The sequence below is a fragment of the Sediminibacterium sp. KACHI17 genome, from assembly GCF_040362915.1.
GTDB lineage: Bacteria > Bacteroidota > Bacteroidia > Chitinophagales > Chitinophagaceae > Sediminibacterium.
In genome coordinates this window covers 1,614,799-1,672,469 of sequence record NZ_AP029612.1, presented here as the reverse complement: position 1 = coordinate 1,672,469, position 57,671 = coordinate 1,614,799, and the positions used below count along the sequence as shown (strand labels likewise).

The 57,671-nt window shown below is 40.1% G+C and carries 55 protein-coding genes (2 of these 55 only partly in view); 28 read left to right on the top strand and 27 right to left on the bottom strand.

Annotated features, from left to right (window positions below; all coding sequences use genetic code 11):
- Positions 1 to 196: the end of a ribonuclease III gene (gene rnc, locus ABXG83_RS07355; RefSeq protein ID WP_353548206.1), read on the top strand. The gene continues 518 nt to the left of window position 1, outside the view; the window shows 196 of its 714 coding nt (coding positions 519–714); its start codon lies beyond the left edge, outside the window; its stop codon occupies positions 194 to 196.
- A 70-nt stretch (positions 197 to 266) separates the two neighbouring features.
- Here the strand turns inward: rnc and mce are convergent, their stop codons facing one another.
- Entirely contained in the window at positions 267 to 677 is a 411-nt protein-coding gene (mce, locus tag ABXG83_RS07350; RefSeq protein WP_353548205.1) for a methylmalonyl-CoA epimerase, read from the bottom strand.
- Positions 678 to 806: 129 nt separating this feature from the next.
- On the opposite strand from mce, the gene ABXG83_RS07345 reads away from it, so the two are divergent.
- The 3 genes from ABXG83_RS07345 to ABXG83_RS07335 are packed head-to-tail and all read left to right on the top strand — an operon-like array spanning position 807 to position 2,872.
- Positions 807 to 2,021, top strand: a complete 1,215-nt coding sequence (locus ABXG83_RS07345; protein ID WP_353550759.1) for an IscS subfamily cysteine desulfurase — start codon at positions 807 to 809, stop codon at positions 2,019 to 2,021.
- A 24-nt stretch (positions 2,022 to 2,045) separates the two neighbouring features.
- Entirely contained in the window at positions 2,046 to 2,465 is a 420-nt protein-coding gene (gene iscU / locus ABXG83_RS07340; protein ID WP_353548204.1) for a Fe-S cluster assembly scaffold IscU, read from the top strand.
- Positions 2,466 to 2,521: 56 nt separating this feature from the next.
- On the top strand, positions 2,522 to 2,872 hold the full coding sequence (locus tag ABXG83_RS07335) for an iron-sulfur cluster assembly accessory protein (RefSeq protein WP_353548203.1): 351 nt from the start codon (positions 2,522 to 2,524) through the stop codon (positions 2,870 to 2,872).
- A gap of 56 nt (positions 2,873 to 2,928) precedes the next feature.
- On the opposite strand, the gene ABXG83_RS07330 is transcribed toward ABXG83_RS07335, so the two are convergent.
- Positions 2,929 to 3,219, bottom strand: coding sequence for a hypothetical protein (locus ABXG83_RS07330; protein WP_353548202.1), 291 nt, complete (start codon positions 3,217 to 3,219; stop codon positions 2,929 to 2,931).
- Positions 3,220 to 3,324: 105 nt separating this feature from the next.
- Between ABXG83_RS07330 and ABXG83_RS07325 the strand changes: the two genes are divergently transcribed.
- From ABXG83_RS07325 to ABXG83_RS07305, 5 genes are all read left to right on the top strand, one after another.
- A complete protein-coding gene (locus tag ABXG83_RS07325; RefSeq protein ID WP_353548201.1) occupies positions 3,325 to 4,047 on the top strand; it encodes an ABC transporter permease subunit in 723 nt (240 codons plus the stop codon).
- Between the two features lie 9 nt (positions 4,048 to 4,056).
- Complete coding sequence (gene gldG, locus ABXG83_RS07320; protein WP_353548200.1) at positions 4,057 to 5,802, top strand: gliding motility-associated ABC transporter substrate-binding protein GldG; 1,746 nt, start codon at positions 4,057 to 4,059, stop codon at positions 5,800 to 5,802.
- A 49-nt stretch (positions 5,803 to 5,851) separates the two neighbouring features.
- Positions 5,852 to 6,817, top strand: a complete 966-nt coding sequence (locus ABXG83_RS07315) for a TerC/Alx family metal homeostasis membrane protein (RefSeq protein WP_353548199.1) — start codon at positions 5,852 to 5,854, stop codon at positions 6,815 to 6,817.
- Positions 6,818 to 6,833: 16 nt separating this feature from the next.
- Positions 6,834 to 9,344 carry a bifunctional UDP-N-acetylmuramoyl-tripeptide:D-alanyl-D-alanine ligase/alanine racemase gene (locus ABXG83_RS07310; RefSeq protein WP_353548198.1) on the top strand — a complete coding sequence of 837 codons (2,511 nt, stop codon included), beginning with the start codon at positions 6,834 to 6,836 and terminating at the stop codon, positions 9,342 to 9,344.
- A 62-nt stretch (positions 9,345 to 9,406) separates the two neighbouring features.
- The gene (locus ABXG83_RS07305; RefSeq protein ID WP_353548197.1) at positions 9,407 to 10,084 is read left to right on the top strand and encodes a lipoprotein signal peptidase; all 678 of its coding nucleotides are present in this window, start codon (positions 9,407 to 9,409) and stop codon (positions 10,082 to 10,084) included.
- 79 nt (positions 10,085 to 10,163) lie between these two features.
- On the opposite strand, the gene ABXG83_RS07300 is transcribed toward ABXG83_RS07305, so the two are convergent.
- From ABXG83_RS07300 to ABXG83_RS07285, 4 genes are all read right to left on the bottom strand, one after another.
- Positions 10,164 to 11,201 (bottom strand): hypothetical protein, encoded by a 1,038-nt coding sequence (locus ABXG83_RS07300; protein ID WP_353548196.1) that lies wholly within the window; start codon positions 11,199 to 11,201, stop codon positions 10,164 to 10,166.
- 37 nt (positions 11,202 to 11,238) lie between these two features.
- The gene (locus tag ABXG83_RS07295) at positions 11,239 to 12,234 is read right to left on the bottom strand and encodes a 2-hydroxyacid dehydrogenase (RefSeq protein WP_353548195.1); all 996 of its coding nucleotides are present in this window, start codon (positions 12,232 to 12,234) and stop codon (positions 11,239 to 11,241) included.
- Positions 12,235 to 12,330: 96 nt separating this feature from the next.
- A complete protein-coding gene (locus ABXG83_RS07290; protein WP_353548194.1) occupies positions 12,331 to 13,029 on the bottom strand; it encodes a response regulator transcription factor in 699 nt (232 codons plus the stop codon).
- Positions 13,030 to 13,142: 113 nt separating this feature from the next.
- Positions 13,143 to 14,090 carry a cytochrome c peroxidase gene (locus ABXG83_RS07285; RefSeq protein ID WP_353548193.1) on the bottom strand — a complete coding sequence of 316 codons (948 nt, stop codon included), beginning with the start codon at positions 14,088 to 14,090 and terminating at the stop codon, positions 13,143 to 13,145.
- Between the two features lie 79 nt (positions 14,091 to 14,169).
- Between ABXG83_RS07285 and ABXG83_RS07280 the strand changes: the two genes are divergently transcribed.
- Complete coding sequence (locus tag ABXG83_RS07280) at positions 14,170 to 14,541, top strand: co-chaperone GroES family protein (RefSeq protein WP_178888157.1); 372 nt, start codon at positions 14,170 to 14,172, stop codon at positions 14,539 to 14,541.
- Positions 14,542 to 14,590: 49 nt separating this feature from the next.
- Here the strand turns inward: ABXG83_RS07280 and ABXG83_RS07275 are convergent, their stop codons facing one another.
- The 4 genes from ABXG83_RS07275 to ABXG83_RS07260 are packed head-to-tail and all read right to left on the bottom strand — an operon-like array spanning position 14,591 to position 17,017.
- Positions 14,591 to 14,797 carry a helix-turn-helix transcriptional regulator gene (locus ABXG83_RS07275; RefSeq protein WP_353548192.1) on the bottom strand — a complete coding sequence of 69 codons (207 nt, stop codon included), beginning with the start codon at positions 14,795 to 14,797 and terminating at the stop codon, positions 14,591 to 14,593.
- 26 nt (positions 14,798 to 14,823) lie between these two features.
- The gene (locus ABXG83_RS07270) at positions 14,824 to 15,393 is read right to left on the bottom strand and encodes a hypothetical protein (protein ID WP_353548191.1); all 570 of its coding nucleotides are present in this window, start codon (positions 15,391 to 15,393) and stop codon (positions 14,824 to 14,826) included.
- Positions 15,394 to 15,411: 18 nt separating this feature from the next.
- Complete coding sequence (locus tag ABXG83_RS07265) at positions 15,412 to 16,026, bottom strand: DUF2975 domain-containing protein (protein ID WP_353548190.1); 615 nt, start codon at positions 16,024 to 16,026, stop codon at positions 15,412 to 15,414.
- A gap of 1 nt (position 16,027) precedes the next feature.
- Positions 16,028 to 17,017, bottom strand: a complete 990-nt coding sequence (locus tag ABXG83_RS07260; RefSeq protein ID WP_353548189.1) for a hypothetical protein — start codon at positions 17,015 to 17,017, stop codon at positions 16,028 to 16,030.
- Between the two features lie 115 nt (positions 17,018 to 17,132).
- Between ABXG83_RS07260 and ABXG83_RS07255 the strand changes: the two genes are divergently transcribed.
- A complete protein-coding gene (locus ABXG83_RS07255) occupies positions 17,133 to 18,677 on the top strand; it encodes a helicase HerA-like domain-containing protein (RefSeq protein ID WP_353548188.1) in 1,545 nt (514 codons plus the stop codon).
- 6 nt (positions 18,678 to 18,683) lie between these two features.
- On the opposite strand, the gene ABXG83_RS07250 is transcribed toward ABXG83_RS07255, so the two are convergent.
- From ABXG83_RS07250 to ABXG83_RS07235, 4 genes are all read right to left on the bottom strand, one after another.
- A complete protein-coding gene (locus ABXG83_RS07250) occupies positions 18,684 to 20,588 on the bottom strand; it encodes an ATP-dependent DNA helicase RecQ (protein WP_353548187.1) in 1,905 nt (634 codons plus the stop codon).
- A 21-nt stretch (positions 20,589 to 20,609) separates the two neighbouring features.
- Positions 20,610 to 20,810 (bottom strand): four helix bundle protein, encoded by a 201-nt coding sequence (locus tag ABXG83_RS07245; protein ID WP_353548186.1) that lies wholly within the window; start codon positions 20,808 to 20,810, stop codon positions 20,610 to 20,612.
- Positions 20,807 to 20,959, bottom strand: coding sequence for a four helix bundle protein (locus ABXG83_RS07240; RefSeq protein WP_353548185.1), 153 nt, complete (start codon positions 20,957 to 20,959; stop codon positions 20,807 to 20,809). Before ABXG83_RS07240 ends, ABXG83_RS07245 begins: the two co-directional genes overlap by 4 nt.
- A gap of 111 nt (positions 20,960 to 21,070) precedes the next feature.
- On the bottom strand, positions 21,071 to 23,197 hold the full coding sequence (locus ABXG83_RS07235; protein ID WP_353548184.1) for a cation-translocating P-type ATPase: 2,127 nt from the start codon (positions 23,195 to 23,197) through the stop codon (positions 21,071 to 21,073).
- Between the two features lie 197 nt (positions 23,198 to 23,394).
- On the opposite strand from ABXG83_RS07235, the gene tsaE reads away from it, so the two are divergent.
- Both tsaE and ABXG83_RS07225 read left to right on the top strand, forming a co-directional pair.
- Positions 23,395 to 23,817, top strand: a complete 423-nt coding sequence (gene tsaE / locus ABXG83_RS07230; protein ID WP_353548183.1) for a tRNA (adenosine(37)-N6)-threonylcarbamoyltransferase complex ATPase subunit type 1 TsaE — start codon at positions 23,395 to 23,397, stop codon at positions 23,815 to 23,817.
- Between the two features lie 91 nt (positions 23,818 to 23,908).
- Complete coding sequence (locus ABXG83_RS07225; RefSeq protein WP_353548182.1) at positions 23,909 to 25,123, top strand: alanine dehydrogenase; 1,215 nt, start codon at positions 23,909 to 23,911, stop codon at positions 25,121 to 25,123.
- 2 nt (positions 25,124 to 25,125) lie between these two features.
- Here the strand turns inward: ABXG83_RS07225 and ABXG83_RS07220 are convergent, their stop codons facing one another.
- Positions 25,126 to 25,563: a RidA family protein gene (locus ABXG83_RS07220; RefSeq protein ID WP_353548181.1), complete on the bottom strand. Its 438-nt coding sequence runs from the start codon at positions 25,561 to 25,563 to the stop codon at positions 25,126 to 25,128.
- A gap of 140 nt (positions 25,564 to 25,703) precedes the next feature.
- Positions 25,704 to 26,906: an anhydro-N-acetylmuramic acid kinase gene (locus ABXG83_RS07215; protein ID WP_353548180.1), complete on the bottom strand. Its 1,203-nt coding sequence runs from the start codon at positions 26,904 to 26,906 to the stop codon at positions 25,704 to 25,706.
- Positions 26,907 to 27,013: 107 nt separating this feature from the next.
- Here ABXG83_RS07215 and ABXG83_RS07210 point away from each other — a divergent pair, with 107 nt between their 5' ends.
- From ABXG83_RS07210 to ABXG83_RS07180, 7 genes are all read left to right on the top strand, one after another.
- Positions 27,014 to 27,757, top strand: a complete 744-nt coding sequence (locus ABXG83_RS07210) for a DeoR/GlpR family DNA-binding transcription regulator (RefSeq protein WP_353548179.1) — start codon at positions 27,014 to 27,016, stop codon at positions 27,755 to 27,757.
- A 20-nt stretch (positions 27,758 to 27,777) separates the two neighbouring features.
- A complete protein-coding gene (locus tag ABXG83_RS07205; RefSeq protein ID WP_353548178.1) occupies positions 27,778 to 30,894 on the top strand; it encodes a SusC/RagA family TonB-linked outer membrane protein in 3,117 nt (1,038 codons plus the stop codon).
- An 18-nt stretch (positions 30,895 to 30,912) separates the two neighbouring features.
- Positions 30,913 to 32,208: a RagB/SusD family protein gene (locus ABXG83_RS07200; protein ID WP_353548177.1), complete on the top strand. Its 1,296-nt coding sequence runs from the start codon at positions 30,913 to 30,915 to the stop codon at positions 32,206 to 32,208.
- Between the two features lie 127 nt (positions 32,209 to 32,335).
- The gene (locus ABXG83_RS07195) at positions 32,336 to 35,761 is read left to right on the top strand and encodes a response regulator (RefSeq protein ID WP_353548176.1); all 3,426 of its coding nucleotides are present in this window, start codon (positions 32,336 to 32,338) and stop codon (positions 35,759 to 35,761) included.
- Positions 35,762 to 35,776: 15 nt separating this feature from the next.
- Positions 35,777 to 36,622 carry a protein-glutamate O-methyltransferase CheR gene (locus ABXG83_RS07190; RefSeq protein ID WP_353548175.1) on the top strand — a complete coding sequence of 282 codons (846 nt, stop codon included), beginning with the start codon at positions 35,777 to 35,779 and terminating at the stop codon, positions 36,620 to 36,622.
- A complete protein-coding gene (locus ABXG83_RS07185) occupies positions 36,623 to 37,195 on the top strand; it encodes a chemotaxis protein CheB (RefSeq protein ID WP_353548174.1) in 573 nt (190 codons plus the stop codon).
- Between the two features lie 17 nt (positions 37,196 to 37,212).
- Positions 37,213 to 38,322 carry an ATP-binding protein gene (locus ABXG83_RS07180; RefSeq protein ID WP_353548173.1) on the top strand — a complete coding sequence of 370 codons (1,110 nt, stop codon included), beginning with the start codon at positions 37,213 to 37,215 and terminating at the stop codon, positions 38,320 to 38,322.
- A gap of 6 nt (positions 38,323 to 38,328) precedes the next feature.
- Here the strand turns inward: ABXG83_RS07180 and ABXG83_RS07175 are convergent, their stop codons facing one another.
- The 5 genes from ABXG83_RS07175 to ABXG83_RS07155 form a co-directional block, all read right to left on the bottom strand.
- Positions 38,329 to 38,946, bottom strand: a complete 618-nt coding sequence (locus ABXG83_RS07175; protein WP_353548172.1) for an ABC transporter ATP-binding protein — start codon at positions 38,944 to 38,946, stop codon at positions 38,329 to 38,331.
- Between the two features lie 42 nt (positions 38,947 to 38,988).
- Complete coding sequence (lpxA, locus tag ABXG83_RS07170) at positions 38,989 to 39,786, bottom strand: acyl-ACP--UDP-N-acetylglucosamine O-acyltransferase (RefSeq protein WP_353548171.1); 798 nt, start codon at positions 39,784 to 39,786, stop codon at positions 38,989 to 38,991.
- Between the two features lie 43 nt (positions 39,787 to 39,829).
- Positions 39,830 to 41,236: a bifunctional UDP-3-O-[3-hydroxymyristoyl] N-acetylglucosamine deacetylase/3-hydroxyacyl-ACP dehydratase gene (locus ABXG83_RS07165; protein WP_353548170.1), complete on the bottom strand. Its 1,407-nt coding sequence runs from the start codon at positions 41,234 to 41,236 to the stop codon at positions 39,830 to 39,832.
- A 119-nt stretch (positions 41,237 to 41,355) separates the two neighbouring features.
- On the bottom strand, positions 41,356 to 42,411 hold the full coding sequence (gene lpxD, locus ABXG83_RS07160; protein ID WP_353548169.1) for a UDP-3-O-(3-hydroxymyristoyl)glucosamine N-acyltransferase: 1,056 nt from the start codon (positions 42,409 to 42,411) through the stop codon (positions 41,356 to 41,358).
- Between the two features lie 48 nt (positions 42,412 to 42,459).
- Positions 42,460 to 43,674, bottom strand: coding sequence for an HD domain-containing protein (locus ABXG83_RS07155; RefSeq protein ID WP_353548168.1), 1,215 nt, complete (start codon positions 43,672 to 43,674; stop codon positions 42,460 to 42,462).
- Between the two features lie 221 nt (positions 43,675 to 43,895).
- On the opposite strand from ABXG83_RS07155, the gene ABXG83_RS07150 reads away from it, so the two are divergent.
- From ABXG83_RS07150 to ABXG83_RS07130, 5 genes are all read left to right on the top strand, one after another.
- Positions 43,896 to 45,452, top strand: a complete 1,557-nt coding sequence (locus tag ABXG83_RS07150; protein ID WP_353548167.1) for a response regulator — start codon at positions 43,896 to 43,898, stop codon at positions 45,450 to 45,452.
- Positions 45,453 to 45,663: 211 nt separating this feature from the next.
- Entirely contained in the window at positions 45,664 to 45,936 is a 273-nt protein-coding gene (locus ABXG83_RS07145; RefSeq protein ID WP_178888133.1) for a hypothetical protein, read from the top strand.
- A gap of 55 nt (positions 45,937 to 45,991) precedes the next feature.
- Entirely contained in the window at positions 45,992 to 46,768 is a 777-nt protein-coding gene (locus ABXG83_RS07140) for an MBL fold metallo-hydrolase (protein WP_353548165.1), read from the top strand.
- Between the two features lie 33 nt (positions 46,769 to 46,801).
- Complete coding sequence (locus tag ABXG83_RS07135) at positions 46,802 to 47,650, top strand: helix-hairpin-helix domain-containing protein (protein ID WP_353548163.1); 849 nt, start codon at positions 46,802 to 46,804, stop codon at positions 47,648 to 47,650.
- A 151-nt stretch (positions 47,651 to 47,801) separates the two neighbouring features.
- Positions 47,802 to 48,944, top strand: a complete 1,143-nt coding sequence (locus ABXG83_RS07130; protein WP_353548162.1) for an acyl-CoA dehydrogenase family protein — start codon at positions 47,802 to 47,804, stop codon at positions 48,942 to 48,944.
- 91 nt (positions 48,945 to 49,035) lie between these two features.
- On the opposite strand, the gene ABXG83_RS07125 is transcribed toward ABXG83_RS07130, so the two are convergent.
- The 4 genes from ABXG83_RS07125 to ABXG83_RS07110 all read right to left on the bottom strand — a co-directional run bounded on the left by ABXG83_RS07125 (position 49,036) and on the right by ABXG83_RS07110 (position 51,870).
- Positions 49,036 to 49,335, bottom strand: coding sequence for a transcriptional regulator (locus ABXG83_RS07125; protein WP_353548161.1), 300 nt, complete (start codon positions 49,333 to 49,335; stop codon positions 49,036 to 49,038).
- Entirely contained in the window at positions 49,332 to 49,967 is a 636-nt protein-coding gene (locus ABXG83_RS07120) for a hypothetical protein (protein WP_353548160.1), read from the bottom strand. Before ABXG83_RS07120 ends, ABXG83_RS07125 begins: the two co-directional genes overlap by 4 nt.
- 66 nt (positions 49,968 to 50,033) lie before the next feature.
- Positions 50,034 to 50,831 carry a TerC family protein gene (locus tag ABXG83_RS07115; RefSeq protein ID WP_353548159.1) on the bottom strand — a complete coding sequence of 266 codons (798 nt, stop codon included), beginning with the start codon at positions 50,829 to 50,831 and terminating at the stop codon, positions 50,034 to 50,036.
- A gap of 7 nt (positions 50,832 to 50,838) precedes the next feature.
- Positions 50,839 to 51,870 carry a quinone-dependent dihydroorotate dehydrogenase gene (locus tag ABXG83_RS07110; protein ID WP_353548158.1) on the bottom strand — a complete coding sequence of 344 codons (1,032 nt, stop codon included), beginning with the start codon at positions 51,868 to 51,870 and terminating at the stop codon, positions 50,839 to 50,841.
- Between the two features lie 80 nt (positions 51,871 to 51,950).
- Between ABXG83_RS07110 and ABXG83_RS07105 the strand changes: the two genes are divergently transcribed.
- The gene (locus ABXG83_RS07105) at positions 51,951 to 53,165 is read left to right on the top strand and encodes an acetyl-CoA C-acyltransferase (RefSeq protein ID WP_353548157.1); all 1,215 of its coding nucleotides are present in this window, start codon (positions 51,951 to 51,953) and stop codon (positions 53,163 to 53,165) included.
- A 73-nt stretch (positions 53,166 to 53,238) separates the two neighbouring features.
- On the opposite strand, the gene ABXG83_RS07100 is transcribed toward ABXG83_RS07105, so the two are convergent.
- Complete coding sequence (locus tag ABXG83_RS07100; protein WP_353548156.1) at positions 53,239 to 53,877, bottom strand: hypothetical protein; 639 nt, start codon at positions 53,875 to 53,877, stop codon at positions 53,239 to 53,241.
- Between the two features lie 260 nt (positions 53,878 to 54,137).
- Between ABXG83_RS07100 and ABXG83_RS07095 the strand changes: the two genes are divergently transcribed.
- On the top strand, positions 54,138 to 54,971 hold the full coding sequence (locus ABXG83_RS07095; RefSeq protein WP_353548155.1) for a universal stress protein: 834 nt from the start codon (positions 54,138 to 54,140) through the stop codon (positions 54,969 to 54,971).
- A gap of 1 nt (position 54,972) precedes the next feature.
- Here ABXG83_RS07095 and ABXG83_RS07090 read toward each other — a convergent pair whose 3' ends face one another.
- Positions 54,973 to 56,655, bottom strand: coding sequence for an NAD+ synthase (locus tag ABXG83_RS07090; RefSeq protein WP_353548154.1), 1,683 nt, complete (start codon positions 56,653 to 56,655; stop codon positions 54,973 to 54,975).
- Between the two features lie 118 nt (positions 56,656 to 56,773).
- Between ABXG83_RS07090 and ABXG83_RS07085 the strand changes: the two genes are divergently transcribed.
- Positions 56,774 to 57,671, top strand: the 5' portion of a protein-coding gene (locus ABXG83_RS07085) for a hypothetical protein (protein ID WP_353548153.1). 104 nt of this gene lie beyond the right edge of the window; 898 of the gene's 1,002 nt are visible here — the first part of the coding sequence; it begins with the start codon at positions 56,774 to 56,776; its stop codon lies beyond the right edge, outside the window.

Genomic DNA, 57,671 nt, shown 5'->3' with positions numbered 1-57,671 from the left:
CATCGGATGGGCCAGCAAAAATGGCAAATCATTGTCTTTTGACCTGGCTGACGAAAAAATGGAAGGCTCCCGCCGTCTGTTCACGATACATATCATTCTCGATGGTGAACTCCTCGCGATCGGTAAGGGCTACAATAAAAAAGATGCTTCACAAGTAGCTGCACAAGCAGCAGTAGAGAAATTGGGGTTGCATTAAGCGATGAGCTTTGAGCTGCAGGCTTCAAGCCGCAAGAAATATGTTTCTTTCACTCACTATTCACTACTCACTATTCACCCTTCACTATCTCCTGACAAAGCTCAATCAACACGCCATTGGTGCCCTTGGGATGAAGAAAGCAGACCAGTTTATTATCAGCGCCTTGTTTAGGGGTCGGATTGAGTAGCTGGAAGCCAAGACCGGAGAGTCGTTGCATTTCTGCTTCAATATCAGCTACTTCAAAGGCTATATGATGCATTCCTTCCCCCTTTTTTTCGATGAACTTCGCGATCACACCCTCAGGATCAGTGCTTTCCAATAACTCGATCTTGGTTTCGCCTACCTGAAAAAATGCAGTATTCACTTTCTCGGATGCGACCAGTTCGGTTTTATAGCAAGGGGTAGACAAGAGCTGTTCGAATAAAGGGATGGATTGCTCAAAGCTTTTAACAGCCAATCCGATATGCTCAACTTTTAACATAACTATTTGTTTTAATACAGGGCTTTCGATTTGTGAAAAAAAGCCATTGGGTGGGGGTTTCAGTTCCGCAAGTATAAACCTATTGACGTATTTTTGTGTTAATAAGCAAGCAAATTTCTGAGGATTATGTTGAAACTACCGATTTACCTTGACAACAATGCCACCACACCGATGGATCCGCGTGTGTTGGAAGCGATGATACCTTATTTTACCGAGCATTTTGGTAATGCAGCCAGCCGTAACCACTCTTTTGGATGGCAGGCTGAAGAAGCAGTAGACTATGCTCGTGAACAAGTGGCCAAATTGATTGGCGCTGATCCAAAAGAGATCATTTTCACTTCTGGTGCTACTGAAGGTGATAACCTCGGTATCAAAGGGGTGTTTGAAATGTATGCCAGTAAAGGCAACCATATCATCACTTGTACTACAGAACACAAAGCAGTATTAGATACCTGTAAGCATATTGAACGTCACGGTGGCGAAGTCACTTATCTGGAAGTAAATCCGGAAGGTCTCATCGACCTGAATCAATTGGAAGCAGCGATCAAGCCAACCACCATTCTGATCGCCATCATGTATGCGAACAATGAAATTGGTGTTATCCAGCCTGTAAAAGAGATCAGCGCTATTGCACGTAAGCATGGTGTATTATTTTTTACAGATGGTACACAAGCGGTTGGTAAAATTCCTGTGGACGTAAATAAAGATGGTATCGATATCATGGCATTTACTGGACATAAAATGTACGGCCCGAAAGGTGTTGGAGCATTGTATGTGCGCAGAAAGAATCCGCGTGTGAAAGTGACTGCTCAAATGGACGGTGGCGGTCATGAAAGAGGTATGCGTAGCGGTACCTTGAACGTACCAGGTATCGTTGGCTTTGGTAAAGCATGCGAACTGGCTCGTTTGGAAATGGCAGAGGATGCCGCAAGATTGAGCAAACTCCGTGATAAACTGGAAAACGCATTAATGCAACTGGAAGAAGCATATGTAAACGGAAGTCGCGAACACCGTTTACCACATGTATCCAATATCTCTTTCAAATACGTAGAAGGAGAAGGATTGATGATGGGCTTCAATAAAAATATTGCTTTATCATCAGGCTCTGCTTGTACTTCTGCATCACTGGAACCCAGTTATGTATTGAAAGCATTAGGCTTGGGCGATGATCTGGCACATAGTTCACTTCGTTTCGGATTGGGTAGATTCACGACTGAAGAACAGATCGACTACACCATCAAAGCAGTAAGTGAAACGGTTATTAAATTGCGTGAAATGAGTCCGCTTTGGGAAATGTTCAAAGAAGGTATTGACCTGAACTCCATTGAGTGGGCACATCATTAATAATAATTTCAAATTGATTCAACCATGGCATATTCAGAAAAAGTAATCGACCATTACAACAACCCCAAGAATGTGGGGACACTTGATAAAGCAAAAAAGAATGTAGGTACCGGACTGGTAGGTGCACCTGAGTGTGGTGACGTGATGCGTTTGCAGATCGAAGTAGATGATGCAACCGGAGTAATCACCGATGCCAAATTCAAGACCTTTGGTTGTGGTTCCGCTATCGCATCATCTTCATTAGCAACCGAATGGCTGAAAGGCAAAACGGTAGACCAAGCAGTAGCTATTGATAATATGGATCTGGTAGAAGAATTAAATCTTCCTCCGGTGAAAATTCACTGCTCTGTGTTGGCTGAAGATGCGATCAAAGCAGCGATCAATGACTATCGTAAGAAGAACGGTTTGGAAGAACTGGTATTCGAAGAAAAAGGAGTTCATTAATCGTATCAGGCTGATGGTAAAATACTATCCGCTATGAACTATTAACTATAAGTCAAATGGTAGCAACAGAAAACAGTATCTACGTAAGTGATAAAGCCAAGAAGAAAGTACAGCAACTGATGGAAGAAGCAGGTGTGGCTGGTGATACTTCTTACTTTCTGCGTGTAGGTGTAGTAGGTGGAGGTTGTTCAGGACTGAGCTACAAACTTGATTTCGATAACGAGATCAAACCTATGGATCAGGTATTTGAAGACAATGGTGTGAAAGTAGTCACAGATCTGAAGAGTTTCTTATACCTCGTGAATACGGAACTTGACTTCTCAGATGGATTGAATGGTAAAGGATTTTATTTCAATAATCCCAATGCCAGCAGAAGTTGTGGTTGTGGTGAGAGTTTCGCAGTATAGCAGACACATGATAAAATTGTATTAGGCCCGAAGGTATCCTTCGGGCTTTTTTAATCTCAATCCTTTTCAATTTTCATTTTCTCCGGTTTAGGTGGAGGTGGCGGCGGCGCTGGTTTACCCGGCTGCTTAACCACTTTTGGAGGGTTTACCTTTGGTGGAGCCGGTGGAGGTGGTGGCGGCACTTTCGATTTTTTATTACTCCAAACCGTTACAGGAATAGCATCTTTCCCATTCAATACTTTAGGCGGAGCTTCCGGTTTCTTTGGCTTAGGAGGTTCTTGCTGACTTTGAGCCAATATCCCTATCCCGAATAAACCCAATAGCAATAATGCAATGCGTAGTTTCATAGTAGTTGTTTTACATAGGATGCCAGGGTTTTGCAATTCCATAAAGAACAGATAAAATATCCATGATCGGTAGCTGTATGGCGGAGAACAATTAGTTTTGACACTATGTGGATGATCTGCAAAAAAGAATGGCAGCAATTTTTTAGTAGCCTGACCGGTTATATTGCCCTGGCCGTATTTCTATTATTGAACGGGCTAATGTTATTTGTTTTTCCGGATACCAGTATTCTGGAGTTTGGATATGCAAGTCTGTCCGGCTTTTTTAATCTCGCCCCTTGGGTACTATTACTTATGGTGCCTACGATCACTATGCGCAGTTTTGCGGATGAGTTCAGATCAGGAAGCTTTGAAATATTAAGAACACTTCCTTTAACACCGTCTCAACTCGTATTAGGAAAATTTTTTGGAGCAATATTGATCACTTTTTGTGCGGTCATTCCAACATTGATCTATGCGATATCCGTTCAACAACTTAGTGTAACTGGCGGAATTGATATTGGTGCTACAACCGGTAGCTATATCGGACTATTATTATTGGGTGCCGTATTCACCGCTATTGGAATTTGTACGAGTAGCTTTACTTCAAATACTGTTGTTGCATTCATCATGGGTGCTTTTGTATGCTTTCTGTTATACAATGGATTCGATGCTATCAGTAAACTGTCTGTTTTTAGTGGTGGACTTGATTATTATCTAGAAATGCTGGGAATCAGTTTTCATTATAGAAGTATTAGCAGGGGTGTTATCCGCATCAGCGACCTGATCTATTTTATTGGCATCATTTATTTTTTTCTCCTGATCACCCAACGAAACCTGTTGAAAAGATAGAACTGAACTATGCAAAAATTATTGCAACATAAATATGGATGGGCTGCATTACTGATCGTATTGATTACAGCTGTATACCTTTCTGCCGGTATCACATTCCGGGCAGATCTTACAGAAGATAAAAGATACAGTCTGACAGACGCTACCAAGCAGTTGTTATCGAATGTAGATACTGTGATAGAGATCGATGTTTTTTTAACGGGAAATCTTCCTGCTGATTATAAGAAACTGTCTGTAGCAACAAAAGAACTACTTGAAGATTTTTCATCACTGTCAGGCAACCTGGTCCGGGTAAAATTTGAAAAACCCGGAGAAGGCCTGAGCAATGATACCGCCAAAGCAATGCTGTATGATAGTCTAGCACGCTTGGGAGTTGTATTTGAAAGAGCAGAGATCACCAATACTGATGAATCTACTTCACAACTCATCATCCCTTCTGCATTGGTAAAATACGGGAATCGAAAACCTATTTCAATTGATCTGCGTAGCAGCAGGCGCGTATTCAAACAATACAATGTAGTCAATGATGTTGAGCCGCAGGAAGATAAAGAAGCGACACGTAACGCAGCAGAGGCATTGTTGGAATACAAATTTGCCAATGCCATTGATAAACTGACACGTGAATACATTCCGACCATTGCTTATCTCGTCGGTAATGGGGAACCCATCGATATGAAAATTAACGATCTGGGTGAAAGCTTGCGTAATGATTATCGCCTTGCTGTCTTTGATCTGAAACAGGGTTATCCTGATCCTGCTTTGATTGACGCATTGGTGATTGTAAAGCCTACCACTGTTTTTACAGAAGAGGATAAATTGAAGTTGGATCAGTATGTAATGAATGGCGGTAAGATCATTTGGTTCATTGATAAACTGCATGCAGAATTAGATAGCTTGATGAGAAGTCAGGCAGAGTACACCGCATATGATCGTGGATTGGATATTGATGATCTATTGTTTAAATATGGGGTACGTATCAATGGAGATCTGTTACAAGATCTCAACTGCTCGAAGATTCCGATAGTCGTAGGTCGAAATCCTGATGGTTCTCCCAATATGCAAAGAGTACCATGGCCTTACTATCCGTTTCTTTCTTCTAAAACAAATAATCCTGTTTCCAAAAATCTGGATCGTGTACTTCCTATTTTTCCATCCAGTATTGATACGGTAAAAGCACCCGGTATACAAAAGACCATTTTATTGGCTTCAGATACCAATAGTCGAAGTGTTTCTTCTCCGGCATTGGTAACGATCAATAGCGTTAAAAGTGAAGAGGATCTTTTTTCATTCAATAGAAGTTATGTTCCGGTAGCTGTATTATTAGAGGGGAAATTTCAATCTCTTTTTGCAAACAGAGCAGGAGCCGATCTAATGGACTCTGTGCAACGTGTTACAGGTAGACCTTTTCAAAGACTTGCAGTTAAAGAAGGCAAACAGATCGTAGTGTCTGATGCTGATATTGTAACCAATGCGATCAGTAACACTACCGGCCCCTTACCCATGGGTGAACTGCCATTTGAAGGGTATCGTTTTGCCAATCGGGAATTCTTTTTGAACTGCATTGATTATCTGGTGAGCAATAATGGTTTATTTGAAAGTCGTAATAAGACAATTGTCCTCCGTTTACTCGATAAAGAAAAAATCACTGCACAGAAAACCACCTGGCAGTTTTTGAATATTGTAACACCACTACTAATATTGGCCATTGCAGGAGGGATCATTCAATGGCGACGAAAAAAGAAATACGGTATTTAAAAAGGGTCTGAAGGCGTTGGGTGCTATCTTTACGCCATAATTTACCCGCATGACCACACACCAGATCGTTTATCTTGTTTTTGGAATCGTATTGGTACTCGCCTTGGTTTTTGACCTGGGCTTGCTCAGTAAAAAGAACGCACAAATCAGTATCAAACAAGCACTGAAGCAAACTTTTTTTTGGGTGTCGCTTGCGTTGGGGTTCTTTGTTTTTATGTGGGTAGAAGAAGGGCAAAAACTTGCACTCGAATACCTAAGTGCCTACCTCATGGAGTGGAGCTTAAGTATTGATAATATTTTTGTCTTCATCCTTATTTTCAATTCTTTCAAAGTAAAAGAGAAATACTATTCACGTGTTTTATTGATCGGTATTCTGATGGCCATTGTCTTCAGGGTATTATTCATCACTATAGGTGTAGCATTGGTAGAACAATTCCATTGGGTATTGTACATATTTGGGGTATTTCTGGTCTATACAGGATATAAGATGTTCACGTCTAATGAAGAGAAAGAGTTCGAACCACATGATACCAAGATCTATCGCTTCCTCAAAACATATCTGCCTTTAGCTCCACATGACGGAGATGGCAAATATGTGATACGCGAAAACGGAAAGCCTTTGTACACAACATTGTTTGTAGTAGTAGTATTACTCGCTTCTATTGACCTGGTATTTGCATTGGATTCTATTCCTGCGGTAATGGGTATTTCAAGAGACAAATTGGTGATCTATACTTCGAATATTTTCGCTGTATTGGGTTTACGTTCTTTATTCTTCTTACTGAGAGGTGCTGTTTCCAAGTTCGACTACCTGCAACAAGGTATTGCAATTGTATTGGTGATCATAGGTATCAAAATGCTCGGAGAACACTATATCAATATGTGGATTGAAAAATCAACCCAGGTATTTATTTCACTTGGACTGATTGTACTTTGTATATCAGGATCTATTTTCTACTCCATGTTCGCGAGTAAAAAAGGAACACCTGAAGATGTACAAGATGGTTCTTTCTGACCGATAATATTTTCACTTGAGTTATTCGCTGCAACATATCGCTAACATTATTCAGTCTGAAACAAAGCCTGCTGATGACAGAATGGTGCAGTATCTGCTGACCGATAGTCGAAAACTTTTATTCCCAGATGCTACTTTATTTTTTTCGATCATTGGTCCAAGAAGAGATGGTCATACTTTCATTGCTGAACTGTACAATAGAGGGTTAAGATCATTTGTTGTTGCTGCATCATTTCAAGAAGCAGCATCTTATCCCGATGCTTCTTTTCTTGTTGTAAAAAATGTACTGCAAGCATTGCAAGATCTTGCCGCTTTTCATCGTAGTCAATTCCATATTCCTGTAATCGGTATCACCGGAAGTAATGGGAAAACGATTGTAAAGGAATGGCTGTATCAGTTGTTGCAGAGCGATCATCAGATCGTAAGAAGTCCACGCAGCTATAACTCTCAAATAGGTGTACCCCTGAGTATATGGCAACTACAATCCATTCATACACTCGCCATATTTGAAGCAGGTATTTCTGAAATAGGTGAGATGGCAGCACTTCAACAGATCATTCGCCCCAATATCGGTATCTGGACCAATCTTGGAGCTGCACATAATGAAGGATTTTCAAATGAAAGAGAAAAAGCTTTAGAGAAAGCGAAACTATTCAAAGATGCAGATCTCTTGATTTTTTATCGTGATGGAATACAACCTCATTGCTATCCGGATACAAATGATCGTGCTCTGTTTAAAGATACGATACGTTTTTTCTCATGGAGTAGAAGTGAAGCTGCTGATCTGCAAATCATCAATGAACAGATCACGGATCATGAAACAGTGATCACTGCATTATACCAACAGCAGAAAGAACAGATCACCATACCATTCACAGACAGGATATCCATCGATAATGCCATTACCTGTTGGGCAACAATGCTGGCACAAGGATACCAGTCTGAACGCATACAACAAAGGATGTTGTTATTACAGCCTGTGGATATGCGCATGCAATTAAAAAAAGCGGTAAATAACTGTTACCTGCTGAATGATAGTTATAGTAATGATATCGCTTCTTTGGAATTGGCCTTGGATTTTTTAGTGCAACAAGCAGGACATAATAAGATGACGGTAATACTTTCTGATATATTGCAAACCGGTATTCCCGATGAGCAATTGTATCAAATGGTATTGGAAAAACTCAACAGAAGAGGAGTGAAGCGGTTCATTGGTATCGGTCCTGCATTGTCAAGATATTTCAATACCCTGCCAGCGGGTACAACCCAGACGCAGAGCGGTATACCCATGATCAGTTATTATACCTCTACTGCTGATTTTTTAGAACGAGAGAGTCTGAATCAGTTCAAGGATGAGTATATCCTCTTAAAAGGGGCACGTGTATTTTCTTTTGAGCGGATCAGTCAGTGGTTGGAGCAGAAAGTACATCAGACGGTCATGGAAGTAAACCTTACGGCCATGATCCATAACCTTAAAGCCTACCAACAATTTCTGAAGCCAACCACTAAGTTAATGGCAATGGTGAAAGCTTTCAGTTATGGCAGTGGGTCTGCAGAAGTTGCGAGGGTATTACAATTTCATAAAATAGATTATCTCGCAGTAGCCTATGCCGATGAAGGTGTTGAATTGAGAAAAGCCGGTATCAGTTTACCTATTATGGTCATGAATGTGGATGAAGCAGGTTTCGATGCTATGATCCAATACGATCTGGAGCCGGAGATCTATTCTTTCAATATCTACCGATCATTTCATTCGTTTTTAAAAAATCAAGGTATTCGGGAATATCCTGTCCACATCAAATTCAATACGGGTATGAACCGATTGGGTTTTGAGATACGGGAAGCCGACGAGTTGGCCAAGGAGCTAAAACAAAAAGGAACGATGGTGGTAAAATCAGTGCTTAGCCATTTGGCTGGTAGTGAGAACCCTTCATTGGATGCATTTACAGCACAACAAGTCCAAGCATTCTTGAGTGCCTGTGATCAGTTGAATAGTCAGTTGAATTATTCCTTTATTCGTCATATTGCCAACTCTGCGGGCATATTCCGTCATCCTTCTTATCAGTTTGATATGGTTCGTTTGGGCATCGGATTGTATGGGGTAGACAGCGCGGATACACATCAATTCGCATTGCAACCGGTTGCTACATTGAAATCAACCATTGCACAAATTCGAACAGTAGCCGCGGGTGAAACAGTTGGTTATAACAGAAATGGGGGCGTGCAGCAAGAAAGTCGCATTGCTACGATTCGTATCGGTTATGCAGATGGTTATAGCAGACGCTTCGGAAACGGTATCGGACAAGTGATCGTTCGCGGGCAAAGAGCTCCCGTTATCGGCAATGTTTGTATGGATATGACCATGATAGATGTAACCCAGATACCGGGTGTTATGGAAGGGGATGAGGTGGAGATCTTTGGAAAGCAACTACCCATTCAGGAACTGGCAAAAGCTGCCGGAACCATACCCTATGAGATCATGACCTCTGTTAGTCAGCGTGTGAAAAGGGTTTACGTAGAAGAATAAGTCTTTAACCTTTTTGGAATAACCCAAACCCTATCTTTGTTGCCAGATTAAAATTACCACCAGTGAAAGCGAAGCATTTGTTTTTTTTGATACTCGCCATAATCGTCGCAGATCAGGCATTGAAGTTTTACATTAAACTGACTTACTATGCCGGTGAAGAACATAATATGATCGGAAACTGGTTCCGTTTGCATTTTGTAGAGAATGAAGGCATGGCATGGGGTTGGAAATTCGGAGGTGGTATCGGAAAAATAGCACTTACCCTTTTTCGTCTGGTTGCAGTGATCTGGGGAACCTTTTTGTTGCGCGACTTTTTAAAGAAAAAATACCATCGCGGATTTATGATCTGTGCAGGATTAATTTATGCAGGTGCGTTGGGTAACCTGATCGATAGTTTATTTTATGGATTGATCTTTGAACAAAGCAATCCTTTCACACAAAATGTAGCTACTTTATTTCCTGAAGGAGGTGGGTATGCAGGTTTATTTTATGGTAAAGTGGTAGATATGTTTTACTTCCCCATTATTACCAATGCAAAATATCCTGAATGGATGCCATTTGTAGGAGGAGATGATTTTGAATTCTTCAGACCGGTTTTCAATCTGGCTGATGCAGCCATTTCTTCAGGTGTGATCGCAATACTGATCTTCCAGAAAAAATTCTTTAAGACTGTTGAGGAAGAAAAACATGCAACAGTTGAAACGGATTCTGTAGTGAATGATAAGACACAGATATTTTAATCAAGACACGATATAGTTCAATAACAAGAATACCTCTTTCAAAGAGGCATTCTTGTTATTGATAAATAGAATAGGATTCTTAGAATATTTGCTTTCTTTTCAGACTTACTGCCTGGCTGGTAGAAGACGAAGTAGGAATCACCTGATCGATCATGCCAACTCCTTTTGCATAATAAGTATTGCCTTCAATGACCGTTGTGAAAGTATTTGTGCCATCTTTTTTAAATTGGATAGTCCTTTTTACATTGATGACATCATTATATGTAGTGCCAAATACCGAATACGTAATGCCTTTACCAACGATGGTGAAAACAGCTTTACTAATACCCACATCATTACCGATTTTTACTTTCCCATACTCAGGAGTTTCCCATGATGTACCCTGAGCTACGTTGTCTTTCAAGAAAGGGTAAGAAATGAATGTTGCAGGAATTGAATCAAAAATAAACAGGTAATCAAAATCTACTGTACTGTATGCATAATAATTACCGGCATTGTCTTTTGTGAAATAATAAGCTTCACCCAAAGGATCTGTACTATACTGTCTGAATATTTTGTTATCAGCAGAAATGGTCTGATTGGTTGCTACCACTCTGAAGGTATCCAAGGTTCCTAATTTGGGAATGTATTCGTAGGTCCAGTTAGAGTTCAATGTAGTTGGGAAATAATCATTACTCGTTCCTCCGCCTCCGCTGCCCGTAGAACTTGAGATCACAGAAAATGCACAGAAACTATTATTAAAGGTCAATACGAAATCTGCGCGATTGGGAAGAATGGGTTTACCGTTTCCTTTTAATTTAACAGTAGTAGGTCCGGTGGTAAGGGCAAATCCGGAATCAATGAACCACATACCATTTACGGTATCACTATAAATTTTGTACTTGCCCTGTAGTGTAAAATTGACTTTAATGACCACATAATTGCTATCACCAAGGGGCTGATCGATAACATATTCACCACGTACATCGGCATCTTTACAATTACCTGAGCTATCTGTCAGAGAACCTTGTGCAGCGCCTTTTAATCCTTCACCTTCTACGCTGAATTCTTTTTGACATGACAGGATAAAAAGTACCGTGCAAATGGTCAATATCCATTGTATAGTGAACTTCTTCATAATTCCTCTTCTTTGGTAATACTATTATAGACTAAAATTAAACCAATAACGCAGCCTGGTCCTTCAAATTACTATTTTTTGCTAATTGGAGCACATTATTTAACGTAGTGCTGGCAATTTGTGAGAGGGCTTCATCGGTGAAAAAGGCCTGATGGGCGGTGATCAGCACATTTGGAAAACTCATGAGACGTTGTATATCATCATCCTGGATAATATTGGCAGATAAGTCTCTGAAAAACAGCTTTTCTTCCTGTTCATACACATCGATCCCTAATGATCCGATCTGCCCTTTTTTTAGGGCGTTGATGATCGATTTGGTATCGATCAAACCACCTCTTCCGGTATTGATCAGCATAGCACCTGGCTTAACATAAGCCAGTGTTTCATCTTGTATCAGGTGTCTCGTTTGTTCATTCAATGGGCAATGCAATGAGATGATATCAGTATTCAGCACTTCCATCAGCGGATGATATGTTACGCCGATAGATTCCATTTCTTTATTCGCGATGAGATCAAAGGCTTTTACTGTACAACCAAACCCCAGCATGATTCTGCAAAAAGCTTGTCCGATATTACCTGTGCCAACCACGCCGATCGTTTTTCCATGCAGATTAAAACCGAGTAATCCATTCAAAGAAAAATTCTGTTCTCTGACACGGTTATAAGCTTTATGTGTTTTGCGATTAAGGGTGAGGATCATGGCAACAGCATGTTCTGCTACTGCTTCCGGTGAATATGCCGGTACACGACAAACCCGAATACCATATTTACGCGCACTTTCCAGGTCTACATTATTGAAACCTGCGCAACGAAGCGCAATTACTTTTACGCCCATTTCAGCCAATTGCTGAATGACAGCAGCAGTTACTTTATCATTTACGAATACACAAACTGCTGTTGCATTCTTTGCCATTACCGCAGTATGCTCATCCAGTGAAACGTCCAAAAAATTTAGTTCAAAGCCGATAGAATCATTGAATTTTTCAAAGAAACTACGATCATAGGGTTGTGAGGAGAAAAAAGTGATCTTCATACCCGAAAGGTACAAAGGAAATGGCTGATGTCATACGCATAAAAAAGCCACAGACCTATCAAAAGATCTGTGGCTTTATAAACTTTATTGGAATGACTAAGGTGCTACCAATCTGAATCCATTACCGTGGATATTCACGATCTCAATATCTGCATCCTCTTTGAGGTATTTACGCAACTTGGCGATGTATACATCCATACTTCTTCCATTGAAATAAGTATCACTACCCCAGATCTTTTTTAATGCACGTTCACGGGGTAAAAGATCATTCTTGTGTTCCGCAAGCATCTTCAATAGCTCATTCTCTTTGGGTGATAATGTTTGTGTACTATCACCATTTTTCAATTCACGGAGTTTTGGATTGAAATGGTACTTGCCCAGATCGAATTCTACATTATCATTCCCTTTATTCTCTTCCTCATTTCTTTTGAGGATGGCTTTGATCTTGAGTAATAAAACTTCACTATCAAAAGGTTTGGTGATATAATCATCAGCACCGAGCTTATAACCCTGAATAATATCCTCTTTCATGGTTTTTGCACTCAGGAAGAACAAAGGAATATCAGGATCCACATCACGGATCTCTTCAGCCAATGTGAAGCCGTCCATGTTGGGCATCATTACATCGAGTAAGCAGATATCATATTTTTCACGCTGAAAAGCAGCCAGACCTAAACGACCGTCTCTTTCTAGGGTTACATCATAATCATTGATTTCTAAATAGTTCTTTAATACCATTCCAAGGTTCGTATCATCCTCGCACAATAAGATCTTGTACTTTTTCTTGTCTTCCATATTTGTAAAGTTTGTGTGAAATAAAGATAATTCAACAAGTGCATGATTCCTACTGTGTGAAATCTTTTGTTAAAAAGAGGAATTACAAGCAGCTTATTTCTTATTAGACGAACTCAACGCTGTTTTAGAAAACGCTTATCTGTTAAGGTTTTCAAAAAAGCGACCAAGTCTGCTTTTTCCTGTTTGCTCAGACTCAAAGGTTCCGCAAGTGTACTATCGATGTTGATTGGATTCAATACAAAGGCTCCTGGATTGTTATAATATTCCACTACTTCTTCCAATGTCTGAAACATGCCATTATGCATATAAGGAGCAGTAAGTGCAATATTTCTTAAACCGGGCGTTTTAAATTTTCCGAGGTCTTCTTTTTTTCTGGTAATGAGATAACGTCCCGAGTCATTCAATGCATAGCCATCAAATAATCCGATATTCTTGAACTGATCGTCTGTAAAATCAGGTCCGCGATGACAGTCAAAGCATTTGGTCTTTTCACTGATAAATAATTTCCTTCCTCTTTCCTCTGCATCAGTGAAAGCAATCAGGTCATCGATATAAGCGTCGAATCTGCTGCTATCCGTTTCCAGTGTGCGTTCAAAGGCGGCGAATGCCGCACCAAGATTTCGGCTATTGGGTAATGCTTTAAAGATGCGTAAAAAAAGCTGTCTGTATTCTTTATTAGCATTCAAACGGGCAACCGCTTCTTTGATGGGTAGTCCCATTTCATCCGGATGTGCGATCGGCATCAAGGCTTGCTCTTCCAGTGATGCGGCTCTTCCGTCCCAGAAAAAATAAGGACGATTTTTCATGTTGAGTACCGATGGAGTATTTCTGGTGGTAGCACTTCCTTCAATACCTTTACTGAAAGCTAGGGTATCAGAAAAACCATATTCCGGTAAATGACAACTGGCGCAACTGATAGAATGGTCTTTGGAAAGGATTTTGTCGTTGAATAACTTTTTTCCGAGCGCGGCTTTGGTAGTAATGGGAGGTGGGGTAATAAATGCAGAAACAGCGATGATCAATGTAGACAACAAAAAAATACATCCGGCTGTTTTCTTCATGAGACAAAAATAGTTCACAATCCTGTTTTTGATTTCTGATTTATTTTTGCGGCTCAAAAACAGGATAAAATCATAGTGTATGCTGTTAACATCTGACAACAAGTGGAAAAAACTGATTGTGATTGGAGATCGGGTATTGGTTCGTCCATCAAAACCTGATGAGCAAACAGCCAGTGGCTTATACCTACCGCCCGGTGTTCAGGAAAGGGAAAAAGTACAGCAGGGATATATCATTAAAACAGGCCCGGGGTATGCTATTCCCATGCCTGTAGATGATGAACCCTGGAAAACGGAAGATGAGCAGGTAAAATATGTACCGCTGCAAGCCAAAGAAGGAGATCTGGCCATCTTTCTGCTGAGTGGCGCCACAGAAGTGATGTATGAAAATGAAAAATATTTCATCGTTCCCCAAAGCGCGATTTTGATGTTGGAGAGGGAGGAGGAGTTATAGACCATAGACCATAGTCCATGGACCATGGTCTATGGTCTATGGTCTATCATCATCTCTCAAACAACTTCCTATAACTCTCCTCATCCATATACTCCAAAATATCGCCGGGTTGGCAATCTAGGATGCGGCAGATTTCTTCTAGGGTGGAGAAACGAATGGCTTTGGCCCTTCCACTTTTGAGAATGCTCATATTTGCAATGGTGATACCTACCCGTTCGCTGAGTTCGGTCAGACTCATTTTTCGTCGGGCAAGCATGATATCTAAGTTTACTACAATGGGCATCAGATGGTAAGGTCTTGTTCGGTTTTCAATTTGTAGGCTTCGGTGTAAACAGCACTAAAAATAAAAAGAATAACACCAACGATGGTATCCGGTAGTATGGCGGCTTCATTTCTTAGTAGAATAAACTCGCCATTCGTTCTTGTTAGTACTTCTTCTTTTAAAAAATATCGTTGTAAAATCTCACAGATTGTAGCGAATAGAAATACGGCTCCTCCTAAGAAAATATAATTACCGATTTTTCTGTGATAGGTATTTGATTTCTCAATGGTTTGAATGATCAATAAACTTAAGATAGCCAATAAGCAAATGGCTATAGCATCTGTGGTATCATTTGATAAAAGCGTTCTTTTCCACCAAGGAAGATCATTGATGATTAAATCACCTTTAAAGAAAAGGACCGACCCTTCAAATTTTTTGATGGGTTCTTTACTTAAAGTACTTTCCGGATTGGGAGCTACTTTAAGCCTAAACAGTTTGTCATCCAATATTTCAATACCGGCAACCATAGTAATAATATGAATGACCGATAGCACTAATATGATCCAAACGATGATTTTATAACGTTTCATATTTAATCGATTGATTTATTAAATAGTAAGTTCTTGTTCCTGTTTCAAGCGAAATGCGTTTTTGTATAACCTGCTCACCCAAAGTATGCCGATACCAAGCCAGAATTGCAAGGGAAACATTAAGTAGCCGGTTCTGCGGAATACGAACTCATTGTTTGTAAGCCTTTTAATTTCAGGCATGGCATAAAAAAATATCCTGGCGGTATCCAATAACCAAAAGAGCATGAGTGCCCAGCCAATGTATCCTATCCAATGACTGATATCTGTTTTGAATAAGGCCTGACTATGTATATGGGGTAGCAGTTTCAAAATAATGGTAGATAAAACAATGAGTAATACACAACTTAGTATATCGAATTCCAGAAATTGCGCAGGTATTAATAGACGTTGTACGAAATGAGTCTCTTTGATCACAAAATTCCCAGATACCTGAACTGCGCTAATACCATAGGTTTTATACACACTATCATAGAAAGGGGCTTCCAAAGTAGGCTGAACAGGAACAGTGATTTCACTATCATTACTTAAGCTCATGATTGCCAACAAGGAGCAAAAAATAATCATGGTCCATGCAGTTAATTTAATCCTTGTATACATGGCTTTCTCTTTTAATGGCTGGTATTTCTTCAACATATCAGATTGTTAGGTTTTGATCTTGTTGTAATTGATATCCTTTTCTAAATGCGTGTGCAAGACTGAAGGTGATGAATCCTCCAATGATATAGCTGATACTCTCTGAAATGAAATCGTAGAAACGTAAATGAAAAGCAGGATCTATATAAGAACTAAAGTAAGCGCTCAATGAGTATGATAGGATTATCTTGAGCAACACGATACCCCATAAGCTGATGGTAGTAAAATATAATTTTTTATAGGTCTTTTTTCTAAATGCTTCTTGGTTGGCAATATCTTCGAGTATACGAATTGGTTGTAGTATCACACCCCATAAAAAAAGCAATAGTAATAGAATTGCAATCGGACTGAATACAATTAAGAACCATTTATATTGTTGTTTGCTTACCTTAATCAGTAGTTCTCTTTTTTGATTCATTGGATTATTGATTCCTTCAGCCAAGTCTTGCACATCAACTGAAAGCGGCCTTACTTCAAAATGTCCATCAATTATTTTTCGAATTGTATCTCGTTTCGTTATCACAGGAAATCTTAAGAAAGTCGTGTCGTTTCTTCTAAAGGTGCTATGATCTGATTTTAGGTAATATCCATCCAGTCCTATGTAATAAGTTGTGTCAGGAACTTCTTTAAGCGAATGTCTTCTCAATGAACTATCAAAAAAAAGGATACTCTTTTCTGACTGCTTATGGAACCCTATAAAGCCTAACATCCATCCATCCATTGAAAGGAAATTTGCAATCCTTTCTAATTGTTTTATCTGTGTGATACTATCGGATAAAGTTTTGTAATCCTTATAGGGCAGATTATTATCCAACGACATTAGCTGCAGCTCATACTTGTCAGGATCATATGTCATGGATGTCACAGTGCCTTGTTCTGACAGTTCATTTTTAAAGAACAGATTTGGTAATGCAATAAGCGCCAAGAGGTACAATGCGAAACAGATGACCAATATCCGTACTCCGATCAATAGCCAACGAATAATGCGCATAAGCGGTATTTGAATGCTAAATAACTAATATTTATTGAAAAACGATAAAATATAATAAAAAAATTATTATCAATACAAGGTTCATTTATTTAAATTGAGTGATAAATAAGGAGTTATGCCAGACAAACAGGCTTTTTTACAATCCATTACAACAGGTTATACTTTCAAAGGGGAGCATGTGAAAATTGGGATGGGGATGATCGATGGAGAAGTGGTGGAAGGCGCACCCATTTCGCTCCCATTGAAAACAATGAACCGTCATGGTTTGATCGCCGGTGCTACGGGTACCGGTAAAACCAAGACCTTACAAATGATCAGTGAATATTTAAGTGATAACAGCGTACCTGTTTTATTGATGGATATCAAAGGCGATCTCAGCGGTATTGCCACAGCAGGAACCGTGAATGATAAACTGATCGAGCGAAGTAAGAAATTAGGAATCGATTTTACCCCAACAGCATTTCCGGTTGAGCTACTTACGTTGAGCAATGAGCCCGGCGTTCGTTTACGTGCAACGGTTAGTGAATTCGGTCCGGTTTTGTTGAGTAAAATATTAGGGTTGAATGATACGCAAGGTGGACTCGTAGCTGTGATCTTTAAATATTGTGACGACCATCAAATGCCTTTGTTGAATCTGAAAGATTTCATCAAAGTATTACAATACATCGGTAATGAAGGCAAGGCGGAAATAGAAAAGGAATACGGTAAGATCTCCACTACTTCTACCGGTACCATTCTTCGTAAAGTGATTGAGTTACAACAACAGGGTGCGGATGTTTTCTTTGGTGAAAAAAGTTTTGAAGTGGAAGATCTCATGCGCATCAGTGATGATGGTAGAGGTATGATCAATGTTTTACGGGTAACCGATATGCAAGACAGACCCAAGCTGTTTTCCACTTTTATGCTGCAATTATTGGCAGAGTTATATGCCAGTTGCCCGGAAGAAGGGGACATGGATAAACCCAAACTTATTTTATTTATTGATGAAGCACATTTGGTCTTCAATGAAGCTTCAGAGGCTTTGTTACAACAGATCGAGACCGTGATCAAGTTGATACGATCAAAGGGCATCGGTATTTTCTTTTGTACACAAAATCCTCAAGATATACCTGCTGCTATTTTGAGTCAGTTGGGTTTAAAAATTCAGCATGCATTACGTGCGTTTACGGCTGCAGACAGAAAAACCATCAAACAAGCGGCAGAAAATTTTCCTGAAACGGATTTTTATGAAACCGATGAATTATTAACTCAACTAGGTATCGGCGAAGCATTTGTAACCTTACTGAATGAAAAAGGTATTCCTACACCGTTGGTACATACGATGCTATGTGCTCCCAGAAGCAGGATGGATGTATTGACAGATGCAGAGATCAATCAGTTGGTTCAATCCAGCAAATTAGCCGCCAAGTATAGTAAAGAGATCGATAGTGAAAGTGCGTATGAAATATTAACAGCTAAACTGGAGGAAGCAGCAGAGCGATCAAAAGAAATGGCAGCTACAGAAGAACCTAAGCAAAGTGGCAGACCTAAAAAAGAAGAAAGCTTTTTTGATAACCCTGTTGTTCGTCAGGTAGGAAGAACGGCTGCCAGTGTGATTACCAGAAGTTTGTTAGGTGCTTTAGGATTGGGCGGAAGATCCAGATCAACAAGAAGAAGATGATCAGCTTTACAAAAGAGAGACTTTCCCATCTTCACCGATCATCAGCGCATTCTCTGTTTGCATAAAATCTAACACAGTCCATATTTTTTCTTTCGAAAAGGTAGACAGTTGTGCCAGAAGCGTTTCAATGGAGAGCGTTGTGCCGGTAAGTTTGATCCGAATATTGTTTTCAATAACGCTAAAATCCTCTGGGCTTAATTCTTTTTTCTTCTTTGCAAGACAATGATCACAAATGCCACAGGCAGATAATTGTGTATCGCCGAAATAGTTACCAATATATTTACTTCTACAACTATCTTGATCGGTAACATAACGGATCATATCGGATACACGAGCAGTATAGTTTTGTTTCCTTTCATGATAAGCATCATGATCTATATGTAAGTATTTGGCCGGCGCCCGATTGAGTAAGTAGTGTATCTGAGGTGAATCTTTTTTCGGTAGATATTCAATGATACCATAGGCTGCCAATTCTTTTAATTGCTGCTGTATAACTGCTTGTTCTGTTCGCATCACTTTTGCCAGTGAAGATTCAAAAATCGAAACACGATTATCAAAAATGCCTTCATAAGTGCGAAGTAATATTTTGATAAGTCCTTCTAATTGTGGTTGAGCTGTTTCAAACGCATACAGAGCATCTTTATCCGTTACAAACATGACCTGTGAAGGGAGGAAAATACTTTCGGCAAAACTGATATGGCCTTCTTGTTCCAGTACTTTCAGTGTATTGATAACTGTAGTAGTATCTAATTTGAAATTTTCTGTGAATTGTCTGAGATCAAAATCAAAGTAAGCACCTTCGCCGGTTCCGACGGGTAATTGAAAAAAATCAGCCAGCGATTGATACACTGATTGAATAGTCGTTAACGGAGGAAACTTTTTGTCGGGTAGATTTTTTAATTGTTCGATGTCGTTTAGATGGTACAATAAAACTGCAAATGATTTTTTACCGTCCCGCCCCGCACGACCAGCTTCTTGGTAATAGTTTTCTAAACAGTCGGGTATATTATAATGAATAACGGAGCGAACATTGGGTTTATCGATGCCCATTCCAAATGCATTGGTACAAACCATTACCCTTGTTTGGTCCTGTATCCAGGCTTTTTGTTTTCGTTCTCTTTCGTCTTGTGTTAATCCGGCATGATAATAATCTGCTAAAATGCCCTGTAACTGTAGTAGCTGGCAAACTTCCTTAGTTAGTTTTCTACTATTGGTATAAACAATGCTACTACCCGGAACTCCTTGTAAGATTTGTATCAGTTTATTCATCTTGCTTTCTGCTTCAAAAGAACTGTAGGATAGTGCGGGACGTTCAAACGACTGACGAAAAACAGAAGTATGATTCAATGCCAGTTTTTGAATGATATCCTCTTGTACTTTTTCAGTTGCAGAAGCAGTAAGTGCTATTATTGTAACATTCGATAACTCCTCACGTAAAGCAGCAATGCGTAAATATGGTGGTCTGAAATCATATCCCCATTGAGAAATACAATGCGCTTCATCTACAGCGATCAGATTGATATCTAAAACCGGTAAGTATTCTTTGAATAAAGCAGATTCAATTCTTTCCGGGGATACATACAAGAATTTATAATCGCCCCGGGATGCTTTTTGTAATAAGCTCCTCACTTCTCCATAACTCATCCCGCTATTCAAAGTGGCAGCAGCAATGCCTTTTTCAATCAGGTGAGCCACTTGATCTTGCATCAGGGCGATCAATGGACTGATCACTAAGCAAAGTCCATCCATAAGTAAAGCAGGAACCTGAAAGCAAATGGATTTTCCTCCTCCTGTTGGTAATAATGCGAGTGTGTCTTTTCCATCCAACACCGATTGAATGATCTCTTCCTGCATTGGTCGGAATTGATCATACTTCCAGTAGTGTTGAAGAATGGAAAGTGGGGTGGTCATGCAGGTGAAAAGTGAAATGATTTATTTTATTAAGCCGCTCAGTGAAGCAAAACACTGATTCAAATGTAGTGATAAGCTGGTAATTTGTTCTTTTGATAGATAAGATAAATCAAAAGCTGCCTCAGTTACATCATCAATTTCAATTAATGATCCTCTGGAAATTTCATAGTATCTTTTTCTCTCGATGGTCGATTTTCTTGATGAGCCTTCTGCGATGTTCAACTTGCAGAGAGGGCTACTCTTCTGATTTGAGTTATTGGATTGAACTTTTCTTCGACAGGAAGCAAAGCGGTCAACAAATAACATTCCTTAACTAGAAACCTTGAAATTTTGTATACTTCTAGTTTCTTGTGGTTTAATGATAAAGTCATTTATAAAAATCACGTATCAGAGTAACAAAAGAAGAAGCGTACATTAATTACAGGAATTATGGTGAAAATCAGGTATAAGTCTATGATATTATTACCTATACTTTCACTTTCTCACTCCACCTTCTTAAAATTCAAACGAACAGAATTCACTGCTAAAACAACATCGCTTAAACCCATTACCAAAGCACCGAATGTTGGATTAAGATAACCCAGTGCTGCAACAGGGATCGCTACTATGTTATAGGCAAATGCCCAGAAGAGATTTTCTTTGATCGTGATGTATGTATGTTTACCCAGTCCTAATGCTAACGGTAAATTTTTCAATCCGTGATTCATTAATACGACTTGCGCACTTTGCATGGCTACTTGTGTAGAATCACTCAAAGAAATACCCACCGTTGCTTTGGCCAATGCAGGTGCATCATTGATACCATCGCCCACCATAGCAGTAGGAACCTCTTGATTGAATTGAGCGATTCTTTCAAGCTTGTGCTCGGGTGTTTGTTCTCCTATGATCAGATCAATACCTAGTTCTTTTCCAACCTGTTCACATTTTTCTTTTTTATCACCACTCAGCAGGATGGTTTTGATACCTCTATTTTTAAGTGAACTGATCACTTCTTTTGCTTCAGCTCTTATTTCATCCGCGACATCGATCCATCCTAACAGTTCATTGTTGCGAATGATATAAACATTGTGTGAATGATCGTTGGTAAGTGCAGCCGCAGCTTTGAATGAGCCTGCTACATAGGTATTCCCTTCTTTATCTGTTGCTTGCATCCCCAATCCTTTCACCTCTTCAATTGTTGCCCATCTGATATCTTCTTTGCTCTTCCAGCTTTTACTGATAGCGCTTGCAATAGGGTGATTCGAATATTTTTCCAGTGAAAAAGCAATTTGTCTGAATTGTTCCTGAGTAATATTGTTGGAGATCACTTTGTCATCAACAATAGTAAAATGTCCTGTAGTCAATGTACCTGTTTTATCGAATACAACCTGTTTGATACTTTTAAAGATCTCCAGGCTTTTTGCATTTTTAAACAGGATACCATTACGGGCTGCCCTGCCAAGACCTACAGCGATGGCGGCAGGGGTTGCTAATCCCATGGCACAAGGGCAGGAGATCACCAATACAGCTATGCCCCTGAGCAAGCTGGCACCAAAACCAATATCTGTGGCGAAATAATTGATCAGCACAGTCACGGTTGCAATACTGACAACAGTTGGAACAAAAATGGCACTGATCTTATCTGCTAATTGCTGAACCGGTGGTTTTTCTGATTGTGCTTCTCTTACTAGGCGTAAAATATTGGAGAGCACAGTGTCTTCACCAACAGCTGTAACATATGCTTTAATGGTTCCGCTTTCCACAATGCTTCCGCCGATCAGGTGGTCATTCATTTTTTTGTATAACGGAACACTCTCGCCGGATATGATCGCTTCATTGATCTGTGCTTCACCCCATAAGATCTTACAATCCATTGGTACTTGTTCTCCAGTTTTGATCAATAACAAATCACCTACTTTCAGGCTGGTACTTTCTACCGGAAAAACATGTTCTTGGTGTTGATCATCATATGCGATCATATTGGCCATCGACTTTTGTGTAATAGCCAATTTTTTTAATGCGGTTTGTGTTGTTTCTACCGATCTATCCTCCATCCAATTGCCCAAGAAAACCAAGGTGATAATGGTAGCGGCTGTTTCATAAAATAAAAATTCTTCAGCCCTTCCGATCGCCGTTCCGTATAAGCTATATCCAAATGCAGCTACAGCACCTAACGCGATCAATACATTCATATTGGGGATACCCTTCAATAAACTCTTGATAGCACTTCGTCCGAAAAAATCCATTCCAACAATAAATACGGGAATGGTTAAGCCAAGTTGTACATAGGGATTCATAAGGAAATGAATATGTACACCCGGTATCATGTGCAACATTAGTGGAGCTGTAAATACAAAACAGAACCAGAAGCGTTGTAAGTGATTCGTGAATAATCTTTTTGATTTTTTTGAGGTATCGCTGTTATCCTCGTTTTTAACAGTGTAGCCAAGTCCATTAATACCTTTGGCGATTTCTTTTGGAGAACCATTGTCAGGCAGGTCAAAACTTACGTCGCCGCCGATAAAATTTACTTTTACGTTTTGCATGCCTTGCGACTGCAAGTATTTATTAACTGTGAGCGCACAATTGGTACAGGTCATACCTTCCACTTTCCAATTCACTTTTTCCATAATCAATATTGTGGGGTTGAGGTTTACAACTACAAATTTACCAAATAGCTAAAGCGACCTCTTTCGATTTGAGAAGAATATTTCTACATCATGGTTGCAAGAACAGTGTGAGCTTTTTTGCCATGGGCTATGGACCATAGACCATAGTCCATGGTAGGAGATATGCTTTTCACCCTCGTTCTTGTTACCTTTGCCGCATGGATGCAATTTTTGGATTAGCGCAAATAAAGGAAGTGGCAAAAGCACTATGGGCGTCAGGGAAGAAGCACAAAGTATGGGCATTTCATGCAGAAATGGGTACGGGAAAAACGACGTTCATTCATGCGCTATGTGAAAATCTGGGTGTGACTGATGCGATCGGTAGTCCGACTTTTGCCATCGTGAATCAATATGAGGGTAAGGAAGTCGGAACATTATTACACATGGATTGGTATCGACTAAAAGATGAGGAAGAGGCGATCGAGGCTGGAATTGAAGATCACCTGAATAGTGGCGATTATTGCTTTATTGAATGGCCGGAAAAAGCAGCAGGACTATTGCCTGACAATACGTTTCATGTATACATTGAAACCCTTGATCCATCTACAAGGCGTTTATACACAGATGCAATAGCTGTCTGAGTCTGCGTGGAATGTCATAACTTTAATGAAGGAACATTTCAGATATACGTAAAATCATAAGATCCATTTTCTATCCAACTTATAACCCCACATGGCTACCAGTAAACCTTCTATCAGCACTTCATTTGCCTATGAAACTTTGGAAGAGACCCTTGACATCAAACCTCAGGGTGCAAAGTTGCATATTGGCATTCCTAAAGAGATCGCTTTTCAGGAAAATCGAATTGCACTTACACCGGATGCAGTAGGTGTTTTGATCTCTAATGGACATCAGGTTGTTGTAGAACATGGAGCGGGAGAGGGTAGCCATTATTCTGATCGTGATTACTCTGAAATGGGTGCCAGTATCGTGTATGATCGTAATGAGATCTTTAAATGTCCCATACTTGTAAAAAGCGCCCCGCCTGTAGCCGAGGATATGCCTTTATTACAGATGAATCAAACCATCATTTCTCCCATACATCTATCAGCTTTACGAAAGGAATATATTGAAAAGATGATGGAGAAAAAGATCACTGCATTGAGCTTTGAAAATTTCAAAGATGACAGTGGTACCTATCCGATCGTAAGAAGTATGAGTGAGATCGCAGGTAGTGCGGTGATGTTGATAGCCGGACAATACCTCAGCAGTTTTAATAAAGGCAAAGGAGTATTATTGGGTGGTATCAGCGGTATTCCTCCGACCAAAGTTGTGATCGTTGGTGCTGGTATTGTTGGAGAGTTTGCCACCAGAAACGCATTGGCATTAGGTGCTTCTGTGAAAGTATTTGATAACAATGTGTATCGCTTAAAGCAGTTACAAAATAATCTCGGACAAAGAATCTGGACCAGTGTATTAGAGCCGCGTATTCTTTCGAAGCAATTAAAGACCTGTGAAGTAGCAGTGGGTGCATTGAGTAATGAATTTGGCAGGGCACCGGTTGTGGTAACAGAAGAAATGGTAGCTGCTATGCGTCCGGGAAGTATCATCATTGATGTGGCGATCGATCGTGGTGGTTGTTTTGAAACCAGTGAATTGACCAGCCATCAACATCCCACATTTGTGAAACATGATGTCATCCACTATTGTGTTCCCAATATCCCAAGTGGTTTCGCCAGAACAGCAAGTCAGGCCATCAGCAACGTACTCATGCCATTGATCCTGGAAATAAGTGATGAAGGAGGGCTTGAAGAAATGGTTTGGCACAACTTCAATCTCCGTGAGGGTATCTATATGTTCAAAGGAGCATTGACCGATTTTTATATCAGTCAAAAATTCGATCTCAAGTTTACAGATCTGAATTTGCTGATTGCGAGCCGCCGTTAGTCTTATTGCTTTTTGGGTAAATGCGCAATGACTTCAATTTCCAGTTTTGCATCCGGCATGTACAATCGGCTAATCTGAACCCAGGTAGCTGCAGGGTAATCTCCTTTATACATTTCTTTTCGGGCTTCATTATGTGTTTTCATAGCTTCGATATCGGTGGTGTATAGATTTTCTTTCACCACATTTTGTAAGGTAGCGCCGAATGCAGCCAAACTTCTTTCTATGGTTTGATAGACTCTTTTGATCGAAGCGGGCGTAATATCACGGGCAACTGTTCCGGATACATAAATTACATTGTCTACTTTAACAGCCTGGGCATAACCGGCACTGGTATCCTGCTTGGCACCAAAGTGAAATTTCTTTTTTTCAATGGTATTATTTGTTTGAGCAGTTGCAGTGATGCCTGCCAACAGCAAAAACATTATGAATACTGATCTCATCGTTTCGTTTTCTGTGAAAGTAGCAAGATGCTTTATTCACTGGATGTGAAATAGTATGAAATGCAATGATGCGTGTTGGATGGTAAATACGCTAACCGGATTATTTTCTGTTGTCGAAAAATTAAATCGGTCATATACTGTTATGACGGGAAACTGATCTTACCCATACTTACAGCGGGTATCCCATGTCTTCCGGCGCCCAAAGCTACTTGTCCGCCTGCCACTGCTTCATTGGCCAGAATAGCGAATAGTACAGCTTCTTTTGCATCAGGATTTACTTCTAATTCAGCTGTATCTCTGAATGTAATACCCGGTAATTGTGCATGAATATGTTCCATGAGTAATGGGTTGTGCATGCCACCACCGCTGGTATACACCACAAAATCATTTCTATTGGTCATACACCTGTGTAGTGCATCAACGATCATATCTGCAGAAAATCGATTGAGTGTAGCCATGATATCTCCATGTGATAGGTCTTTGCAACCTGCTGTTTGCATGGCTGCATTGAGATAATCCAGATTGAATAATTCGGGTCCGATGGTCTTTGGAAAATCGTTGGTAAAAAATTCATTGTCTTTCAAAGCGCTCAATAAAGCTTCATTAATCTTTCCCTGTCTTGCAATGCTCGCATTTTCATCAAAATATTTTCCCTGGAAATGTGCTTGTACATAGGCATCCATTAAAGTATTTCCTGTACCTACATCGGTGCTGAATACTTCAGCCACATCTAATCCGGAAGGTAAATAGGTAAAGTTGGCAATACCACCAATATTCAGCATGATACGATTCTCTTTGCGACTGCTGAAGATGAGATAATCACCATATACAGCTAATGGAGCGCCTTCGCCGCCAGCGGCAACATGTTTTTGTCTGAAATCACTCAGGGTAATGATCCCTGTTTTGACTGCAATATGATCACCATCACCTATCTGTAAAGTTGCGTTGTCAAATTCATCATCCGGATGTAACAGCTTAGGTGCGTGATAGATCGTTTGTCCATGACTGGCAATCAGATCAACAGCAGCAGGAACTGTATTCCATTTTTTTAAACAATTCAGAATAATGGATGCATGTTCTGTTCCTACCCAGGCATTCAGGAGACAAACCTTTTCCAGGTCAACACTTCTTTTTGAAAAAATAGATTTGATATGGTCTTTGAATACTTTATCATAAACCACCGTCTCAAATGCCAATAATTGCACGTTTGTTTGGGTTCCTTGTCCGGATATGCGGCATAATGCCACATCCAGTCCATCTACAGAAGTACCACTCATTAAGCCTATGATAACTCTTTCGGGCTTGTTAGCAATGGTATATAGTGCTGAAATATTCGGATTCATGCCTTTAAATTAGACTTAAAAACGCATCATTGTGCATATTCTTGCAAAAAATATTTGGAAATACGCATTTTCCCGCATTAATTTTAAGGAACTTATTTATTGCTGCTATGCTGAAAACTGAAAGACAGGCCTATATCCTACGCCAAATAGATTTGCATAATCGTATACTCTCCTCTGACCTCAGCAATGAAATCAATGTATCCGAAGATACCATACGTCGCGACTTGAATGAGCTAGCGGAAATGGATAAGATCATTAAAGTACATGGTGGTGCATTGTCTAAATCTTTTCATAGTTCCTTCTTAAAATCAGATGTATACAAAGCAGACAGTAAAAGAGTGATTGCCAGTAAAGCTGTTTCATTGATCAGAAACAATATGTTCATTCTGACAACAGGTGGAACAACTGTAATAGAAATGGCACGTTTGTTACCTTCTGATCTCAATGCTACTTTTTTCACCGGCAGCATTCCCGCTGCGCATGAGTATGCACAACACCCCAATATTGAAGTGATTTTTTTAGGCGATAAGATCTCTAAAAGTTCACAAATCGCTGTAGGAGGTGAAGCCATCTCAAAGATTGCTGGTATTAAAGCTGATCTGTGCATCATGGGTATCAATGCTATTGATGAGACGGGTATCACAGATAATGACTGGGAAGTGATTCAAGTGAAGAAAGCGATGATACAAGCTGCTGAGAAGACGGTTATATTATCAATCTCCGAAAAACTCAACACCCATCAGCGACTTACGATCTGTGGGTTGAATGAAATCGATACCATCATTACAGAACTCGATCCATCGAATCCTGTATTTGAACCTTATAAGAAACAAGGCATTACTATTTTGTAATTATCTATAAACGCTGAAATATGAAAATGAAACCGCTCTTGAAGCCGGTCTTACTGAAAACAGCTTTCTTGCTGCTGTTGACAAGTTTGATCACGGCTGCGGGTATTGCGCAAGTTCGCGTATCCGGTAAAGTAACTGCTAAAGGCGGAGCTGCTGTGGAGGCTGCTTCCGTATTCATCAGAGAAAACAATGTAGGTACCGCTACAGACAACAATGGTACATTTAGTTTCTCTGCTTCCTTAAAACCCGGTAGCTATACACTGGTTTTTTCCGGTACCGGCTACAAAACACAACAAGCTTCTTTTACAGTAACAGCCGGTAACAACAGTTATACGCTGAATGCTGAATTAGCAGATGATGTTTCTAAATTAGATGAAGTGATCGTTACCGGTAACTCTCAGGGTACTACCCGTCGTCAGTTAGGTAGCTATATCAGTTCTGTTAGTGCTGAAGACTTGAATAAAGGAGCTACAGGAAATGTACTGGCTGCATTGCAGGGTAAAACTGCCGGTGCACAGATCTCTCAAAACTCCGGGGATCCTGCAGGTGGTATCTCCGTTCGTTTGCGTGGTATCAGTTCTATTTCTTCCTCTTCAGAACCTCTATATATCATTGATGGAGTGATCGTGAATAACGCAACCAATCGTGTAACCAACACTTCCAGCAACTACGATGGTGGAAACTTCGTAGGAAGTATTGGTCAGAGCAGATTGGTAGATATCAATCCGAATGATATCGAAAGAATTGAAGTACTGAATGGTGCTGCTGCCGCTGCTATTTATGGTAGCCGTGCAAATGCCGGTGTGGTTCAGATCTTCACTAAGAAAGGTAAAAGTGGTGCCCCAACTGTAAGTTTCTCTACCAGCTTTACAACCAGTAGCCTGCGTAAGAAATTAGATGTAAACCAGGCTCCTACTAAGTTTGGTGGTCCAACAGATGGTCCGGGTGCATTGACACAAGATATCCTTTCTCCAGCTGTTACCACTACAACTCCTGTAACTCGTTATGATTATCAGGATTATATTTTCCGTAATGCCAATGGTACTGATAACAATATCTCTATCAGTGGTGGTACTGATAAGACGAAGTATTATATCTCTGGTTCTTATTTCTATAATCAGGGTATTGTAAGAAATACAGATTTCCAGCGTTACAGTTTCCGTAGTAATATCGATCAGGTACTGAACAAATGGGCAAGCTTCAATTTAGGCTTGAACTATATTAACAGTACTGCGAATGAAAAACCGGATGGTAACTCTTTCTTCTCTCCAATGAACTCTGTTACCATCATTGGTAATTTCCATGATATTTGGACAAGAGATGCATTGGGTAATATTCGTGCAGTAGGTGAGCGTGGCCGTGCAAATCCAGTATCTGTGATCGAAGATATCAAGCAGCGTCAAACCACCAATCGTTTGATCGCGAACCTCGGATTGAAACTTCGTCCAATCACCGGTCTTACTGTAGATTATACCATGGGTATTGATAACTATGCACAGAATGGAAATACTTATATTCCTCCGTTTGCATACAATGTAAGTACTGCATTCTTTGGTGGTGGACCTGCATTGGATCCTACACAAAATGGTTATTCAAGTGCAGCGAATAATAATTTCTTTGCAATCAACCACGACTTGAATGCCACCTATTCCAGAAATATCACCAACAATATCAACTCGGTTACTCAGGTTGGATTTTCGCAGCAATATGAGAAAAACAGCTTCTCACTTTTACAAGGAAGAGGCTTGGCTCCATTTGTACAAACCGTAAATGGTGCTAGTACCAGATTGGATCCTGTTGATGAAAGAAGTGAGTTGTCTATTTCCGGTGCCTATGTTCAACAGAATTTCAAATACCGTAACCAATTCTTCGTAACAGGTGCTGTTCGTGTGGATGGTTCATCTGTATTCGGAAAAAATCAGCGTAACCAGACCTACTATAAAGCGAGTGGTAGCTATGTGATCTCCGGAACTGATTTCTGGGCTAATTCAGGTATTTCAAAATGGTGGGATCTGTTCAAAGTTCGTTTGGCATATGGTGAAAGCGGAAACCTTACAGGTATCGGTGCTTACTCCAGATTCAATACTTACAGCTCTTCTTCTTATTTAGGAAGAACAGCATTGAACTCTAGTGGTACATTGGCGAATGAAAATGTAAAACCTGAAAGACAACAAGAAACCGAATTAGGTTTTGATCTCGCTTTCTTGAATAACAGAGTAGGGTTAACAGTGAATATTTACAATAAAAAAGTAACAGATCTGTTGATCAACCGATTCATCGCTCCTACATCTGGTTTCAGCAGCTTGCTGGATAATTTCGGATCATTAGAGAACAAAGGTTTTGAAATTGTGTTGACCGGTAATCCGATCGCTAAGAAAGATTTCAACTGGAATATCACAGGTATCTTCAACCGTAACAGAAATAAGGCAGTTCGTATCGGACAAGCATTGACGCTGTTAAGTACCAATGCAGGTGCACCTGTTGCGATCATTGAAGGACAACCCGTAGGTGTTTTCTATGGAACTTTCTTTGCGCGTAATGCAGATGGAAGTGAAGTGAAAAATGCCGGAGGTATTCCTCAGACAGAAAGAGGTGTTCAGAACAGTGCATTGGTATTCACTCCCGGCAGAACCGGTGGTTTACCAAGTGGTGCAGTATTGCGTAAGGTGATCGGTGATCCAAATCCTGATTATACTACCAGCCTTGTGAATGAGTTTACTTACAAGCGTTTTGGTCTGCGCGTTCAGATCGATGCGGTACAAGGTGTAGATGTGTTCAATGCTGATTTCCGTACACGTCAGGGTGTAGGTAATGGTAAAGTTGCTGAACAAGAACATCGCGGACAATTACCACGTGGATATATCAGTGGTATCTATGCGATCGAAGAATGGAGAATTGATAATGGCAGCTATACCAAATTGCGTGAATTATCACTTAGCTATAATTTCGGAAAAGTAAAAGGATTCAGTGACCTGAGTATCAATTTCAGTGGTCGTAACCTCATCAGTTGGGATAACTACAAAGGATATGATCCTGAAGTAAATGCAGGTGGACAAAGTACCATTCTGCGTGGAATTGATTTTGGTGCAGTGCCTATTCCAAGAACTTTCAGTTTTGGTATTCAGGCTAAATTTTAATCCTCAAAAATTACTTGTATGAAAAAGAGTATTCAAACATCATTATATACAGGTCTGACAGCACTGCTTTTGACAACGGCAGGTTGTAAAAAAGACTTTAATAATCCGAATGCCGCAACTTCGGATCAGGTATTTAGTTCGGCAAAAGGTTTGGCTGGTACGGTAGTTGGTTTGCAAAGAACCTATGCATCGAATGTTGCATATGGTATGTCTGATGCAACCGGACTGATCACCAATGAAACCATTTTGATGAATCCGGGTAACGTTTCTGAATTTCAGTTCAGCACCGGTGGTACAGCAGTAGACGGTACCAATGCATTATTAGGGAATGTCTGGAGTTCAGCGAACAAAGTCATTTTTGATGCGAATAACGTGATCAATGCGGCTGCGAATCTTACAGATAAAGGATATGCGAGTGGATTGATCGGGTATGCCAGTATTTATAAAGCACTTTCATTGGGTGCATTATCCAGCTATTGGGAAAAAGTACCTGATACAGTAGGAACAGCTACAACCACATTCTCAGACAGAAATGTAGGTTTTGCTCGAGCCATTGCGGCCATTGATAAAGCTTTGGCAGCGATCAATGCCAATGCCATTTCTGCTGCTTTTGCTGCAGATGTTCCTGCAGGTGTAGATATTGTCAATACATTGAATGCACTGAAAGCACGTTATTCATTGTTTGCCGGTAACTATGCTGCTGCATTACAAGCTGCGAATGCTGTAGATATTACAAAGCGTTCAACGATGAATTTTGAAGCGGCCAATCCAAATCCGATCTTCAACTTTGTAACCTCTACCAATAACGTGTATCAGCCCGTAGACTCTACCTTAGGGTTACCTGCTGCGATTGCACCTGATCTGGCTGACAAGCGTATCCCATTCTATACAGTGATCAATGCAACCATCAATCCTCGTTTCCGATTGAATGGTTTCTGGAATACACCTACTACTGCTATTCCATTGTATTTCCCGGGTGAGATCATGCTTATTAAAGCAGAGTGTTATGCTCGTCAGGCAACACCTGATCTGGCCAATGGAATCATTGAATTGAACAAAGTGGTAACGAAAAAAGCAGCGAATGATGTATTGGGCATCGGTGCTGATCTTGGACCAGCAGCCCCTGTTACAGTCAATGATTTGCTGACACAGATCTATCGCAATCGTTGTATCGAGTTATACCTGTCTGGTATGAAACTGGAAGATATGCGTCGATTCGGAAGACCAACCGCTGAAAGAAAGAGAAATTTCTTCCCTTATCCTTTCCGTGAGCGTGACAGTAACCCGAATACACCGGCAGATCCTGCTTTCTAAAATTTTCAAGTATCTATCTCCAGCCCCGACAATATTGTCGGGGCTTTTTGTTGCTGGTAATTTGTTGTGAGTCATTGATTGTTATTTATTTAATTATCTTACAAGTCATTTAAAAAGCCGATATCAAATGATCCGTTCCCTGCCCCTCAGACTGTATTCTGGTTTAGGTATTGCAGTTTTACTCGTATTTCTGGTAGGTTTTATTACCATCGACTCCCTGGAGAAACAAGCCAAAGAAGCAGATCTCGTTCGACATACCCATCAGGCCATTTCTTATGTAAGAGACATTCGCTTTTCCGTGATGCAGATCAGGGGAGGTAGAAGAGCGTATTGGGTAACCAATGATCCAAAGGATATGGATGCATATGAAAAAGGGATCACTTTTATTCCCAATCGATTAATGGATCTGAGGGAATTTGTAAAAGACAATGTGCCACAAGTTATCAATGTCATGAAACTTGACTCACTGATTACTGACTTGTTGCGCTATTGGAGAACGGATGGCGTTATATCTCCTAATATGCCTGCAGAATCTTTTAAAAAAATCATTCTGGAAGAGGAGATACGATTAAATAAAATTTATGGGCAGATCGAAAAGGTGAAAATTGAAGAGGAAGATCTGTTGATGAAAAGAGAAGCAGTAGTACTCTCTTTTAATGAAAGAACCAAGCTTATTTTATATATCGGTATCAGTGTATTGCTTATTGTAGTACTGTTATTGATCAATGCAGTGATCCAAACATTGAAAAGCCGTTATAAAGCAGGGCTGAAGCTCCAATCTACTCTTGAGCAAACTGAAAAAGCCAGTATCCTTGCGCAAGAAAAGAACTGGGTCTTGGAGGGGATGAGTTATATCAATAACCGCTTGCAGGTAGTGGACAGCTCCGGAGAGCTCGCACATCGTATCATCACAGCCATGGTTCAATACCTGGAAGTACCGGCTGGTGTGATCTATTTTATGGATCCGAAAACTGAACAGTTGGTAACAGTTGCTTCAGTTGCCGTAGGTTCCTCTTCTAAGAAATCATTTGTGATCGGAGAAGGTGTGGTAGGAAATGCTGCTTTATCTAAAACGGTTACAATCATCAAAAATATTCCACCCGATTATTGGAAAGTGGATTCTTCACTAGGACAAGTAAGTGGTAACGGAGAAATCGCTTGTTTACCCTTATGGATGAATGAAGAATTAAAAGGACTAGTAGAACTGGGTTGCTTCACACAGTTTACAGAACTGCAGATCTCTTTATTGAAAAGTATTTCTGATATTCTTTCTGCTGCTATTAATTCTTATCAGTCCAGAGACAGGATCAATCAATTATTGGATGAATTACAGGAACAGAAAGAAGCCTTACTTGAGCAACAGGAAGAACTTCGTCAAACCAATGATGAGCTCAGCAGACAAGCCGAAGAGTTACAGGCTTCAGAAGAAGAATTGAAAACACAGGAAGAGGAACTGAAGCAGATCAACTTAGAATTGAAAGAAAGAAATGAAGCAATTGAAAATGCCCGACAAGCACTCACATTAAAAGCCAAAGAGCTGGAAATGACAAGTCGTTATAAGTCTGAGTTTCTGGCAAACATGTCGCATGAACTGAGAACGCCTTTGAATAGTGTACTGATACTTGCGAAACTATTGGCTGATAACAATACCCAAAATCTGAATGCCAAACAGATCGAGTATGCCAATATTATTTATAAATCAGGTAATGACCTGTTGCAGTTGATCAATGATATTCTAGATCTGTCAAAAATTGAATCAGGAAAGATCGACTTGATCATAGAAGATGTGACGGTTGAATCCTTGGTTACTGATATCATACAATTATTCTCTGTAGTAGCCACGGAAAAAAATATTGATCTGCGTATAGCGCAACAAGCAGATATTCCGCCGCAGATACATACCGATAAGCAACGATTATTTCAGGTGATCAAAAATCTTCTTTCCAATGCATTTAAGTTCACACCCGGTGGTGGTAAGATCACGGTTGATTTTCGTTCAGCACCCGGAAGAACAGCTGAAATGGCGATCAGTGTCATAGATACAGGTATTGGTATCGCACCGGATAAGCAGAAACTTATTTTTGAAGCATTCCAGCAGGCAGACGGTTCAACCAGTAGAAAATACGGTGGCACAGGTCTTGGTCTTTCCATTAGTAGAGAATTGATCCGTTTGCTAGGAGGTACTATTGAGGTCAAAAGTGAGTTGAATAAAGGAAGTGAGTTTACGATCTTTATTCCTTACCAATACGTACCATTGGTTCAACCGAAAAACGAATTTGCTGAACTGACGGCTTTATCGGAGGGTCAGGAATCCATCGCCATTTTGCCTTTTGAAAATATCCGGGAGCAGAATAAAGTACCTGATGACAGAAATCAGATTGAAGCAGGAGAGAAATTGATGCTCATTATTGAAGATGATGTCAACTTTGCTACCATTATTCGTGACTACGCCCGGCATAAAGGATATAAAGTAGTGATCGCCTTAGAAGGAGATGAAGGCTTGTATTATGCAAGAAGATTTAAACCTAATGCGATCATTCTCGATATCCAATTGCCGGTAATGGATGGCTGGACCATCCTGAAACAGATCCGTTCTGATGAGTCGATTAAGCATACACCTGTACATATCATCTCGGCTATTGATGATAACAGGTTCAAGCAGGAAGATGTAATGGCATATTTGAAAAAGCCGATCGATGCGAACTCTCTGGAAAAGGCTTTTCAAATGTTAGGCAGTCATATCCGGAAAAGCCTAAAACAAATATTGATCGTTTCAGCTGTTCATTTTGAGGAGCAAGATCTGCACCAGCTGGCGGTTGAAAAAGATTATAAACTGCATTTTGAACAAGTGTCGGATATTGATGCAGCTAGAAAAAATATCTCGGAACTTACTTATGACTGTATCATAATTCATATTGGAGATTCCATTCAGTTAAAAGAAGCCAAACAGATCAGTCAGTTCCTGATCGATAAAAAAATTCCTATCATCATTCATTTAGATGATGATATCAATCAGGCTGATGAGATGGAATACAGAAAGATTTCAGGTATCATTATTCGTAGTGCAGTGAATGCAAGTAACCGACTATTAGACGAGTTGGAACTATTTCTGCATAAAATGAATCAATCGGATAAGAAAGCTGAAAGTGGTATTCCTGCTGCACCATTGAATGATCAGAGTCTGCTGAATAAAACAGTATTGGTTGTTGATGATGATATGCGAAATGTATTTGCGCTGAGCGCAGTGCTGGAGTCTAATAAAATGCAGGTTTTAACAGCCAGTGATGGAAAAGAAGCATTGGAGCAATTACAAAAATTTCCGGATACCGATATTGTATTGATGGATATCATGATGCCGGAAATGGATGGATATGAAGCCATGCAAAGGATTCGAAGAGATTTAAAAATGATGGAACTACCCATTATTGCACTAACCGCAAAAGCGATGGCAGGTGATCGGGAGAAATGTATTGCTGCAGGTGCTTCTGATTATATTACCAAGCCAGTAGACATGCAAAAATTATTATCACTTATGCGTGTTTGGTTAACCTGATGATCTAATGTGTTTATGAATAATGTGATCGGACTAAATCCTAAACCGGAACTCAGTTCTCAGTCTTTTGAGCAATTGCTTCATTTGTTACATCATGTATATGGCTATGATTTTTCAGGCTATTCAAAAGCCTCTTTATTACGCCGTATTTATAAATTCATGGATGCACATGAAGTAAGTGAAGGGCAGCAACTGATACAGCTTTTAGCAGGAGACACATCCTTATTCCATTCATTTCTGGAAACCATCACGGTCAACGTAACAGAAATGTTCAGGGATCCGGGCTTTTATAAATCGATTCGTGAAAAAGTGTTACCTGTACTTGCTACCTATCCGCAGATCAATATCTGGCATGCCGGATGCTCAACAGGTGAAGAAGTTTTTTCATTGTGTATTTTGCTGCATGAAGCCGGTCTGTTACATCGAACGCGTATTTATGCAACGGATATCAATGCTTCTTATCTTGAAAAAGCGAGAACGGGTGTGTTGCCTATGGCGCATATGCGGGAGTACACACTGAACTATCACCAGTCGGGATGCGCAGGTGATTTTTCGGATTATTATACCGCTTTGTATGATCATGTATTGATTCATAAGGAAGTCAGAGATCGGGTGGTGTTTCTTCAGCATAATCTGGTAACTGACCGGTCATTCAATGAGTTTCAACTGATCCTTTGTCGAAATGTAATGATCTATTTCAATAAACAATTACAGAATAAGGTGTTGAAATTGTTTCATGAGAGTTTATCATCATTGGGATTTATTGGCTTGGGTATGAAAGAGAGCTTGTTGTTTTCCGAATATAGATCCAAGTATTCAGTTGTTGATGGTGGCGCGAAGATTTTCAGAAAAAAAAGCTAAATGGAGTCAATACCGAAATATGATATCATTGTGATGGGTGGCTCTGCAGGAAGTATTCCTGTTTGTATCTCTCTGCTCAAAGCCTTGTCCAATAATAAACATATCCCCGTAGTATTGATCATTCATCGAATGCGCAATGTTGTTAGTCAACTTGATAAGTTATTAACCCGTGAAGTAGGTTCAATCAAAGTTACAGAGCCGGAGGATAAGCAGCTTATCGCAAAAGGAAGGGTATATCTTGCTCCACAGAATTATCATTTACTTTTTGAGGAAGATGACAGCTTCAGTTTGGATTACTCCGATCCTGTTCATTATAGTAGGCCATCTATTGATGTAAGTTTTGAGAGTGCCGGACGAGCATATGGCAATCGTGTATTGGCCATTTTATTAAGTGGAGCAAATGCTGATGGTTCTTATGGCATATCATATTTATCAGATATTGGAGCCGACTGTATAGTACAGGATCCCAATTCAGCACAGTATCCAACTATGCCTTCGTCTGCTATCGCTTTGGGAAAAAATATTCGTATCATGAATGAAGCGGAGATGGTGGCATTCTTACAGGAATTATAATTAAATTGCTACAGCACATGAATATCCCTCCTATACAACAACATGATTTCACGATACTATTAGTAGATGACAGACCTGAAAATCTGTTATCATTGGAAGAGATATTGGTAAAGCCCGGTCGTCAATTTCTAAAAGCTAATTCCGGGAATGAGGCTTTGAAACAAGTATTGAAACATGATCATATCGGATTGATCATGCTGGATGTACAAATGCCGGAAATGGATGGTTTTGAAGTAGCAAGAATCTTAAAATCAAATCCCCGTACCAAAGATATTTCTATCATTTTTGTTACTGCATTAAGCCGTGAAGAGCAATATGTTTTAAAAGGTTTTGCAGAAGGTGCAGTCGATTATCTGCAGAAACCACTTGATATTAATGTAGTTCGTGCAAAAGTGAATGTATTCGAACAGTTGTATTTCAATCAGTATAGACTTAAAACGGCTCTTACAGAATTAGATAGAATCAATAAGCAGTTAGAGAAGTTTGTGTATATCGTATCACATGATCTGAAATCTCCTTTGTCATCTGTTATCATGATGCTCGAACTCATTAAAAATGATACATACATTAAATCAAATGCAGAGATCAGTGAACATGTAGACATGGTGTATCAGGCTTCAGGAAGACTATCCGAAATGATCATGGCTTTATTGGAGTATTCAACCACCAGTTTGTCGCAACAAACAGTAGAAGATGTGAATACGCATTTGATGGTAGAAGAATTAGCTGCTCTTTTGTTTCCTCCGAAACATATCCAAATACAGATTCTTCAAACACTGCCAGAGTTCCGGACAAGAAGGGTGAAATTGGAGCAGGTGTTTCAAAATTTAATAAGCAATGCTATCAAATACAATGATAAGGCTAAGGGACTGATAGAGATCGGGTACACAGATAGAGATACGCACTATGAATTTTTTGTAAAAGACAATGGTCCCGGTATAGCAGAAGAAGATCGTTCTCGTATATTCCGCTTATTTGAGATCACCGATAATACATCTACTCGTGATAGCAGTACCGGTATTGGACTGAACCTGCTGAAAATTATAGTCGAAGAGCAAGGAGGGAAAATTTGGGTAGACTCTAAAAAAGGGGAGGGCAGTACTTTCTTCTTTCAATGGATGAAATAACGCTTCTTATTTATGATCGGGTACGTAGATCTTATTCGTACAGAATCCGTACTCATTTACATCATTACTGCTGACGATAATGGTTTTTTCTTTGGCATAGGTATCGATCAGATGATGGTATAAAGCATATCCATGCTCATCTAGGTTGGTACAAGGTTCATCTAATAGTAACAAAGAGCAGTCGCTGAAAATTGCTTGTGCCAATTTTATTCTTTGTTTCATGCCACTACTGAAGTAACGAATTTGTTTATGAGCGGCTTTTTCCAATCCGATCGTCTCCAGTATATCCGTAATTGAAATATTGTTCAGTAAGGGTTTGAAAGAACGATGGAAATCTAAGAATTCAACTGCTGTCATTTCCTCAATCAGTTCGAGATAAGGGGCTGCAATTGAAAGATGTTTGAAAACATGGTCTGGATCAAGGTTTTGTTGATTCATCACCCATTTGATATCACCTTGACTGAGGGTCATGCTTCCGGCCAATACTTGTAATAAGGTGCTTTTACCGCTACCATTCGGGCCTGTCAGTGCATATTTCTTACCGGATTCAAAACGGTAATTGATGGTACGAAATATCCATTCCCGGTTGAATTTTTTTCCAGCATCCGAGAGTTCGATTAGCATGTATCCTAAATGATTAATGAATAGAAGATGAAGTGTGGTGTATTAATCTTCGTCACCACCACCTTTTACAAAACGTTTGATGATACCGCGACCACTTTCACGAATAAAGGTAACGATCTCATCTCTTTCATCACTGGCAGTCAGTTCTTCTTCTATGAATTCCAGTGCTTGTGAAGTATTCATGCCTTTATTGAAAATGATCCTGTAAATGTCTAGGATGTGATTGATTTTCTCTAATTCAAACCCTCTTCTTTTTAATCCAACACTATTCACACCACCATAACTCAATGGGTTTCTTACAGCTTTGATATAAGGAGGTACGTCTTTGCTAACCAAGCTACCTCCGGCAATATATGCATGTTGTCCAATGGTTACAAATTGGTGAACCGCACTCACACCAGCGATCCAGGCCCAGTCGCCCATGACTACGTGACCTGCTAGTTGCACACTATTACTGAGAATGCAATTGTCGCCGATCAAACAGTCGTGTGCAATATGACTATAAGCCATGATGAGACAATTGTCTCCCACTTTTGTTTTCCATCTGTCTGTAGTTCCCCGATTGATGGTAACAAATTCACGTATAGTAGTATTGTCTCCAATTTCAACTGTTGTTCTTTCACCCGCAAACTTCAGATCCTGAGGTATGGCACCCAATACAGCACCCGGAAATACACGACAATTTTTTCCGATACGGGTACCATCCATAATGGTAACATTACTGCCGATCCAAGTGCCTTCTCCAATTTGAACATCACCATGGATTACAGTGAAGGGATCAATTTTAACATTGGGTGCAAGTCTTGCATTGGGATCTATATATGTATATGGATGTGTCATTATTTGCAGGTTCTGTTGTAGATAATAAGGTGTTGTAAGGAGTTTAAGATCTTTTTACAATTTGAGCAACGAGGTCGGCTTCAGTGGCAACTTTACCACCAACATACACAGTACCTCTCATTTCACAAATGCCTCTGCGGATCGGTCCTGTAAATTCCATTTTCAATAACATGGTGTCTCCCGGACGAACCATTTGTTTGAATTTACAGTTATCAATTTTTAAGAAGTAAGTATCATATTGTCCTTCCGGCATTGAATTGATACACAGGATACCACCTGTTTGCGCCAATGCTTCGATCTGAAGTACACCCGGCATTACAGGGTTTCCCGGAAAATGACCCGGAAAGAACCATTCATTGAAAGTGACATTTTTCACACCCACAATATAGGTATCGGTTAGTTCAATGATCTTATCCACCAATAAGAAGGGGTGACGATGTGGTAATGTTTTTTCGATTTTTTCAAGCGGAAATATTGGAGGCATGGTAGGATCATAAACAGGAACATCCTTAACATGCTTATTCTTCTTGATATATTGTTTGATCTTCTTTGCGAATTCTACGTTGCTGCTATGTCCGGGACGATTCGCAATGATTCTTGCTTTGATAGGATAGCCGATCAAGGCCAGATCACCTACTACATCCAATAGCTTATGTCGTGCAGGCTCATTCGGGAATCGTAATTCTAGGTTGTTGAGATAGCCTTCACTTTTTACTTCGATCTTATCACGTTTAAAAACTTTTGCAAGTCTTTCCATCTCCTCATCTGTCACCGGTTTGTCTACGACTACGATGGCATTATTGATATCGCCACCTTTGATGAGATCATGATCCAATAACATTTCAAGTTCATGCAGGAAGCAGAAAGTTCTGCAGGGTGCAATCTCAGTTCTAAAATCTTTGATGGTTTTTAAGCCGGCATGTTGGGTACCTAAAACAGGACTATTAAAATCGATCAATGTTGTGATCTGATAATCGAGTGATGGTAATGCTACCATTTCTACTCGTTTGGCATCATCATAATGGTAAATATTCTCATCGAGGCTATACCATGCTTTTGCAGCTTCTTGTTCAACCACGCCTGTTGCGGCGATCAATTCAATAAAGGGGGCAGAACTTCCATCCATGATGGGAATCTCAGGTCCATTCAATTCAATCAAAACATTATCTACACCCATACCCACCAATGCAGCCAATACATGCTCTACCGTGCTTACTTTGGCATCACCAACCTGCAGGGTAGTACCTCTACTGGTATCGGTCACCAAATCACAGTCAGCTTTAATGACAGGCTGAGAAGGAAGATCAATACGTTGAAACTGGATACCAAAACCCGGGTTGGCGGGCTTTAAGGTCATATCTACCAGTACTCCGGTATGTAAACCTGTACCGCTAATACTCACGGCACTGTTGAGGGTATGTTGTTTGTCTGGGTTGAAATGATTGTCCATGCTATACTGTTTTTCCGGTCAGATGATCTTAGTAGATATCTGTTTGAATCACTGTCTCAGTGATTCCCTGCTTAGAAATATAGTGCAAAAATAAGATTTCAGGGTGGTTTAATGGGTTATTATGATGCATTTACCCGGTCAGATACCAGTTGTGCGATCATTTTTTCAAGTTCTTTAACCCTTTTTTCAAGATCAGGCAAATTCCTGAGTTGTGCTTGTGCCCTTAGGAAACGGGTAAAATCATCAGCAGGTGTGCCTGTCAATGTACGATTGGACTCTTTAATACTTTTTGTGATACCGCTTTGTCCATTGATCTTACTGCCATCGGCAATGGTGATATGTCCGGCAATCCCTGTTTGTCCGCCGATCATTACCGATTTTCCGATCTTGGTGCTTCCACTTACGCCTGTTTGTGCAGCGATCACTGTATTACAACCTACCTCTACATTATGTGCGATCTGAACAAGATTGTCTAGTTTGGCTCCCTTCCTGATAATCGTAGATCCCATGGTAGCTCGATCGATTGTTGTATTGGCACCGATCTCTACCTCATCTTCAATGATCACATTACCGATCTGTGGTACTTTTTGGAAGGAGCCATTGCTTTGTGGTGCAAAACCAAACCCATCACTTCCAATTACGGCGCCTGCATGTATGATCACATTATTTCCGATCACACAACCATGATAGATCTTTACACCTGCATGAATGATGGTATTATTTCCCACTTTCACATCCTTGCTCAATACTGCTCCGGGAAATATTTTAACATTCGAACCGATCTCAACATTTTCATCGAGGTAAACAAATGCACTAACAAAAATATTTTCTCCCAGTTTTGCTGATTCATGAATAAAACTGGGCTGTTGAATGCCTTGTAATTGCATCGTCATCATTTGCTGATACTTGGTAAGCAAAGTGGCAAATGCAGTGTAAGCATCCGGCACCCTGATCAAAGTATTGGTAACCGGTTTTTTTAATACCAGTTGCTGATTGATGATGATCACCGATGCTTTGGTCTGATATAAATATTCTTCGTATTTCGGATTTGCTAAAAAAGAAATTTGTCCATCAACGGCCTCTTCTATTTTACCAAAAGAAGAAACGGTTACCTGGGCATCACCTTCCAGTTGGCCATTGATCAACAAGGCGATCTGTGCGGCGGTAAATTGCATATGGTGGAGTTTAGATTTAGTCTATTGACCATGGTCCATGGTCGATGGTCATGTCAATAGACAAATGTAATTTTTTTTAACCGGTGCTGAAAGGTTTTGATGTATCAGGGCATTATCAACTTGCGAAATGTCTTTTACAGTTTGGTCTCTGAATAATATATTGATCCTTTCATCCACGGTCTGATACAATGTATTGGTTGCCTCACCCGTAAAGCACAGGTAATGGATAGATGCAAGTCCAATGCCAAACTTTTCGGCCGCTTCTTTTTCTTTTGCTTTTACAAATTCCTTATCGAATGGTTCCGCCTGGATTCTGGATTTGTATAACTGTCTGTTGAGAAAACGTGTGCAGAGTAAGGAAAGAATGGTATCCGGATGTTTTGCCCATCTTTTTAATGCGTGCATGATATCATGATCATCTAATGAACAGAAGAGGTCCAGTGTGTCATCATTCATCAGTCCGTTGAAATCGCCAAGAAAAAAATCAATGGCAGATTGTGTTTTTAAATCAGCATCGCCAGGTTGATAGATCTCACGAACACGCTCAAGTATTTTAACAAGCATTCTTTCAGCAGCGAGCACTGTTTTATGCAGATATACCTGCCAGTACATCTGTCTTCTTGCTACCAGAAATTTCTCAACACTGTAAATACCTTTTTCTTCGATCATCAGCTGACCATCATGCACCATCAGCATTTTAAGGATACGGTCATAACCAATGACTCCTTCACTGACACCACAAAAAAAGCTGTCTCGACTTAAATAATCCATCCTGTCAACATCCAACTGACCACTGATCAATTGATGCAGAAATGGTTTATGGTATTGGTCAGTGAAAATGGCGATGGCCAAGGATAGTTGTCCATTCAGATCTCTGTTCATCTTCTCCATGATCTGTAATGAAAGCTGTTCATGGTGAACGCCTTGAACCACTACCTGCTCCAATGCATGAGAGAAGGGGCCGTGTCCCACATCATGTAACAGAATGGCCGCTTTTACAGCGGTTTCCTCATCAGAAGTAATGTCGATGCCTTTCCCTCTCAGTTCATTTACCGCATTTCCCATTAAATGATATGCACCAAGTGAATGATGAAGCCTGGTATGCACTGCACCAGGATATACCAACTGCGCCATGGCCATTTGTTTGATGCGACGCAGGCGTTGGTAGTAAGGGTGAGCGATAATATCAAATATCAATGGATGATTAATGGTAATAAAACCATATACAGGGTCATTGATGATTTTTCTTTTCAGATCGGGCATACCTGTTGGTGATTTGTTAAATCGGTTGTTAAGGCAGGCTGCAAAAATACAAAGAGATACCCGATAAGACAGAATGAAATAGATTTACGGTTCTTAAACCTTATAAACGCAACAATAACCCAGCCTATTCTTTACTGTTACACAAACCGTATTTATTTCTTTATTTTAACCGGTAAATGAAGCCATCAAGTTTCATTTCATGTAATCAGTCAAAGTAGCATATGCCATTAGCCAACATTTTATGGGTCGATGATGAGATCGAAAGCCTTCAGTCACAAAAAATATTTTTGGAACAAAAAGGGTATACAGTTACTACCCTGACCAATGGATTCGATGCGATTGAATTTGTAAAAACCGAGCCTGTAGACGTGGTTTTGATGGATGAGACCATGCCTGGCATTACCGGATTGGAAACCTTGGTTCGCATTAAAGAGGTTAATAGCAATATCCCGGTTGTACTCATCACCAAAAATGAAACCGAGAACCTGATGAATGAGGCGATCGGCAGACAGATCAGTGATTATTTGATCAAACCTGTGAATCCCAATCAGGTATTGCTTAGTTTGAAAAAGATCATTGACAATAAACGATTGGTCGCTGAAACCACTACCACTGCTTATCAGCAACAGTTTCGAGAGTTATTCATGGCATTGAATGATAATCCTGATTATAATCAATGGATGGAGATCTATAAGAAACTGGTGTATTGGGAATTGGAAATGGAAAAGAGTGATAGTCCGGAAATGCGTGAGGTATTTCACACTCAAAAGCAAGAAGCCAATACCGAATTCTTCAAATTTATTAGTAAGCATTATGCATCATGGGTATCACCTTCTTCAGCGGCATCACCTATCATGAGTCATCAGTTGTTCAAGTTTAAAGTGCTGCCACATGTTGAGAAAGGAGTGCCACTTTTTTTTGTTCTGATCGATAATCTCCGATTTGATCAATGGAAAGCGATACAACCAACCTTTGCAGAGAGTTTTCGGATACTCGAAGAAGAAACCTTTTACTCAATTCTGCCCACTGCCACACAATACTGTAGGAACGCCATTTTCGCAGGATTAATGCCAGTAGATATCGAAAAGCAATTCCCGCAATTATGGAAAAATGATGAAGAAGAGGGAGGGAAAAACAATGAGGAAGAAACTTTCTTTCGCGCTCAGTTGAAACGACTGAAAAAAGAAGATCTCAAGATCAGTTATCATAAAATTTTAAATCACAATGATGGGCAACAGCTTGTAAACAATATCCATAATCTGTTGCAGAATGACCTTAATGTGATCGTATACAATTTTGTGGATATGCTAAGTCATGCCAGAACAGAAATGGAAGTGTTGAAAGAGTTGGCAAGTGATGAAACAAGTTATAGAAGTTTGACCAAAAGCTGGTTTGAACATAGTCCGCTACATCAGGCCCTGAAAAAGATTGCCGATAAATCAATCAAAGTGGTGTTGGCAACAGATCATGGAAGTGTACGTGTGAAGACACCGCATAAAGTGATCGGCGATAAGCAAACAACTACGAATCTGAGATACAAACATGGGCGGAATCTGAATTTTGAACCAAGAGATGTACTGGCATTCAAAGATCCTAAAGAGGCAGGGTTACCCGTACCGAATGTGAACTCCTCTTACATATTTGCCAAGGAAGATGGGTTTCTTTGTTATCCGAATAATTATAACCATTACGTTAACTATTACCGAAACACCTTTCAGCACGGGGGTATCAGTCTTGAAGAAATGATTGTACCGATTATTAAAATGGTGAGTAAGTAGCTGCAAGCTATCAGCCTCAAGCTGCAAGTAATTGAATGAGATTGCTTCATTAGCTAAAAGCCCATGTAGCCTGCAGCTTGTAGCTTGAAGCTCTTAGCCCAAGGTTCGCAGCTAAATGTGAATAACTAATCCCCGCCGCGCCCCTGCAAACAAGCCCCGAATCTTACATTTGCTGAGTTATTGTTTCATGATTTAATGACCGATTAATAGGATGAAATACACACAAACTACTTTAGATAAATTGGAAGACATACTTGGTGAATCCGAGTATGTGGTGCGCTATGAAAGAGGTACTTTTCAAAGTGGATGGTGCCTGTTAGAAGCCAAGCGTATCGTGGTCTTGAATAAGTTCCTGAATATCGAAGGAAGAATCAATACATTAATGGAGATCATTCCACAACTCCAGATCGATTTTGATAAGCTGACCTTAGAGTCACAAAAACTCTATGAGGAAGTGGTGAAAAAATCAGCCACTGAGGCTTAGTTTTTTGCGGGAAATACGCTGACGGCATCTGCCCATATTTCCATAGATTTGATCTGTGCACAATCCTTCTCTTACCATAACATTTTTGGGGACTGGTACCAGTAGTGGTGTACCAATGATCGGCTGCGACTGTGAAGTGTGTACTTCTACCAATCCACAAGACAATCGTTTAAGAAGTAGTGTACTCATTCAATCTGCACTAACTTCTTTGGTGGTGGACACCACACCTGATTTTCGATATCAGATGTTGCGTATCAATAACCGAAGACTTGATGCTGTAGTATATACACATCCACACAAAGATCATTTGGCCGGACTAGATGATATTCGCGCCTATAATTACTTTACGAAAAAGCCCATGGATATTTATGCCAATACCTTGACAGAGGAGGCATTGCGCAGAGATTATTATTATGCGTTTTCTGATACACGATATCCTGGTGTGCCTGAGTTGAATTTGATCACTATTGATGAACAACCTTTTTTTGTTGGCGATATACCTGTGTTACCGATAGAAGTTTGGCATTACAAGATGCCTGTATTTGGTTTTCGTTTTGGTGATTTTACTTATATCACGGATGCTAATCGTATCGAAGAATCAGAGAAAGAAAAAATACGCGGCTCAAAAATATTGGTATTGAATGCACTTCGAAAAGAAAATCATCTTTCACATTTTACATTGAGTGAAGCAGTATTACTTGCGGAGGAATTAAAAATACCTCAGGTATATTTTACACATATTAGTCATCAGTTAGGTTTACACGAAGTAATCAATGGCGAATTACCTTCTCATATGCAACTGGCATATGACGGATTGCAATTGAGATTATAACAGAAAGAAAAGGCATACAATCAAATCCATTGTATGCAGAAGAAGTCACGCGCTTACGACCAGTTCAGCAAGAAGGAACGCTTGGGTATCCTTGCTTTCGTGGTCATTGTTTTGTTGTTATTGCTCACCCCATACTTGATCCCACTCCAACCATTACCTGATTTATCTGTAATGACCAAACAAGGAAAAAAATGGAAAGCTATGCTGGATGATGAACATAATACAGAAGAGACACATCCCAATACGATTCCCTTGTATCCTTTTGATCCCAATAACCTTTCGATAGAAGAATGGCAAAGATTAGGAGTGCCTGTTGGTGTGGCTAAGCGGATCATCAATTATGTAAATAAGGGTGGACAATTTCGCAAACCAGAAGACCTGCGGAAAATATGGGGTATGCCACAATTAATGGCTGACCGTTTGATTCCTTATGTCAGAACCAATTACAAAGAGCCTGATTTCAAGCAAACAACGCGCAATATTCAGGCTATTGATATCAATACAGCAGATCTGGAAGCTTGGAAATCTTTGCCCGGTATCGGAGAGGTGCTCGCCGAGAGAATCATCAAATGCAGAGAGCAATCAGATGGCTTTAGTAATATGGAGGAATTGAGTGCTGTTTATGGATTAAAGGATAGTCTTTTGAAACAATTGGCGCCTTATTTGCAGATCCATCAGTCGAGTCTGAAAAAGTTACCGTTGAATCGAGCGTCCGCTTATCAGATCGTTTCCAAAACAGGTATTTCCATCGAAGTTGCAAAAGCAATTGTACGTCGACGTCAGGAACAAGGTTGGTTCGCTGAGATGGATCAGTTATTGGAAGTACCCGGGTTTACGAAAGATTGGTTGAGCCGATTCCATGCACTATTCTTCATTGAATAAAAAAATGTTAACCTATAAACCATTTTTGGAAGGAATATCAAAAAGTAGTTCTTTTGCACTGAAAACTAACAAACGGTCGTTTGTTTTCAGAAGGTTGCCTTAGTAACGATTGCTTAGTTAGGCAACCTTCGTCTATTTAAAAAGTATCATTATGCATTTTCAACCTACAGAACTAACAGAACAGGTAGCACAAACAGCTAGGGATTTTGCTCAGCAGTATATTCTTCCGCATGTAATGGAGTGGGATGAAAGCCAGGAGTTTCCGGTAGCTGTTTTCAAGGAAATGGGAAAACTGGGCCTAATGGGGGTATTGGTACCTGAGCAGTATGGCGGCGCTGGATTAGGCTATTTTGAATACAATGCCATCATTCAAGAGATCTCAAAAGTTTGTGGGTCTGTAGGATTGAGTTTGGCTGCACACAATTCATTGTGTACGAATCATATTCTTTCTTTTGGAAATGAGGAACAAAAAAAGAAATGGCTACCGAAGCTGGCTACTGCTGAATGGATAGGTGCTTGGGGACTTACAGAGCCGAATACGGGTAGTGATGCTGGAAATATGAAGACGGTAGCTGTAAAAGACGGAAATGATTGGATATTGAATGGTACCAAAAGCTGGATCACACATGGTAAAAGCGGTGATATCGCTGTTGTTATCTGCAGAACAGGAGAACCCAGAACCAGTGGTAATTCTACTGCATTTGTGGTAGAAAGAGGTACTGCAGGTTTTTCGGCGGGTAAAAAAGAGAATAAACTGGGCATGCGTGCTAGTGAAACAGCTGAGATGATCTTTGAAAACTGTCGCATTGCTGATGCGAATCGATTAGGTGAAGTGGGGGATGGGTTCAGACAGGCAATGAAGATCCTAGATGGTGGCAGGATATCAATCGCGGCGCTATCAGCTGGTATCGCGAAAGGTGCTTATGAAGCGGCCACCAAATATTCGAAAGAACGCTATCAGTTTGACCAGCCCATCAGTAATTTTCAGGGTATTAGCTTCAAACTTGCTGATATGGCTACAGAGATCATGGCATCTGATTTACTCATCTGGCAGGCATGTGACCTCAAAAACCGTGGTCAGAAGGTAACCAAAGAAGGGGCTATGGCGAAGTATTATGCGAGTGAAGTGGCAGTAAAAACTGCTACTGAAGCGATCCAGATCTTCGGTGGTTACGGCTATACAAAAGATTTTCCTGTAGAAAAGTACTATCGTGACGCAAAATTGTGTACTATTGGTGAAGGAACTTCTGAGATCCAGAAACTGGTGATCTCCAGAGAGGTTCTACATGGATAGTCTCTTTTCGATTGCTTGCTTATATCTAAAGCCCTGTTAATCGCAGGGCTTTTTTTTGTGCAGACTTTAACCAACTGCTGATCAAATCCGATCAACTCAAACCCTTGATCATCTTTTCAAGCGCATCAATATGTGCTTTGAATGCTTTCTCTCCCGCTTTTGTGATGGCATATGTAGTGTTGGTCTTCCTACCAATGAAACCTTTTTTCACAAGGATGTATCCGTTTTCTTCCAATGTCTTTAAATGACTGGCAAGGTTTCCATCTGTAACCTGTATCAGTTCTTTCAACTCATTGAAGTTTACTTCATCATTCACCATGACGGCACTCATGATACCAAGCCGAACACGACTATCAAAAACTTTATTTAATTGTTCGATCGGATTTTTCATGCTCTTTCATATTTCCACCACATCAGTGCACCATAAATGATATGCAACAATCCAAATCCAATTCCCCAGGCGATAATGCCATAATGTAAAAATCCAAGTGTGATCAAGCCCAATAATAATTCACTGATACCTAACCAACGTATTTCAGAAACAGTGTATTTACTTCCGTTCAGTAGTGCCAAACCATAAAAGATGAGACAAACCGGAGCGATCAATCCTGTCAGATTCCAATTCAATAAATACACTACCATTACTGCTCCTGCACAAAAAGGAATGCTTGTATTAATGACCAGTCTTCGCACTGTACTGTTCCAAAGTGATGCGTATGTTTTTTTAGTTCTAAACCAGGTAAAGACAATAGCGAAAATGAAAGAACAAATGAAGCATGTGATACCGGTCAGTAACAAACTTGCTTTTTGTTCAGGATCTAAAATGAGCAAAACCGGGTTTGATGTTTCAATACTGCTGCCCAATGAAATATTCCAAATTGGCCACACATAACTTACAGCACCTAAGGCGCAAAGTCCGGCAGCAATACCACTCAGTCCACTTAAACTGATGAACCGACTGCTTCGATCCATGATCTGTTTGATATCCTGAAGTGTATCCAGATGTTTTTGTTCCTCTTTCATAAAAGCACTTTGAGATTAAAAGTAAACAGATCAAAACAAATTCCGCCTTTTTTCTCCACCCAAAGATCAATGAGCCATATCAGAGTCACGGGTTTCCTGCTCCGGGATAACAGGTGAGCGTAGTTCAACCGGCTTCACATATTTCTTTCGCAATTGCATATTCAATAACTCCACCACAAATGAAAATGCCATCGCGAAGTACACATAGTTTTTAAGATGCAATTCATGTGCATTCACACTATCCCATCCTTCTACGATCAATACAAAACCGATCATTACCAAAAAAGACAATGCCAGCATTTTTAAGGTTGGATGTTTATGGATGAAGTTGGAGATATTGGTACTGAATAAGAACATCACGATCATTGCAACGATCACGGCAGCGATCATGATTTCGATATGTTTGGCAGTACCACCTGCTGTGATGATGCTATCAAAACTAAAGACCATATCGATCAGCATGATTTGAAATACTGCTGCAGCAAAACCGAGTTTTTTTTGAGCGCCTCCATGCAGTGCTTCTTCTTCACCTTCCAGTTTATGATGTATTTCACGGACTGTTTTATACAATAAGAACAAGCCTCCTGCTAACATTACCAAACTGGCCAGATCAAAATCTTTACCCCATGCACTAAATACAGGTTTTCCTTTTTGTGCCAACAACCAGCCCAATCCAAACAACAAAATGATACGTGTACTCATGCCCATGATCATCCATAACATTCTGGCACGTGGCTGATGCTTTTTATCCATCCGGTTCATGATGATGCTCACAAAAATCACATTATCGATTCCCAATACCACTTCAAGAATGACAAGGATCAAAAAACTGATCAAACTTTCTGATGTCAATAGATGTTCCATAAATGATTTATAAATGCTTACAAATTTGTTTCACGATACCAGGACCTTCATATACAAATCCTGTCCATACCTGTACCAAGCTGGCTCCTGCGTTGATTTTTTCTTTGGCATCTGCTCCATTGAAAATGCCGCCACTGGCGATAATTGGTATTTGTCTTCCGGTTTTTTCCGAAAGATATTGTACTACTTCTGTTGATCTTTTTTGTACCGGCTTGCCACTCAATCCTCCCGCACCTATTTTTTCGATGCTGGATGCTGGTGTACGAAGCTGCTCTCTGCTGATCGTGGTATTGGTGGCAACAAGTCCATCCAATTTCACCTCAAAAGCCAGTGCAACGATATCATCCAATTGTTCCTTCGTAAGATCAGGTGCAATCTTTAATAATAATGATTTAGGATTTGTTTTTCTCTGATTGCTGTTTTGTAGTTCACTGAAAATTTTTTTCAAAGAATCTTTTTCCTGCAATTCTCTGAGACCGGGTGTGTTGGGAGAACTTACATTCACCACAAAATAATCTACCAGATCATGTAACGTGTCAAAGCATGTCAGGTAATCTTTCCATGCATCTTCATTGGCGGTTACTTTATTCTTTCCAATATTACCTCCAACGATGAGCGATGAACGTTTTTTCTTATGCATCTCCAATCTGCCTGCAATGGCTTTCGCTCCATAATTATTAAAACCCATTCGGTTGATCAATGCTTTATCAGCGGGTAATCGGAAAAGACGGGGTTTATCATTCCCGGGTTGTGGGAGGGGGGTTACCGTTCCAATCTCTACGAATCCAAAACCCAAAGCTTCCAACTCATTCAGGTACAGTGCGTTTTTATCAAATCCTGCTCCTAAACCAACCGGATTCGGAAATGTTAGGCCAAATACCTCTTTCGCCAATCCGCTTTGTTTGGGTGAGAATGATCCGGCAATCAGTTTTTTCAAGGGTTCTACTGAACAAACACTACGGAGAATATCCATCGAAAAATAGTGTACATCCTCAGGTGGGAAACAAAAAAGCAATTGTCTGATAAGCGGGTAGATCATGGTGCTGCGAAGATAAGGGGCAATTGATTTCGGGAGGAGAAACCGCCCTCCGTTAAATTTGGTTGCATAAACAACTTTTTTTGAAAAATTCCCTACATTTGGTAGGTAAAATCGAGTTTATGCAGGAAGCCTATATCGTAGCCGGTTACAGAACGGCCGTGACCAAAAGTAAACGTGGTGGATTCAGATTTTTTCGCCCGGATGATCTGGCTGTTGAAGTCATTAAAGGATTGATGGCTGCAGTGCCGCAATTGGAGGCAAAGCGAGTGGATGATGTGATCGTGGGAAATGCCGTTCCGGAAGCTGAACAAGGTTTACAGTTCGGAAGAATTATTTCTGCTCGTGCATTGGGAATAGATGTTGCCGGTTTTACCATTAACCGCTACTGTGCCAGCGGATTGGAAAGTATTGCGCTTGCAACTGCAAAGATCAGAACCGGTATGGCTGACTGTATCATTGCAGGAGGTACAGAAAGTATGAGTCTCGTTCCAACTGCAGGTTGGAAAACAGTTCCAGCCTATTCCATTGCTAAAGATGAACCTGACTATTATCTAAGCATGGGTTTAACAGCGGAAGCAGTGGCCAAAGAATTCAAAGTGACAAGGGAAGACCAGGATGCATTCGCTTATCAGTCGCACCAGAAAGCAATGAAAGCCATTGAGAATGGATATTTCAAATCTGGCATCTTACCTATAACAGTAGAAGAAACATACCTGAATGAGAAAGGTAAAAAGGCTGTTCGTTCTTATGTTGTTGATACAGATGAAGGAGTACGTGCCGATACCAATATTGAAGCCCTTGGAAAATTGAAGCCTGCTTTTGCAATGGGTGGAAGTGTTACTGCAGGTAATTCTTCTCAAACGAGCGATGGCGCTGCTTTCGTGATCGTGATGAGTGAGAGAATGGTTGTTGAATTAGGATTGAAACCCATCGGACGACTCGTGAATTGTGCTTCTGCAGGAGTTCATCCAAGAATCATGGGGATTGGTCCTGTTGCTGCTATACCCAAGGTACTCAAGCAAGCCGGAATGAGTCAGCATGATATTGATTTGATAGAGCTCAATGAAGCATTTGCATCACAATCTTTAGCGGTGATACGAGAACTCGGATTGAATCCTGATATCGTGAACATCAATGGTGGCGCTATTGCCTTAGGACATCCATTAGGTTGCACAGGTTGCAAACTCACGGTTCAGTTATTGAACGACATGAAACGCCTCAACAAAAAATACGGAATGGTAACCGCTTGTGTTGGCGGCGGACAAGGTATTGCCGGGATCATTGAGAACCTTTAATAGTGATTAGATAACAGTTGATAGTTGACAGTGTTTAATTCTTCCTGTCAACTATCAACTGTCATCCGTAGTCTCATCTTCCTGTTTCAATAAACTCCCCCCTTCCATTCACCACACCTCTTCTATCTCTAAACAATCCAGATACATTGGAGGCATTTCTTTGTGCCATTTCGGCGATGTCTTTTTTATTGGCTTCATAGCCGGGGCCACGTGCTAAGAGTCCGCTTAGTACTTGTCTTTGTGAGTGATACTTACTGGCTGTAATTCTTTTGCGATATAGTTGATCACCTTGTATGATGGTCATATTGGTATTAAAGAAAACAGAGTAAGTAGCTTGTTTACTGATAGATCCGTCGGTATTTCTCGAACGTTGTATCTCATCCTGACTAAACCCTCCCTCATAATTTTGTAAGAGGATGATGATGTTCGCTTTGTATCGCTCCATGATCTTTGCACGAACATTATTATCATTTTGAAGAAGCAATGCTTTTTCTCCTTCTGTCAATGTGGTATCAGTGAACACAGGCATTTGAAGATCCTTCTTCAGCACATCCGGTAGATTAGAAAAATAAATTCGTTTGATCTGTGTCACTACTTCTTCTCTTTTTTTTGTCAATGCGAGTCCGGGGGTATATACATCACCGGCATCAACCAATACAATTGACTTAGAATAATATTGAACAGGTATTTCAGCCATAATGGTTTTCTGCATGAAAGAGGGGCTTTTACAGCCCGCAAAAAATGATGTCGCAGCTATTACACATAAAAGAAATCGAAATAGATTTTTCATGATCATAAATTTCGAGCGCGAAGGTAGTAGCGTGCTGTTAATGAATTTGTTAAGGCTACACGATCTGCCTTTTACAGGTGATAAGCGGTGCTGTTAATGGATTAAAAAGAAATCCTATTAACTGACCGATGTCATTTTTTATGGGTATTGCTATGAGTAGTTTTATGGTATAAACAAGCATTATGAAAAAGATACTCGTTCCCACTGATTTCTCTGCTACAGCTAAGAATGCTGCATTGTATGCATTTAAACTGGCTGAACAATTGCGTGCTGAAGAAGTGATCTTGTATCATGGTTATCAGGCACCTGTGAATATAGATCCTATGGTTCCAACGATAGTAATGCCAGATATTGATACATTGAAAGAAAGTAGTGAACATGCGTTGGCACACTTTAAATCAGTAGTATGTCCCTTTTGTGAACCCTCTATCAAAGTCACTACCCTGGCTAGATATGATCATTTGGGAGATGGATTAGATAGCATATGTCATGAAACAGGTGCAGGACTGATCGTTATGGGAATTACCGGCGCCAGTTTATTGGAAGAAAAACTGATCGGTAGTAATACATTGAGTGTAGCAGAGAATGGAACCATTCCTGTGATCATTGTGCCATCAAAGGCGGTATTCACCAAGATAGAGGAAGTAATGCTTGCTTGTGATTTCAAAAAAGTGGTAGAGACAACACCTGTTCAGCCCATTAAAAATATTCTCGATGCCACCGGAGCAAAGCTTTTTGTTTTGCATGTAGATCATGAAAACAAACAATGGTCTGCAGATACACCTTTTGAAAGCCTGATGTTGGATACACTTTTGTATGGTTATAAACCTGAGTACCTGTTTGAAAACAATGACAACTTTGTTGAAGCAGTCAATATTGTGGCACTTGAAAAAATGGTAGACCTTATCATTACCATTCCGAAAAAGCACGGACTATTCGCAGGACTGTTTCATAGTAGTGCCACTAAAAAATTGGCTTATCACAGTAATGTGCCCATAATGGTGATACACGAATAAATTAGTTCAAGTATTTGCCTACTATGGGGACTCTTCTACCTACGCCAAAAGCTTTGGGGGATACGCGAATGATCGGACAAAACTGATTTCGTTTGTATTCATTGTTGTTGACCATCTTTAATGTTCTGTCTACTAATGCCCTATCATAGCCCATTGTTTTGATCTCGGCCGGACCTTTTCGTTTTTCTATGTATTGATAGAGTATCTGATCCAATACAGTATAATCTGGTAAACTATCACTGTCTTTTTGATTCGGTCTTAATTCTGCACTCGGCGCTTTGGTAATAATATTCGCAGGAATGATCTCTCTCTGACGGTTGATATATTGTGCCAACGCATACACTTGTAGTTTATAACAATCTCCCAATACACCTAAGCCCCCAGCCATATCTCCATACAAGGTTCCATAACCTGTTGCCAATTCACTTTTATTGGAAGTGTTGAGGAGGATGTATCCGAATTTATTTGCAATAGCCATCAATAAATTACCCCTGCTTCTGCTTTGAATGTTTTCTTCTGCCAATGAAAATGGCAGGTCATTGAAAACAGGTTGTAATGTTTGTAAAAAAGACTGGTAAACTTCATCAATGCGGATGATGTCATAAGGGTTACCCAGATTCTTACTTAGCTGAACTGCATCATTCACCGAGTGATCAGTAGAATAAGGCGAAGGCATCAAAATGGCACGAACATTTTCTTTGCCTAAAGCATCACAGGCAATCGCAAGGGTAACTGCTGAATCAATACCACCGGAGGATCCAAGGATCGCTTTACTGAAACCCATCTTTGAAAAATAATCACGGATGCCCATGATCAAGGCATCATAGACCTGAGCAATGTTCAACGCAGGTTCTAAGGTAGCGGGATTTAATTCTTTATCAGGTACACGGCTTGCTGGTTCCAAAACAGGAGCATTGATACTGCCGTCATCATTCAGTTCCCATGTAGCCATCGCTTCTTTGAACATCGGTAAAGCACCACAGAGATTAGCGTCTTTATCGAATACCAACGAAGCACCATCAAAAATGATCTCTGTTTGGCTACCCACAGAATTGCAGTAGAACATAGGAATCTTATACTTCTGCACATTGGCTTTGATCACCGATTTTCTGTCTTCGTCATGGGTATAATCAAATGGCGATGCACTGATGTTCAACATAACATCCGGTTGTTGGTCCATCAACTGATCCATCGGACAAATTCTGTACAATGGGTTGTCACCGAGATTCCAGATGTCTTCACAAATAGTGATCGCTAATTTCTTTCCTTTGAAAGGAACGATCTTCCATTCATAAGCGGGTTCGAAATATCGGTATTCATCAAACACATCATAAGTAGGCAATAAAGTTTTGTGTATCTCAGCTTTAACTTCCTTTTCATACAAGAAGAAAGCTGCATTAAAAAGATCTTTACCCTTTTGTATTTTATTGTGCGATGGAGAGCCGATTAAAACACCAATCGTATCTGCATGTTCACGGATCTGATCAACAGCCTGATAACACTTATCAATAAAATCACTGAATTCTACAAAGTCTCTGGCAGGATAACCGCATACACTCATCTCACTGAAAATGATCAGCTCTGATCCTTCAGCTTTGGCAGCTTCAATGGCTGCAATGATCTTACGTGTATTCTCTTCAAAATTTCCGATATGATAATTCTGTTGTGCGATACTGATCTTCATGAAACCTTCCATTTACGATGATAGGATACAAAGTTCAGTAACTTTTACATAGGTTTTATAGGATTCTTTGCAGGTAGCTGATGGTTTTATCAGCATCTTTGTCAAAATTCAGGTTGATATGCGCCGATGGTATTTGTTTCCACTTCTGATGGTACTCTTTGCTTGTGGTGAGAAAAAATTCATCCCCGATGTTACGGGCATCGAAGCTCCGCTTAGCTTACAAAGATTTGAACAGTCATTTTTCACACTTGACACTACAAAACTCGATGAATCTTTATTGGATCTCACGAATGAATATCGTGGCTTTCCACAGGATTTCCTGTTCAATATCATGGGCACTCGTCCGGATGCAGTGCGACAAGATATTCCAACCTTCATTCGGTCGTACCAGCCTTTATGGAAAGAGATACAAGCGAAATTCAAAGACATGACCGAGGAAGTGAATACAATACAATACGGGTTGAAAATGGTCAAGTATTATTTCGCTGAATATAAGCTACCGGAAAGGGTCATTACTTTTATTGGCCCCTTGAACAGTTATGGAAGTATCATAACACCAGATGGATTGGCCGTAGGATTGCAATTGTATCTCGGAGCTGATCATCCTGTTTATCAAAGTGAAGAAGGCCAGCAGATGTATCCCAAATACATTTCGAGAAGATTTGATCGGGCTTATATTCCGGTCAATGCCATTAAAAATATCATCGATGACCTTTATCCACCCAATTATGCTGACAAGCCATTGGTAGAACAAATGATTGAGGCCGGAAAAAGATTGTATCTGTTAGATCAATTTCTTCCTGAAACAGCTGACACGTTGAAAACAGGCTATACAGCCAAGCAGCTGGAAGGTTGTTTAGAGAATGAGAAGAATATTTGGAGTTTCTTTATACAAAACAATCTATTATATATTGTTGATCCAGAAATGGTGCGTGATTATATGAGTGATGCACCCAACACTACTGCATTAGGGGAAGCATCTCCAGGTTTTATCGGTCAGTTTGTTGGATGGCAAA

What these genes read in the sequence shown, in the direction of transcription:
- ABXG83_RS07095 (WP_353548155.1), top strand. Translation starts at nt 54,138, where the DNA reads ATGAAAAAGATACTCGTTCCCACTGATTTCTCTGCTACAGCTAAGAAT.
- ABXG83_RS07130 (WP_353548162.1), top strand. Translation starts at nt 47,802, where the DNA reads ATGCATTTTCAACCTACAGAACTAACAGAACAGGTAGCACAAACAGCT.
- ABXG83_RS07215 (WP_353548180.1), bottom strand. Translation starts at nt 26,906, where the DNA reads ATGAATCCGAATATTTCAGCACTATATACCATTGCTAACAAGCCCGAA.
- ABXG83_RS07250 (WP_353548187.1), bottom strand. Translation starts at nt 20,588, where the DNA reads ATGACCACCCCACTTTCCATTCTTCAACACTACTGGAAGTATGATCAA.
- ABXG83_RS07295 (WP_353548195.1), bottom strand. Translation starts at nt 12,234, where the DNA reads ATGAAGATCACTTTTTTCTCCTCACAACCCTATGATCGTAGTTTCTTT.
- ABXG83_RS07120 (WP_353548160.1), bottom strand. Translation starts at nt 49,967, where the DNA reads ATGAAAGAGGAACAAAAACATCTGGATACACTTCAGGATATCAAACAG.
- ABXG83_RS07220 (WP_353548181.1), bottom strand. Translation starts at nt 25,563, where the DNA reads ATGAGATCAGTATTCATAATGTTTTTGCTGTTGGCAGGCATCACTGCA.
- ABXG83_RS07290 (WP_353548194.1), bottom strand. Translation starts at nt 13,029, where the DNA reads ATGGAAGACAAGAAAAAGTACAAGATCTTATTGTGCGAGGATGATACG.
- ABXG83_RS07235 (WP_353548184.1), bottom strand. Translation starts at nt 23,197, where the DNA reads ATGGAAAAAGTGAATTGGAAAGTGGAAGGTATGACCTGTACCAATTGT.
- ABXG83_RS07300 (WP_353548196.1), bottom strand. Translation starts at nt 11,201, where the DNA reads ATGAAGAAGTTCACTATACAATGGATATTGACCATTTGCACGGTACTT.
- ABXG83_RS07205 (WP_353548178.1), top strand. Translation starts at nt 27,778, where the DNA reads ATGAAAATGAAACCGCTCTTGAAGCCGGTCTTACTGAAAACAGCTTTC.
- ABXG83_RS07255 (WP_353548188.1), top strand. Translation starts at nt 17,133, where the DNA reads ATGCCAGACAAACAGGCTTTTTTACAATCCATTACAACAGGTTATACT.
- ABXG83_RS07260 (WP_353548189.1), bottom strand. Translation starts at nt 17,017, where the DNA reads ATGCGCATTATTCGTTGGCTATTGATCGGAGTACGGATATTGGTCATC.
- ABXG83_RS07150 (WP_353548167.1), top strand. Translation starts at nt 43,896, where the DNA reads ATGCCATTAGCCAACATTTTATGGGTCGATGATGAGATCGAAAGCCTT.
- ABXG83_RS07240 (WP_353548185.1), bottom strand. Translation starts at nt 20,959, where the DNA reads ATGACTTTATCATTAAACCACAAGAAACTAGAAGTATACAAAATTTCA.
- ABXG83_RS07135 (WP_353548163.1), top strand. Translation starts at nt 46,802, where the DNA reads ATGCAGAAGAAGTCACGCGCTTACGACCAGTTCAGCAAGAAGGAACGC.
- ABXG83_RS07285 (WP_353548193.1), bottom strand. Translation starts at nt 14,090, where the DNA reads ATGAAGAAAACAGCCGGATGTATTTTTTTGTTGTCTACATTGATCATC.
- ABXG83_RS07090 (WP_353548154.1), bottom strand. Translation starts at nt 56,655, where the DNA reads ATGAAGATCAGTATCGCACAACAGAATTATCATATCGGAAATTTTGAA.
- tsaE (WP_353548183.1), top strand. Translation starts at nt 23,395, where the DNA reads ATGGATGCAATTTTTGGATTAGCGCAAATAAAGGAAGTGGCAAAAGCA.
- ABXG83_RS07225 (WP_353548182.1), top strand. Translation starts at nt 23,909, where the DNA reads ATGGCTACCAGTAAACCTTCTATCAGCACTTCATTTGCCTATGAAACT.
- ABXG83_RS07100 (WP_353548156.1), bottom strand. Translation starts at nt 53,877, where the DNA reads ATGCAGAAAACCATTATGGCTGAAATACCTGTTCAATATTATTCTAAG.
- ABXG83_RS07195 (WP_353548176.1), top strand. Translation starts at nt 32,336, where the DNA reads ATGATCCGTTCCCTGCCCCTCAGACTGTATTCTGGTTTAGGTATTGCA.
- ABXG83_RS07190 (WP_353548175.1), top strand. Translation starts at nt 35,777, where the DNA reads ATGAATAATGTGATCGGACTAAATCCTAAACCGGAACTCAGTTCTCAG.
- ABXG83_RS07315 (WP_353548199.1), top strand. Translation starts at nt 5,852, where the DNA reads ATGACCACACACCAGATCGTTTATCTTGTTTTTGGAATCGTATTGGTA.
- ABXG83_RS07185 (WP_353548174.1), top strand. Translation starts at nt 36,623, where the DNA reads ATGGAGTCAATACCGAAATATGATATCATTGTGATGGGTGGCTCTGCA.
- ABXG83_RS07335 (WP_353548203.1), top strand. Translation starts at nt 2,522, where the DNA reads ATGGTAGCAACAGAAAACAGTATCTACGTAAGTGATAAAGCCAAGAAG.
- ABXG83_RS07115 (WP_353548159.1), bottom strand. Translation starts at nt 50,831, where the DNA reads ATGGAACATCTATTGACATCAGAAAGTTTGATCAGTTTTTTGATCCTT.
- ABXG83_RS07175 (WP_353548172.1), bottom strand. Translation starts at nt 38,946, where the DNA reads ATGCTAATCGAACTCTCGGATGCTGGAAAAAAATTCAACCGGGAATGG.
- ABXG83_RS07330 (WP_353548202.1), bottom strand. Translation starts at nt 3,219, where the DNA reads ATGAAACTACGCATTGCATTATTGCTATTGGGTTTATTCGGGATAGGG.
- ABXG83_RS07200 (WP_353548177.1), top strand. Translation starts at nt 30,913, where the DNA reads ATGAAAAAGAGTATTCAAACATCATTATATACAGGTCTGACAGCACTG.
- ABXG83_RS07265 (WP_353548190.1), bottom strand. Translation starts at nt 16,026, where the DNA reads ATGTTGAAGAAATACCAGCCATTAAAAGAGAAAGCCATGTATACAAGG.
- ABXG83_RS07210 (WP_353548179.1), top strand. Translation starts at nt 27,014, where the DNA reads ATGCTGAAAACTGAAAGACAGGCCTATATCCTACGCCAAATAGATTTG.
- ABXG83_RS07280 (WP_178888157.1), top strand. Translation starts at nt 14,170, where the DNA reads ATGCTGTTAACATCTGACAACAAGTGGAAAAAACTGATTGTGATTGGA.
- lpxA (WP_353548171.1), bottom strand. Translation starts at nt 39,786, where the DNA reads ATGACACATCCATATACATATATAGATCCCAATGCAAGACTTGCACCC.
- ABXG83_RS07155 (WP_353548168.1), bottom strand. Translation starts at nt 43,674, where the DNA reads ATGCCCGATCTGAAAAGAAAAATCATCAATGACCCTGTATATGGTTTT.
- ABXG83_RS07125 (WP_353548161.1), bottom strand. Translation starts at nt 49,335, where the DNA reads ATGAAAAATCCGATCGAACAATTAAATAAAGTTTTTGATAGTCGTGTT.
- ABXG83_RS07145 (WP_178888133.1), top strand. Translation starts at nt 45,664, where the DNA reads ATGAAATACACACAAACTACTTTAGATAAATTGGAAGACATACTTGGT.
- ABXG83_RS07110 (WP_353548158.1), bottom strand. Translation starts at nt 51,870, where the DNA reads ATGATCTACCCGCTTATCAGACAATTGCTTTTTTGTTTCCCACCTGAG.
- mce (WP_353548205.1), bottom strand. Translation starts at nt 677, where the DNA reads ATGTTAAAAGTTGAGCATATCGGATTGGCTGTTAAAAGCTTTGAGCAA.
- ABXG83_RS07325 (WP_353548201.1), top strand. Translation starts at nt 3,325, where the DNA reads ATGTGGATGATCTGCAAAAAAGAATGGCAGCAATTTTTTAGTAGCCTG.
- ABXG83_RS07180 (WP_353548173.1), top strand. Translation starts at nt 37,213, where the DNA reads ATGAATATCCCTCCTATACAACAACATGATTTCACGATACTATTAGTA.
- ABXG83_RS07165 (WP_353548170.1), bottom strand. Translation starts at nt 41,236, where the DNA reads ATGGACAATCATTTCAACCCAGACAAACAACATACCCTCAACAGTGCC.
- ABXG83_RS07270 (WP_353548191.1), bottom strand. Translation starts at nt 15,393, where the DNA reads ATGAAACGTTATAAAATCATCGTTTGGATCATATTAGTGCTATCGGTC.
- ABXG83_RS07275 (WP_353548192.1), bottom strand. Translation starts at nt 14,797, where the DNA reads ATGCTTGCCCGACGAAAAATGAGTCTGACCGAACTCAGCGAACGGGTA.
- lpxD (WP_353548169.1), bottom strand. Translation starts at nt 42,411, where the DNA reads ATGCAATTTACCGCCGCACAGATCGCCTTGTTGATCAATGGCCAACTG.
- iscU (WP_353548204.1), top strand. Translation starts at nt 2,046, where the DNA reads ATGGCATATTCAGAAAAAGTAATCGACCATTACAACAACCCCAAGAAT.
- gldG (WP_353548200.1), top strand. Translation starts at nt 4,057, where the DNA reads ATGCAAAAATTATTGCAACATAAATATGGATGGGCTGCATTACTGATC.